Below are 57671 nucleotides of genomic sequence, written 5' to 3' on the forward strand. Positions count from 1 at the left end.
CAGAAGCGGTCAATGAGAAAATCGATAAGAAAGAGGCGAAGCGTATCAATGAATTCGCCTCGCAGTACCTGTCTCACATGCCGCTCGACGAACTGGTCAGTCGTCGATTTTCCGATACCTACGGGTCTGTGCTTGCCGCCTGGCAGTTTTTCCAGACCCTGAAACCGGATCAGTCACGGGTGTCGGTGTTCAACCCGGATCTTGAGAGTGACGGCTGGCAATCGACCCACACCGTTATTTTCATTCTTCACCCCAATATTCCGTTCCTGATCGACTCTGTCCGTATAGCGATCAATCAGCGTGAGATCGGCACCCATGCCATCCACCACGCGGTGCTGCAGGTTGACCGTGACCGCAACGGCAAACTGAAGAAGCTGCACACGACTGAACGCTCCCCCTCCAAGACCGATTACGAAGCCCTGATCGTGCTGGAAATCGATCGCCACAGCGATACGGCTGAACTGGCGAAGCTGGAGTCGGCCCTGCAGACCGTGTTGCATGAAGTGCGTATCGCGGTGGAGGATTTTCCGCTGGTCACCGCCAAGGCTCAGGAAATCCTGGCAGAGCTGGACGACACATCGGCGCGGATCAGCGATGAAGACAAAGAGGAGGCGAGGGCTTTCCTGCGCTGGTTGTCAGAAGACCGGTTTACCTTCCTTGGTTATGACGAGTATGACTTCGCCAAGGGTCGCGGCGGCACGGTGGTACAGCGGGTACCCAACTCTGAACTGGGTATTCTCCGGGTCAATAACGAGCGGCCCGACAAGGTTCACCTGAACGAGTTGCCCAAGCGAACCCGTCATGAAATGACCGGGACCGAAGGTCTGTTCATTTTCGCCAAGTCGGCCCAGCGCTCCCGGGTTCACCGGCCGGCTTATCCCGACTATATCGCGGTCAAGAAATTCAACAGCAAGGGCGAGGTGGTTGGCGAGCGTCGTTTCCTCGGGCTATACACCTCCCGGGTCTATAACGAACGGCCGGATGAAATTCCTTTATTGCGTCGCAAGACCGAGTCCGTGATGGCGGCCTCGGGTTTTCTCCGTGACGACTATGCCGGCAAGGAACTGGAGCAGATCCTGGTGGTGTATCCGCGGGATGAGCTGTTTCAGATTTCAGCGGATGAACTGCTGCAGACTGCTCTGGAGATTATCTATATCCAGGAGCGGCGCAAGGTCCGGCTGTTTATGCGTGAAGACGTATATGGCCAGTTTGTTACCTGTCTGTGTTTCTTCCCGCGGGACATCTATAACACCGAACTTCGTCTGAAGGTGGAGAGCGTCCTGCGGGAGAGCCTGGGGGCCGACGACATCGAGTTCGTGACCCATTTCTCGGAGTCGGTGTTGGCCCGGGTCCAGTTCACGGTGCGAGTGCCTCAGGTGGATAACCGCCAGTTGCCCGTCGCCGAGCTACAGGAAAAGATTGTCGGTCTGGCCCAGTCCTGGCGTGACGGTCTCGAAGAGGCGCTAAGTGAAACCTACGGTGAAGAGCGCGGTAACGAGATCTGCCGGCTCTACGGAGCGGCCTTCCCGGCCAGTTATCAGGACATGTTCTCGCCTCGCCGGGCGGCCATTGATCTGGAACACATCACCTCGGTTGTCGCCAACAAGCGCCTCGCGATGAGCTTCTACCGGGCACTGGAAGAGAGCGAATGTACATTTCATTTCAAGCTGTTCCACCCGGACGTACCGCTCCCGCTGTCGGATGTGATGCCGATTTTTGAGAACCTGGGCTTCCGGGTGCTGGGGGAACATCCCTTTGATGTGGTTGACCGCAACGGTTGTCGGGTATGGATTCACGACTTCTCGCTGCAGGCGACCAGTGGCGTGGTCGTGGACATCCACCGCATCAAGCCGATTTTCGAGGAGCTGTTCAGCCGGGTCTGGTATGGCGAAGCAGAAAATGATGCCTTCAACCGGCTTTTGTTGTCGTCCTACATGGACTGGCGGGAAATTGCACTGCTACGCACCTATGCCCGCTACATGCGTCAGATCCGGATCTCCAACAGCCAGACCTTTATCTCCAATACCCTGGTCAATCATGTGGGGCTGGCCCGGCGTCTGCTCGACTTTTTTGCCGTGCGGTTCAACCCGGAGCGCTACCAGAGCCCGGCCAAGTGCACGGCTGCCCAGCAGAAGCTGGAAATCGAGTTCAACGCTGCGCTCGACGACGTTGAAAATCTCAGTGAAGACCGGGTGCTGCGACTCTACCTGGAGCTGATGCAGGCCTCCCTGCGCACCAACTATTACCAGCCGGATGCTACCGGTTTGCCAAAGCCTTATATCAGCCTCAAGTTCGACCCGTCGGGGATTCCGGACATGCCGCTGCCATTGCCGATGTTCGAGATCTTTGTGTACTCGCCCAGGGTGGAAGGGGTGCACCTGCGCGGTGGCCGGGTGGCCCGGGGTGGCCTGCGCTGGTCTGACCGTTTTGAGGATTACCGTACCGAGATCCTGGGTCTGGTGAAGGCCCAGCAGGTGAAAAATGCGGTGATCGTGCCAGTTGGGGCGAAAGGAGGCTTTGTCGCCAAGCGGCTGCCTGACCCGGCTGACCGCGATGCCTACCAAAAGGAAGGCATTGCGGCTTACAAGACCTTTATCCGTGGCCTGCTGGATATTACCGATAACCTGGTTGAGTCGACGATACAGCCGCCGCAGCGGGTGATCCGTCATGACGATGACGATCATTACCTGGTTGTTGCCGCGGACAAGGGCACAGCGACCTTTTCCGACATCGCCAATGGCCTGGCAGATGACTACGGGTTCTGGATGGGGGACGCTTTTGCCTCGGGCGGAAGTCATGGCTACGACCATAAAAAAATGGGCATTACCGCCAAAGGTGCCTGGGTGTCTGTTGAGCGGCATTTCCGCGAACTCGGCATCAACCCTGCGACGGATGAATTCACCGCCATTGGTATCGGCGATATGGCCGGAGACGTTTTCGGCAACGGTTTGCTGCGCTCAGACAAGACCCGATTGGTCGCGGCGTTCAATCATCTGCACATTTTTATTGATCCGACCCCGGATCCGGCGGTCAGCTTTGCCGAACGTGAGCGACTGTTCAACCTGCCACGGTCTGCCTGGTCAGACTACGATGAAAACCTGATATCGGCGGGCGGGGGTGTGTTTAGCCGCAGTGCCAAATCGATTCCGGTCAGTGCTGAAATGAAAAAGCTGCTGACGATCAAGGCCGACCGGGTGCCGCCCAACATGCTGATCTCCCATATCCTGCGGGCGGAAGTTGATCTTCTTTGGTTTGGCGGAATCGGTACCTACGTCAAGGCGTCGAGCGAGTCGCACAGCGATGTCGGCGACAAGGCCAACGACGGTTTGCGCATCAATGGTAGCGACCTGCGCTGCAAAGTCGTGGGTGAGGGCGGTAACCTGGGTATGACCCAGTTGGGACGGATCGACTACGCCCTCAAGGGCGGTCGCCTCAATACCGACTTTATTGATAACGCCGGTGGTGTGGACTGTTCCGACCATGAGGTCAACATCAAGATCCTGCTCAACCGGGTGGTGGCCAGTGGCGATCTTACCGAGAAACAGCGCAATGCCCTGTTGGAGCAGATGACCGACCGGGTCGCTGAGCTTGTACTGAAGAACAACTACCGCCAGACCCAGGCCCTGAGTATTGCCAGCCTGGAGGCGTCGTCGCGTCTGGAAGAGTACCGGCGACTGATGAGCACTCTGGAAGCCCAGGACAAACTCAACCGGGCGCTGGAATTCCTGCCGGATGATGAAACCCTGTCTGAGCGCAAACTCGACAAGAAGGGCCTGACCCGGCCGGAGCTTTCGGTGCTGATCTCTTACGTCAAAGGCGACCTCAAGCAAACCCTGATCGACAGCGAGTTGCCGGACCTGTCTGCGCTGGCGTCGGAGATGCACAAGGTGTTCCCCGATACCCTGGTGAAAAAGTTCCCGACGGAACTCGGTGATCACCAGTTGAAGCGGGAGATCATTGCCACCCAGATTGCCAACGATATGGTCAACCACATGGGCATTACCTTTGTGGAGCGGTTGATGCAGTCGACGGGAGCCAGTCCGGCATCCATTGCCCTGGCCTGGATCATTGCCCGCGATATCTTCCAGCTGGATCGCTGGTGGGATCGTATCGAGGAATTGGATTACAAGGTGTCCGCTGCATTGCAGATGGAGCTGATGAACAGTCTGATGCGGTTGATCCGGCGAGCTGTGCGTTGGCTGCTTCGTAATCGCCGCAGTGAACTCAGTATTGCCAATCACATGGAGCGCTTTTCCGACAACATCAGTACGATCGCCAGCAACCTCCAGGATTATCTCGGCGATCAGGCCCGAGCGGACTGGCAGGGTCGTCACGAAGCCTATGTCGGGCAGGGCGTGCCAGAAGATCTGGCGGCAGTGGTGTCCGGCGAGTCCTACCTGTACTCTGCGCTGGGCATCATTGAAGCTCAGGCTGCAACCAAGATGCCACTGAAAGTGGTGGCAAACCTCTACTACACCCTGGGTGACAAGCTGGAGCTGACCTGGTTTGCCAATGCGATCGCCGCATTGGTACCTGGGTCCCACTGGCAGGCTCTGGCCCGGGAAAGTTTCCGTGAGGACCTGGACTGGCAGCAACGGGCGTTGACCACTGGTGTGCTGAAGATCGCCTGCCATTCCGGCAACATCGATACCTGCCTGGAAACCTGGATGAGTCAGTACGAGCCGATGATTGGGCGCTGGAAGGGGATGCTGGCAGAACTCAAGGGCGTTCGTGAACCGGAATACGCTATGTTCTCCGTTGCCCTGCGGGAATTGCTGGATCTGGCGCAAAGCACGATTCACACCCCTCTTGAGAGTGAGGCTGTGTGAGTGAAAATGGCGGCGTGAGGGGCGTTGGCCCCTTACGTTTCTTAACGTCTTGTCGCAAATGTGACGCAAAAAATGTCAGTCAGTGTCAGAAAATCGTGATGAGCGTCAATTTCTGACGTGGGGCGTCGTTTGTATACTGGCCGTGTTGTTAATCGGAGGTGCATCATGCGACAGGTATTCAACAAGGCTTTGAACGCCTTTGGCCAACTCAAATCCCGTCCCCTGGACCGCAAGGGGGAGTCCGAAAAAAAGGCCGATTCCGCCGAGGCGGAGCGGGCTACCTGGGATATGTCCCCGGAGGATGCACTGAGAGTCGGTACGGTCGCCGGTTACAAGTAACGACCTGCCAGCCGGGGGGAATGAGCCAAGCGGCGAGACTCCCGCAACGAATCACGATAAAGTATCCCGCCTGTTGACCTCAGCCGGGATATTTTTATGTCATCGCTACCCAATTCCCACGCTGCCCTGCTGAAAAATCAGGCGCAGCTGACTGCACCGCTGGCCCTGATCGGGTTGTCGGACCCTGCCTTGTTATCCCGTCTTCCTGCGCCGGGAACCGTGGTGTGTGATCATTATGGTGCCTACCAGAATGTGTGCTCCGTTTCCGGATGGCAGCCATTATTTGGTTATTTCGAAGAGAGTGCTGCTGAAGGCGCGGCAGGCACGGTGGTGGTCTTCATGCCTAAGGCGAAGGCTGAATTGGCGCTCAGGCTGAAGCGGGCGGCGTCGATGGTGAGGGCGGGTGGCCAGATCCTGCTGGTGGGGGAAAAGCGCGAAGGTATCGCTGGTGCGGTAAAGCAGTTGCAGGCGCTGGCCCCCAAGGCCTGGAAAGTCGACAGTGCCCGACATTGCCAGGTTTGGCTGGCAGATATGGCGGCCACGGGGGCCCCGTTGGTTCAGGACGACTGGCTCAGTTGGCATACGGTGGACGTGGCCGGGACGATGGTTGACGTGGCCGGCTTGCCGGGAATCTTCAGCGATGGGCGCCTGGATGACGGGACCCGCATGCTGCTTGAAACGCTGGCGTCCGATCCGCTCGCCGGAGGTTCGGTGCTGGACTTTGCCTGCGGGGCAGGTGTGATCGGCGGCTGGCTGCAGGCCCGCGGTGTTTCCGGGGTGGTTGATGGGGTCGATGTTCAGGCTCAGGCGGTGACCTGCGCGTCACAAACCTACCAGCGCTGTGGCGCTGCGGGGGAAATCATGGCCGGAGATGGCCTTGATGGTGTTCAGGGGCGCTACCAGAGCATTGTCACCAATCCGCCATTCCACACCGGCGTGCGCATCGACACCTCCATGACCAGTCGTTTCCTGCAACAGGTCTCGGCTCATCTGAACCGGGGGGGGGAGCTGAGGTTGGTGGCCAACAGTTTCCTGCCCTACGAACCATTGATTCGGGAGCATGTCGGGCCCTGCGACGTCATCCGGCAGGATAAGCGCTTTACCGTCTACCGGGCACACCGTCACTGAATTGTCCCATCCCTGTCATATCGTCGTCATCCGCCTGCGCGAGCTTAGTGAGTCATAGGCTCCCTAAGATCAAGCCCCAGGCGGAGGCGATTGATGCACAGATACCGCAGCGTATTCATATCCGATGTTCACTTGGGTTCGGCTGACTGTCAGGCGGATTATCTGCTGGATTTTCTGGACAACGTCGAGTGCGACACGCTCTACCTGGTGGGCGATATCATTGACCTGATTGCCATGCAGCGCAGAGTCCACTTCCCGGAATCCCACCAGGCCATCGTCCGCAAGCTGATGGCGATTGCCGCCTCTGACACCCGGGTGATCTACATTCCGGGTAACCATGACGAATTCATGCGCCATTTTTGTGGTCAGACCCTGTCGGGCATTGAACTCAGACAAAAGGCGATTCACACCACCGCTGACGGACGCCGTTTTGTGGTCTGTCACGGTGATCAGTTTGATCAGGTCGTCCGTTGCAGCCCGCTGATGCTTTTGGTGGGTGATCGTGCCCATGGCCTGCTGCTTCGTTTAAACCGCTGGTTCAACGCCTGGCGGCGTATGCGCAACAAGCCTTACTGGTCACTGGCTGCCTGGGTAAAAACCCGGATCGGCAAGGCCCGCTCCTTTATCCGCCGGTTTGAGATGGCGGCGCTGACGGTGGCTGAACGCGGAAACTATGACGGCTTTATTTGTGGGCATATTCACTCCGCCGGCTTCCTGCGAAGTCAGGACGGCCTGTACTGCAATGACGGCGATTGGGTTGAGCACTGCACGGCGCTGGTGGAGAGCGAAGCCGGACGGCTGGAGATCCTGCACTGGTCTGAGCAGCCCAGCCTGGTAGAGCGGGAGCCTGATGCGCCTGCGCCGGAGTTTGTGCGTGGCCCGCGCCCGGTGGTAGATACCCTGTCCCAAGCCTTTATCGAGCAAGTTAACGCCGAGCCCAAGTAAGGGCCGGCGTTGAATGGTGACCAAATTTTGGGCAAAAAAAAGCCCCTGGGGTAAGGGGCAAATAGGTGTGTATCCCTAGCGGGTCACAACCTGAAATCATTCAGCTTTGGCGTCAGTCTCGCTGTTGGCCGGCTGGAGCTTCTGGGCCAGTTCACGCAGCTGCTCAATGGCATTGCGAGCCTGGGATTCCGCACGATCACGGGCTTCCACGATCTTCGGCTTTACTTCCGCCTGATAGGTTTTGCCAGCCTGGTCGCTGAAATAGGCGGTCACCATGTTGGCGTCCCACCACAGCTTCTTGCGCAGGTCGTAAGTAGCGACGTCGAACTGGCGTGCCAGTGACTTCAGAGACGGGTTCTTTTCGCGAACCTGAGCTACAACGTTGGCCAGAGTGGTCGGTTCAGAGACATCTGCGCCCATATCCGCCAATACTTTCTTCAGTTCGGCAGTTGCCCAATCCAGTGTCGGACGAACCTGATCTTCCAGGCGCTTGCGGGTTGCCTGAACAGATTCAAGGCTGTTTTTCAGGGATTCCTGAATCATTGTGCTGTCCCTCTAAAAAGGTGTTACCAAGTTATCTTGGAGCCAACTCTAGGGTTAATTTCTAGAATAATCAGCCTAGAATGGCGTCACGTAACGTAAACCGAGAATCTGGTGCCCGAAATGACAAACAATGTGCTGGCTGTCCAGGAACCGCCCCTGGTGCTGAGCAGACCCGGAAATCGTGGATTGCAGGCCTGGGATGCGGCGGATGAGCTGCTGATAGAAGCAGCCCGTGAACGCCTGCAGCCAGGTCAGCGACTGGCTCTGGTGGACGATGCCTTTGGGGCGCTGACCCTGGCCTTGCATGACCTTGAGCCGACCACCATCGCGGATAATGCGACCCTGCGAGGGGCACTGGCAGATAACGGCCGCAGCAACGGCCTTGAGGTCGAAGCACCAGAAGACTGGATGCGCCCCCCGCTGGGCCCGTTCGATGCCATCGTGATGAAAATCCCGCGTCAGATAGACTACCTGGAATACCTGCTGCGTTGGGCGAATGACGTATTGGTGCCCGGCGGACTGCTGATGGCCGGAGGCATGATCAAGCACATTCCCGACCATGGCGTGGGTGTGTTCAATCGCCTGGTGGTGACGGATCAGGTCTTGCCTGCGCGAAAGAAGGCGAGGGTGGTGGTTTGTCAGCCCGGTTCTGCCGGGCTGGCGGGTTGGGAGAAACAGTGGCTTGGCTACCGCCTGCCGGCGAGCGGTCTGGAATTACGGGCCTTGCCAGCGGTGTTTGCCCGCGATCACCTGGATCCTGGCGCGCACATGCTGATGCCCCAGGTCCGTGAGGCGGCGGCGTCACTGGCAGAGGGGGCCCGGGTGCTGGATCTGGCCTGCGGCAATGGCGTTCAGGGGCTGACGGCGTTGCTGGAGCGACAGGATCTTGCGGTCGAATTTTCCGATGTATCCAGCCAGGCGATTGCCAGTGCCAAAGCGAATGTAAAGGGAGCCTTTCCAGAGGCGGATACCCGTTTCGAGCATGGGGATGGCATTGCCGGAAATGCTGGTGAGTTTGACCTGATCCTGCTGAACCCACCGTTTCATGACGGCGGCGCGGTCGGCGATCACATTGCCCTTCGGCTTTTCCGGCAGGCCCGTCGTCACCTGTCGCCAGGGGGGCAGCTGCTGGTGGTGGGTAATCGTCACCTGGGGTATCACAAGTCGCTGCGCCGGGATTTTCCCCAGGTCAGGCAACTCGATGCAGACCCCAGGTTTGTGGTGTTTGCCGCCAGTTACTGAGGCTGTTGACGGTAGCCCAGGCGATCCAGGGTATCCACGATTGCCTGGGTCTGGCTGTCAATTTCAATGTTGACCCGATCTCCTACCGCCGTATCTGAGAAGGTGGTTGCCCTCAGGGTTTCCGGAATCAGGTGTACGTTGAAACAGTTGCCGGTCACTTCGCCAACGGTCAGGCTGGCGCCGTTGATGGCAATGAAACCCTTGCCGAAGACATAGCGGGTCCAGGCGGCTGGCAACTCGAACTGCAAGGTCCGGTTGTTCTCCGGCGTTTCAATGGCCACGCAGGTGGCCGTCGTATGGATGTGGCCGGACAGCAGGTGGCCGCCAATCTCGTCGCCAATTCTGGCGGCCCGCTCGAAATTCACCGCATCACCCGGCTTCAGGGCGCCCAATGTGGTCAGATCCAGGGTTTCCTGCATCGCATCAAACGTCAGGCAGCTGCCTTGTTGGCTGGTTACCGTGAGGCAGGTGCCATTGATGGCCACCGAAGCACCAATGCTGACGTTTTGAAGGTTTTCTTCAGGAAAACGGATGGTGTAGGTGTTGAGCCCCGGCTGACTGTGAACGGCGTCAATGGTGGCAATACCCTGGACAATGCCTGTGAACATGCAAGCTCTCTCTGTAATGGGACGCCACCTGCCGGTAACCGTGGGAGGGGCTGAATCGTTGGGATGGGATCAAGGATAGCGGTCAGGATTGCCGGTGCCAAGGGGCGGCGGGCAGGGATGGGTTCGACTCAAGATATGATCGAGGCAGCCGATAAAGGCATAGATTGAGCTGAATTCCACTTTATCAAGAACTGGCGTCGCGCGTTCAGGGTCGCACGTCATCATACGGCAACTGTCGAGAATGGAGCCGGCCTGATGGCTGGGCTGTCTGAAAATCCATGGCTGATATCACTGAAACAGAACAGGAACTGACACCGCCGGCGGGTACCGCGGTGCTTCGACCGGGGCGCCCGGCCGATCCGGTGGCCAGCGCACCGGGATCCGGTGAGCCGGTACCCGTTCAAAATACAGACGCCGCCGTTGATGAGGCCGGGGCGGACATGGCGGCGGTTGCATCCCCGGTTGATGACCGTGTTGAACAGGACGCTGAACCTGAGTCTGAGGCGCCAGAACCCGTCAGCCCCAGTGCCATTGATGAGCTGTCCGCGGCCAAACGCCAGCAAAAGCTGCGTCTGTTGCTTCGCCAATGCGACAGGGTTTTGCTGCTTGATTTCAACCTGCTGGCCATGTCGTCCTGGCCGGATAATTATTCCGTCGCAGTCGCCCGGAGGCGCCGTGACCTGTGGCTGTTCAGCGTGACGCTCACGGGGTTGATCTTCCTTACCGGCATGACCGGGCTGATTCCCGCCTGGGTGGCTGGTGGTGGCTTTGGCGCCTTTGTCATCATCTTGTTGGCGGGCGTGCCGGTTATTCGCCGCCTGTATTCCGGCCACGAAACCTACCTTGAGCTGATCATGCGCCGACAGCGGTTGATGCGTGAAGCCCGCAAACACATTGCCCATCTTGAGGGGGAGGCAGGGCTGGTCTGGCAGTGTGCGCAAATGGCAGAGTTCAATAGCGCGTTGCGCTCGTCGCGGTTCCAGAAGTTGATCAGTCTTTCCGAACAGCGGGTGTTAGCACGTTACTGTGTCAGGCGGCAACATGTGCGGCTGTTTCTGATTTATATGCTGGAATCGGAAAAAGCCTACAGTCGGCTGGAGCAGGCGTTTTTTGACGGTAATCAGGCGGCTATCGATGCCGGCTGGAACAGCGCAGTGGCAGCGCCGGAGCCCCGCGCTTGACAAGGGCGCGTCTCAAACGTATGTTTCAAACAGACGTTTGCTAGAGACACCGGAAGAATAAGAATGGCGCAATCCGACACGGTTGACCGCATCCTTGATGCGGCAGAAGAGCTTTTCGCAGAGCGAGGCTTTTCTGAAACCTCCCTTAGGATGATTACCAGTAAGGCTAAAGTAAATCTGGCGGCCGTCAATTATCATTTTGGCTCAAAAAACGCCCTGATCCAGGCCGTGTTCGCCCGTTTTCTGACCCCCTTTGCAGAGACGCTTGATGAGGCCTTCGACGAACTTGAGGGCCGCTGCCAAGACACGCCTCCCTCCCTTGATCAGACCTTGTGGGCGCTGACCGAAAGTGCCGTCAGGATGCCTCAGCGCAATGAAAAGGGCATTTCTATCTTTATGCGCCTGCTTGGCCTGGCCTATACCCAGTCCCAGGGCCACCTGCGCAAGTTCCTGGAAGCGGAGTACAGCGATCCGTTTGGCCGCTTCATGAAGTTGCTCAAGGATGCGACGCCTGATCTTTCCGCGGTGGACAGATACTGGCGCATTCAGTTCATGCTTGGTGCGACCGCGTTTACCATGTCCAGCAGTGATGCCCTGCGCGAGATTCTCGAAAACAAGCTGGGGGTCGAAACCTCGGTGGAAGAGATCGCCGCCCGTCTTGTGCCGTTCCTTTCGGCGGGCTTGCAGGCGGAGAATATTGTACTTCCGCCCATGAGAGACGCGACATTTGCCTGATTCCACCCGGGTCGGTTACGCTCACTGATCTTTTCCGCAGAAAACCCAGTGAGCAAGTGCCGTGGCCCCGGATTCCTGTACCCGTCCCCGCATCGATATTGATCTTTCCCGTCAGACCCTGAGCCTCTACCTGACTGACGAATTGCAGCCCAGAGTTTATTCGGTTTCTACCGCCCTCAACGGCCCCGGCGAGCAGCAGAATTCAGGCTGCACCCCGCGGGGGCGTCACTACATTCGTGCCTGTATCGGCGCGGGGCAGCCCCGCGACGCGGTGTTTGTTGGCCGCCGCCCGACCGGTGAGGTCTATTCTGCGGATCTGGCCCGGGCGTTTCCTGGCCGTGACTGGATCCTGACACGCATCTTGTGGCTGTGCGGGCGGGAATGGGGGCTTAATCGTGGTCCCGGGGTCGATAGTTTTCGTCGCTTCATATACATTCACGGCACGCCGGACAGCGAACCCATGGGCACCCCCCGTTCCCATGGCTGCGTCAGGATGAGGAACCGGGATTTGCTGGAGTTGTTTGATCTGGTGAAGCCGGGAACCGACGTGGTAATTCGTTGATTGCAAACTGGCTATTCCATGATTGGCTGACTGGACGAGGAATGACATGACCGAGGATGTACCCGGTGTGATGATGGGGTTTATGGAGAACTGGCAGGGCCTTTCCGGCACTTGGCGGGTAACCCTGGTGGTATTTGTTCTGGTACTGATGACCGCGGTGACGGCGTTTATTGTCAGTCGCCTGGTGTTGTGGCTTGAGCGTCGGTTTGCCAATACCAACAACCTGTGGGATGACGCCTTTCTCCATGCGGTAAGAAAGCCTGCCATGGGGATGGTCTGGCTGCTGGGCGTGTATTGGGCGGCGGATGCTGCCTACCGCTATTCCGAGGCGGAAATCTTCCAGGCCAACGAGCACCTGCTGCGGCTGGGCTTTATCTGGCTGCTGGTGTGGACCCTGATTGGCATGATCAAACAGGGCGAGCAACTGCTGTCGACGCCGGGCAAGGTCCAGCGCCCGATGGACTACACCACGGTTTCTGCGGTGAGCAAGTTGCTGCGCGCTGTCGTTATCATCACCGCCGTACTGATCTTCATGCAGTCCCTCGGATACAGTATTTCCGGGGTGCTGGCCTTTGGTGGTGTGGGCGGCATTGCCATTGGTTTTGCAGCCAAGGATTTGCTGGCCAACTTCTTCGGCGGGTTTATCATTCACCTGGACCGGCCGTTCAAGGTGGGAGACTGGATCCGCTCACCGGATCGCAACATTGAGGGTACGGTAGAGCATATTGGCTGGCGATTGACCACCATTCGCACGTTCGACAAGCGACCCCTGTACGTACCAAATGCCGCATTCACCACGATTGCCGTGGAAAACCCGTCCCGGATGAGTAATCGCCGGATCTCCGAAACCATCGGCATCCGATACAGCGATGCCCGTCAGATGGCGGCCGTGGTTGCCGAAATCCGCACCATGCTGGAGAGCCATGAAGCGATTGATACCAGCCAGACCCTGATCGTCAACTTCCTGGCGTTCAACGCCTCGTCCCTCGACATCATGATCTACGCCTTCACTAAAACCACCGAGTGGGTGAAATTCCACGAAATCAAACAGGATGTGCTGCTGCGGATCAGTCAGATCGTTGATTCCCACGGCGCCGAGTTTGCTTTCCCGACCAGCACGCTGCACGTACCGGACGGGATTGAGCTATCAGGACTTGATCAACAGGGGCAGACCTCATGACAAAACCGACTATGCAGCAGGCGCCGGTTGCGATTATTGGCGGCACCGGGCTCACCGAGCTGGCGGGCCTGGAAATCCTCGGGGAAAGCACTCCGGAGACACCCTGGGGTGAAATTTCAGCCCCACTGGTGCATGGGCGTCTGAACGGGCAGGACGTTGTGTTCCTGGCCCGTCACGGCAATCCTCACCGTATTCCGCCACACGAGGTTAACTACCGGGCGAATATCTGGGCCCTGAAAGAGTGCGGGGTTGAAACGGTGATTGCGGTCAACGCCGTTGGTGGCATGCACTCGGCGATGGGACCGGCGGAAGTGGTCATTCCTGACCAGATCATTGACTACACCTGGGGGCGGGCGAGCACCTTCTTTGAAGGAGAGCTGGAGGAGGTGACGCATATCGACTTCAGTTACCCCTACACCGACGCGGTTCGCCGGGTGCTGGTGGACGCCGCGAGGGCGGCAGCGGTTCCACACTGTGATTTTGGGACCTATGCGGCAACCCAGGGGCCGCGACTGGAAACGGCGGCAGAGATTGTTCGGCTGGAACGGGATGGTTGCCATCTGGTGGGGATGACCGGCATGCCGGAAGCGGCGCTGGCCGCCGAGCTGAAGATGAATTACGCCTGCCTGGCGCTGGTGGTGAACTGGGCGGCCGGAAAAACCGATCACATCATCACGATGGAAGAGATTGAGGCCGCCATAGCGAAGGGTATGTCTGGGGTAAAAACGATCCTGGAAAACTCCGTCGTCGCGCTCGGAACCCTTACCCCTCAATTTTCCTGAAGAACACCAGCACGCCAATGGTGGGGGAGTCTAGGAAGTGGATTTCCTCACTGCGCATGCGACGGGTTTCACGGATCCAGGTCAACAACTCGATGTCAGGCTGAGGCTCACCGCCCTCGGCCATGTCTGCAATGGTGGCTGGCTGCCCAGACGATGCCTGTGTTGGCTGGGCAGCGGGCTGTGCCGCAGGGGCATCTGCCACCGCCTGCCAGTGGTTCAGTTCAACCTTGACGTGCAGGTACCGTTGGCGGTCAATGGTGATGGTGCCTTCCACTTCCCGCATACCGGCTGCTCCCAGCCAATCACCCACCGCGACCTGCATCGGCCGACCTTCATAATTGGGGGGGAACGACTGATACCAGCCCGCTGTCATCAACACCCGATAGCGGCCGCTGTTCACCAGACGGTCGGCAGCGCGGGAGAGGGTCATTTCGTGCTTGGGAACCAGGCGCAGCGAGGAGCCGGCATTGCCGCCGGCATCCACCACCATCAGTTGGCGGGGTGCCTCTGGTAGCGGTTCAAGCAAGCGGTTGGCCATCTGCTCCTCGATGTTCTCGGGCGCAACAATTCGTTCCAGCAGGACAATCTCGGCCCGATAGGCGTTGTCGGATGTCTGGGCCAGGGCTTCGCCGCTGGCAACAACAGCCATGGTGGCGGCAAGCAAAAGTTGGTTTGCAAGTTTCAGTACGGACGGTCGCAAAGGGTGTCTCCGCAGTCGTGGAAAGTGGGTTCGGCGTCGTCTACGCGGGTGACAACTGGCCGAGCATGTCCGAAATGCCAGTGAGTTTACCATCGGTTGTGGCATCGTTCAGCCGGAAAGCGAAGATGTTGGCGCCTTCGAGCTTGTGACGGTCTGGGGCCTGCTGCACCTTCTTGATCAGCACCAGCGGGTCGACCGGAGTGTTGCCGGCAAACTCCAGCCGGGTCCATTCCTTGCCGGCGTCGATCTTGGTGATCCCGAGGGCTTCCGCTTTGAGGCGAAGTTCGGTCTGGCGCACCAGGTTCTTGGCCGGGTTCGGCAGCAGCCCGAAGCGGTCGATCATTTCCACCTGCAGCTCTTTCAGGGCTTCGCCTGAGTTAACGCTGGCAATGCGTTTATAAAGCATCAGGCGATTATGCACATCGGGCAGGTAGTCATCCGGTATCAGTGCCGGAATCCGGAGATTGATCTCGGTGCCGTGGCTGAGCGGAAGCTCAGCGTTCGGAGTGCGGCCTTCACGGATGGCCTTGACCGCTTCGTCCAGCAGTTGCATGTAGAGGGTGAAGCCGATGCTCTCGATCTGTCCGCTCTGTTCTTCGCCCAGCAGCTCTCCTGCGCCACGGATTTCCAGGTCGTGGGTCGCCAGCATGAAACCTGCGCCCAGGTCCTGGGCTTCCGAAATGGCCTCCAGGCGCTTGCGGGCATCTGTGCTGATCGCCTTGGGCGGAGGTGTCAGCAGGTAGGCGTAGGCCTGGTGATGAGAACGTCCGACCCGGCCACGCAGCTGGTGCAGCTGGGCCAGACCGAATTTGTCGGCACGTTCGATGATGATGGTGTTCGCGCTTGGTATGTCGATGCCGGTTTCGATGATGGTGGTGCAGACCAGAACGTTGAAACGCTTGTGGTAGAAGTCGGACATGATCTGCTCCAGTTCCCGCTCACGCATTTGCCCGTGGGCTACACCCACCCGGGCCTCGGGAATGAGTTGGCGCAGGTCTTCGGCGGTCTTCTGGATGGTGCTGACTTCGTTGTGAAGAAAGTAGACCTGGCCGCCCCGGAGAATCTCCCGAAGCACCGCTTCCTTCACCATGGCGTTGTCGCGTTGGCGCACGAAAGTCTTGACCGACAATCGCCGTGAAGGTGGTGTGGCGATGATGGATAGGTCGCGCAGGTGCCCCATGGCCATGTTGAGGGTTCGCGGTATCGGCGTGGCGGTCAGGTTGAGCATGTCCACTTCGGCGCGCAGAGATTTCAGTCGTTCCTTCTGCTGGACGCCAAAGCGGTGTTCCTCATCAATAATCACCAGACCGAGATTCTTGAAGCGGATGTCACCCTGGAGCAGCTTGTGGGTGCCGATGACAATATCGGCACGACCTTCTTCCAGCGCTTCGAGGGCCTTGGAGGTCTGGCTGCCACTGCGGAAACGGCTGAGCAGTTCAACCTGCACCGGCGTATCGGCAAAGCGATCGCGGAAGGATTCATAGTGCTGCTGGGCCAACAGGGTTGTCGGTACCAGCACGGCGACCTGTTTGCCGGAGTAGGTGGCAAGGAATGCTGCCCGCATGGCCACTTCGGTCTTGCCGAACCCGACATCCCCACAGACCAGGCGATCCATGGGGCGTTCACTGGTCATATCCGCAATGACGGCTTCTATCGCAGCCTGCTGGTCGGGGGTTTCTTCGAACGGGAAGCCAGCCGCAAAGTTGCGATAGGCCTCATCGGGGTGCTCAAAGGAATAGCCCTGGCGAGCTTCGCGGCGGGCATAGACATCCAGCAGCTCTGCTGCGGTGTCGCGGATCTTTTCGAGAGCCTTTTGCTTTGACTGGCTCCAGCGTTCATTGCCAAGCTTGTGCAGAGGTGCGTGGTCGGTGTCGGCGCCGCTGTAGCGGGAGATCAGATGCAGGTTGGAGACCGGAACGTACAGTTTGGAGCCACCAGCATATTCCAGGGTCAGGAATTCGGCCGCGTCGTCGTCAACGTTGAGGGTCTGAAGTCCCTGGTAGCGGCCGACGCCATGGTCAATGTGGACCACCGGGGCGCCGACCCTCAGTTCCGACAGGTCTCGGTAGCCCGAGTCGTCCACCTCCGTTGGTTTTTCACGGCGCCGGCGCTGCAGTACCCGTTCTCCGAACAGGGCCGACTCGGTGACCAGGGCGAGGCTGTGATCGCTCAGGATCAGGCCATCCTCCATTGGAGCGATGGTGATGGCCAGGGTGCAGTCCGGTGACGTGAGGAACTGCTGCCAGTCGTCGATGGTGGTCGGCCTGAGGTTGTTTTCGCCCAGGCTGTCGATCAGGGCTTCACGGCGCCCGGAGGACTCGGCACAGATCAATACCCGGCCATGAAACTGCTGGATGAACTGTTGTAGGCGGGCCGCAGGCTGGGCGCTGCGGCCGTCCATGGAAACGTCCGGCAATGCCTCGGCGGCGCAGGTAACGGCGCCGGCCACACCGGTGTCGGGCAATGCCGTGGTGGGGGTGACCCGGGGGTAGGCCTTCAGGGCCGAAAACATCTCTTCGTTGCGCAGGAACAGGTTGGCTGGCGGAAGAATCGGACGCAGACGGTCGTGGCGACGTTCTTCGTAGCGGGCCTGTGTGTCGGACTGGAACTGCTCCAGGGCCTCGTTCAGTTCTGGAGAAGTAAAGACCCGGGTGTCGGCTGGCAGGTAGTCGAACAGGGTTGCGGTCTGATCGAAAAACAGCGGCAGATAGTATTCGATACCGGGTGGGGTAATGCCCTGAATGATGTCCTGATAAATGGGCGCATCCTTGTCGGCATGGGGGAACTGCTCAAACCAGCGGCTGCGAAACGCGGAGCGGGATGTCTTGTCCCAGGGGAATTCATTGGCAGGCAGCAGTTCGATGCGCTCGATTCGATCGATGGAGCGCTGGGTCTCCGGGTCGAAAGTGCGCAGGGTTTCGATCTCGTTATCGAACAGATCGATCCGGTAGGGCAGGGATGATCCCATCGGGTAAATATCGAGAATGGCGCCGCGGATGGCGTATTCGCCGTGCTCGTAAACGTTTTCCGCATGACGGTAGCCAGCGGCTTCCAGTTGCAGGCGCCAGCTGTCGATATCAAGGGTCTGGCCAACCTCCAGTAACAGGGTGTTGCCTTGCAGGTAATTGGCCGGTGCCAGCCGGTGCATCAATGTCCGGGACGGAACGACCAGAATGCCGCGACGGGTGGACGGCAGCCGATGCAGGGTGCGAATGCGCCGTGAGGTGATGTCCTGATGCGGCGAGAACTGGTCGTAGGGCAGGGTTTCCCAGTCCGGCAGCGACAACAGCTCAAGGCCATCGGGCGTGATCGCGGGTTGGTCCTCATCAGCAGGCAAGCCAAGAAAGAAACGAATGCCCTGCTCAAGCAACAGTGCCTCACTGGTGCTGCGGGTGATCACCAGGGTCAGGCTGCCATGCTCTCTGGCACTTTCGCAGACCGCCAGTGCCGACCGGCTTCCGCTCAATCCGTGCCAGACCCGATGGTCGGCGGGCCGGACCGGAAACTCCGGAGCCAATAGTCGGATGCTGTGCCTGTTAACTTGCGCGCCGTCAGTCATGGGTCGCCGGTTACTCCTATCAGGGCTGAATCGTGGTTGGGGCTGCGCCATTCTACCGGCGGTCGGTGACGCTGTCATGGCAGTTGGGGCGGAGTTATTTGCGCTCGGTCCGAATCCATTGGATAATATGCGACCCATTTTCCCGGGAGTCTCTGACTAACGCCTGAACAGCTCGTGCGCCACAGGGCATCGTGGTGGCGATTCAGGAACGGTTCAGAGGGACCCAGTGCTAACTGCAGAGGTTGAAGCGTGAGTCACGAACAGATTAACCAGCACCTGTCTAACTGGACGGAAAGAGAGTCGACCGCTGAGGCGATGATTCCGTTGATTGGCCGCCTTTACCGTAAAAACAACGTGGTGACTTCCGTTTACGGTCGCTCCATCATCAATCAGTCAGTCATCGGTATTCTTCGCGCCCACCGCTACGTTCGTCAGGTTGAAGAAAACGAGCTGTCTGTTCACGACACTCTGCCGCTGCTTGAAGCCATGGATAAGCTGGAGTTGGGCAGTGCCCACGTGGATATCGGCAAACTGGCGGTCAAGTACAAGGCCGGGCAGGGCTCCGTCTCTGTAGAAGATTTCCTCAAGCAGGAAATCGGTCCGGTTGTGGGCCAGTACAGTGCTCAGTCCGAAGAAAATGCCGGTAATGGCACCAAGGACGTTGTCCTCTATGGTTTCGGTCGTATCGGTCGTCTGCTTGCCCGGATCATGATCGAGAAGGCCGGTGGCGGTACTAACCTGCGTCTGCGTGCGATTGTTGTGCGTCAGGGTGGTGCCGAGAATGATCTCGAGAAGCGTGCCAGCCTGCTGCGTCGTGACTCTGTGCATGGTCCCTTCAATGGCACCATCACCGTTGATGAGGAAAACTCGGCCATCGTTGCCAACGGTAACTTCATCAAGGTGATCTACTCCAATGGTCCGGATCAGGTGGACTACACCGATTACGGCATCGACAACGCGATCGTTATCGACAACACCGGTAAGTGGCGTGATGAGGAAGGTCTGGGGCTGCATCTCAAGTCCAAGGGTGTCAGCCGTGTTATCCTGACTGCGCCTGGCAAGGGTGACATCAAGAACATTGTTTACGGTATCAACAACGATTGGATCACCGACGAAGACAAGATTCTGTCTGCGGCTTCCTGCACGACCAACGCCATTACGCCGGTCCTGAAGGCGATCAATGATGAATTTGGTATTGAGGATGGTCACGTTGAGACTGTTCACTCCTACACCAACGACCAGAATCTGATCGATAACTACCACAAGGGTAGCCGTCGTGGTCGCAGTGCTCCGCTGAACATGGTTATCACTGAAACCGGTGCTGCCAAGGCGGTTGCCAAGGCGCTGCCGGAGCTCAAGGGTAAGCTGTCCGGTAACGCTATCCGGGTGCCGACTCCGAACGTATCCATGGCCATTCTCAACCTGAACCTTCATAAAGATGTGACGGTTGAGGGTGTTAACGACTACCTGCGGGAAATGGCGCTGCACTCAGAGTTGCAGAAGCAGATCGACTTTGTGAACTCGCCGGAAGTGGTCTCCACCGACTTTGTAGGCTCCCGTCATGCCGGTATCGTCGACGCTCAGGCTACCATCACCAATGGCAAGCGTCTGATCCTCTACGTATGGTACGACAACGAGTTTGGTTACAGTGCCCAGGTTGTTCGCGTGGTCAATCAGATGGCTGGCGTGACTTACCCGATTTTCCCGAAGCGTGCTCGCTAAGGGGCAGTTGAGCCTGAATTGACAGCGTTTGCTGTTATCAAAGAACCCCCGGCAATAAGGTGTTGTCGGGGGTTCTTTGTTTTAGGGATAAGGCTCAAGGTTGACACCAATTAGGCGCAAAGTCGGAGAGGTTGCGGTGGAAATGCCGCTATCAAGTCTCTATAATTGGCGCGATTTTGGGTACGTCTGACACAGAAAACCGTTCTCATCCTGCTGGCGACGAGGCCTGGCATCGGTATGCTGCCGCTCCGCCTCCGTTCCGGTCATTCCAACTGACGTAAAGTCATTACGGGAAGTCCTGGGTGCAGGAAGTCAGGCGTGGCAAATCCATCGAAAAGTTTCTGATGATTGGACGAGGCTAATGATCAAGATCAAGAAAGGCCTGGATCTTCCCATCAGTGGCGCTCCCGAACAGACCATTACCGAAGGAAAGCCCGTACGTCACGTGGCTTTGATCGGCTTTGACTACAATGGCATGAAGCCAACCATGGCTGTCAAAGAGGGAGACCGCGTCAAGCGCGGGTCGCTGCTGTTTACGGACAAGAAGACCGAAGGCGTGCGTTATACATCACCCGCAGCAGGCGTGGTGAAAGAAATTAACCGGGGTGAGCGCCGCGTATTCCAGTCGATCGTCATCGAAATAGATGGTGATGAGGCTGAGACCTTCGCTCGCTACAGCGACTCGGACATTGCCGGTCTGGACCGTCAGCAGGTGGTCGATAACCTGGTTGAGTCCGGTCTGTGGACTGCTTTCCGTACCCGTCCCTACAGTAAAGTCCCTGAAATCGACTCTACACCGAATTCCATCTTCGTTTCTGCGATGGATACCAACCCGCTTGCAGCCGATCCGGCCGTCATCATTGGTGAAAACAGCGCAGCCTTTGAAAAAGGCCTCGCCCTGATTGCCAAACTGACCAACGGCAAGGTGTTTGTTGCGGCCAAGCCGGGAGCAGAGGTATCCGTCCCCCAGGGTGGCAGCGTGGAAGGTCATCATTTCGATGGTGTCCATCCTGCCGGTAACGTTGGTACCCATATCCACTACCTGGATCCGGTCAGCGTTTCCAAAACTGTCTGGACTGTGGGCTATCAGGACGTTATTGCAATCGCCAAGCTGTTTGAAAGCGGCGAGCTGGCAGTAGAGCGTGTCGTAGCACTGGGTGGTCCCAAGGCCTCCAAGCCTCGTCTGGTCCGTACCCGCGTTGGTGCGAATCTGAATGAACTGGCCGAGGGCGAGACTGTTCAGGACTGTGACGTTCGACTGATCTCCGGCTCCGTCTTCGGTGGCCGCCGTGGCACTGGCCCCTGCGCCTACCTCGGTCGTTTTGCCAACCAGGTATCCATTCTGGAAGAAGGCACCAAGCGTGAGTTCATGGGCTGGCTGTCTCCGGGCACCAACAAGTTCTCTGTGCTGAATATTTACCTGTCCAAGCTGTTTGGCGGCAAGAAGTTCGACTTCACCACCACCACCAATGGCAGTGAGCGGGCAATGGTTCCGGTGGGCAGTTACGAAGCTGTGATGCCTCTGGACATCCTGCCGACCCAGCTGCTGCGTTCGCTGATCGTTGGCGATACCGAAACCGCCCAGAAGCTGGGTGCGCTGGAGCTGGACGAAGAAGATCTCGCTCTGTGTACCTTTGTGTGCCCGGGTAAATACGAATACGGTCCGATTCTCCGAGAGAACCTGACCCGAATCGAGATCGAGGGCTAATACGACATGAGTATCCGTACGTTTCTCGATGGTATCGAGCATCACTTTGAAAAAGGCGGCAAGTATGAACGCTGGTACGCGTTGTACGAAGCCGTTGACACCATTTTCTATACCCCTGGCAAGGTAGCTTCCACCACGGCTCATGTTCGCGACGGCGTAGACCTGAAACGACTGATGATCACCGTCTGGTTGTGCACCTTCCCGGCCATGTTCTTTGGTATGTGGAACATCGGTTTCCAGGCCAACAGCTTCCTGGCTGAAAATCCTGATGCCCTGATGGGTGACGGTGGCCTGCGCACGGCGTTTATCTCGGCTCTGGCCGGTAACGATGCCGCCAGCGTCTGGGACAACTTTGTCTACGGCATGGCGTACTTCCTCCCGATCTACCTGGTGACTTTCGCCGTTGGTGGTTTCTGGGAAGTCCTGTTTGCGACTGTCCGTCGTCACGAGGTTAACGAAGGTTTCTTCGTGACTTCCGTGCTGTTCGCACTGATCTGCCCGCCGACCATCCCGCTGTGGCAGGTCGCACTGGGCATTACCTTCGGTGTGGTCATTGGTAAGGAAGTGTTCGGCGGTACCGGCAAGAACTTCCTTAACCCGGCCCTGACCGGTCGTGCTTTCCTGTACTTCGCTTACCCGGCGCAGATCTCAGGTGACACGGTCTGGACTGCGGTTGACGGTTTCAGTGGTGCAACCGCACTGAGCTGGGCTGCCAGCGGTGGCGTTGAAGCGCTGGAGCAGCAGATCGGCTGGGTGAACGCATTCCTCGGAACCATTCAGGGATCCATGGGTGAAACCTCCACCGTTGCGGTACTGATCGGCGGCCTGATTCTGCTGATGATGAAGATCGCGTCCTACCGCATCGTGGGTGGTGTGCTGATCGGCATGATCGGTATGTCCATGCTGCTGAACGCAGTGGGCTCTGATACCAACCCGATGTTCAGCGTACCGGCTCACTGGCACCTGGTGATCGGCGGCTTTGCCTTCGGCATGATGTTCATGGCAACCGACCCCGTGTCTGCCGCCATGACCAACACTGGTCGCTGGTGCTTTGGCATTCTGGTGGGTGTCATGACCGTGCTGATCCGCGTTATCAACCCGGCGTTCCCAGAAGGCATCATGCTCGCCATTCTGTTCGCCAACCTGTTCGCACCGCTGATGGATCACTATGTGGTTCAGGCCAACATCAAACGGAGGCTTGCCCGTGGCTAACAAGGAAACTGTCTCCAGAACCCTGATCGTTGCGCTGGCGCTGTGTATCGTCTGCTCGGTGGTGGTTTCTACCGCCGCCGTAATGCTGAAACCGGCTCAGGTAACCAACCAGAACCTGGATATCAAATCCAATATTCTGGCTGCCGCTGGCATGCTGGAAGCGGGTGCAACCCCGGCTGATATTGAAGAGCAGTTCCAGCGTTTTGAAGTGCGTCTGCTGGACCTGGACACTGGTGAGTATGTTGATCCTCAGAGCGTTGGCTTTGAAGACGCGATGAAGTACGACATGTACAAAGCCGCTTCTGATCCTGCTCTGTCCACCGTACTTGGCAGCAGCGAAGATCCTGCGGGAATCAAGCGTCGTCCAAACGTTGCCAAGATCTTCATCCTGACTGAAAACGGCGAGCTGCAGCGTGTGGTTCTGCCCGTTCACGGTTACGGTCTTTGGTCTACGTTGTACGGATTTGTTTCCCTCGAAGGTGATGCCAACACTATCGAAGGTCTCGGTTTCTACTCTCACGCAGAAACTCCGGGCCTGGGTGGTGAAGTGGATAACCCCCGCTGGAAGCAGCAATGGGTAGGCAAGACCGTTTACGGAGACCAGGCCGGCCAGCCGGAGATTCGTCTCGTGAAGGGCGGTGTTGATCCCAACGATCCAAACGGGGAACACAGAGTCGATGCGCTTTCCGGCGCAACCCTGACCAGTCGCGGTGTTGAAAACCTGCTGAACTACTGGATGGGTGAGAACGGCTACGCAACGTTCCTGCAAAAACTGCGTCAAGGGGAGGTCTGATCATGGCGGATACATCAGCCAAGCAGGTTCTTTTTGGACCGATTTTCAGCAACAACCCGATTGCACTTCAGATTCTTGGTATCTGTTCGGCGCTGGCGGTTACCACCAGCCTGAACGTGACCATTGTCATGTGTATTTCGGTAATTGCGGTTACCGCATTCTCCAACCTCGCGGTATCGCTGGTTCGCACACAGATTCCGAACAGCATTCGGATCATCGTGCAGATGACCATCATCGCCTCTCTGGTCATCGTGGTTGATCAGGTGCTCAAGGCGTATGCCTATGAAATCAGCAAGCAGCTGTCGGTTTTCGTTGGCCTGATCATCACCAACTGTATTGTTATGGGTCGTGCAGAAGGCTTTGCCATGAAAAATGGCCCGGCGCTGAGCTTCCTGGACGGTATCGGTAATGGTCTCGGCTATTCTGTGATGCTGCTTTTCATCGCCTTCTTCCGTGAACTGCTGGGCGCCGGCTCGCTGTTTGGTATTACCCTGCTGCCCACCATTAACGAAGGTGGCTGGTACGTGCCGAACGGTCTGCTGCTGCTGCCACCGAGTGCGTTCTTCATCATCGGTCTGGCAATCTGGGGCCTGCGCGCCTGGAAGCCGGATCAGGTGGAAGAGGCTGACTACAAGATGTCTCGCCATAAAGCCAAGGAGGCCTTCTGATGGAACACTATATCAGTCTGATTCTGAAGGCCGTTTTCGTTGAAAACATGGCATTGGCGTTCTTCCTGGGGATGTGTACCTTCCTGGCGATTTCCAAGAAGATCGAAGCAGCTGTGGGTCTCGGTATTGCGGTTATTGTGGTTCTGACCCTGACCGTTCCGGCCAACAACCTGATCTACAACAACCTGTTGCGTGAAGGTGCGCTGGACTGGGCCGGTTATCCGAACATCGACCTGAGCTTCCTCGGTCTGCTGACTTACATCGGCGTGATCGCAGCGATCGTTCAGATCATGGAAATGGTACTGGACAAGTACATTCCGGCTCTTTATTCGGCGCTGGGTGTCTTCCTGCCGCTGATTACCGTGAACTGCGCCATCATGGGTGCGTCCCTGTTCATGGTAGAGCGGGACTACACCTTTGGTGAGAGTGTTGTGTACGGGTTCGGTGCGGGTCTTGGCTGGGCACTGGCAATTGTTGCCCTGGCTGGTATCCGCGAGAAACTCAAGTACAGCGATGTTCCGGAAGGTCTCCGGGGCCTGGGTATCACCTTCATCACGGTTGGTTTGATGTCCCTGGGCTTTATGTCGTTTTCAGGTATTTCACTGTAACCAATCCGGTGATTCGGTTTAACGAAAAGGCGAGACCATGAATACAGAAATTATTCTCGGCGTGGTCATGTTCACCGTTATCGTGCTGTCGCTTGTGGCGATCATCCTGGCGGCACGCTCGAAGCTGGTTAGCACCGGTGACGTGACTATCGAAATCAACGACGACCCTGAACATACGGTCAAAACAGCGGCTGGCGGAAAACTGCTGGGCACGCTGGCCGGCAACGGCATCTTCCTGTCTTCTGCCTGTGGTGGCGGTGGTACCTGTGCGCAGTGCAAGTGTAAGGTGCTGGACGGCGGCGGCGCCATGCTGCCAACGGAAAAGACGCACTTCACCAACCGTGAAGAGAAAGAAGGCTGGCGCCTGTCGTGTCAGGTTCCGGTCAAGCAGGACATGAAGATCGAAGTGCCGGAAGAGTTCTTTGGCGTGAAGAAGTGGGAATGCGAGGTGGTGTCCAACCACAACGTGGCCACCTTCATCAAGGAGCTGGTGCTGAAATTGCCGGAAGGCGAAGAAGTTGACTTCCGTGCTGGCGGTTATGTTCAGCTCGAGTGTCCTCCGTACGAGATCGACTACAAGAACTTCGATATCGAAGAAGAGTTCCATGAAGACTGGGACAAGCACGATATCTGGCGCTACAAGGCGATCAACAAGGAAGACACCATCCGTGCCTACTCCATGGCCAACTATCCGGAAGAGAAGGGTGTTCTCAAGTTCAACATCCGGATTGCCACTCCGCCTCCAGGCAGCGACCATCCGCCGGGCATCATGTCCAGCTTTGTGTTCAACCTGAAGCCGGGTGACAAGGTTACCGTGATGGGGCCGTTCGGTGAGTTCTTCGCCAAGAAGACCGATGCTGAAATGGTGTTCATCGGTGGTGGTGCCGGCATGGCTCCGATGCGTTCGCACATCTTTGACCAGCTCAAGCGTCTCAACTCCAACCGCAAGATCAGCTTCTGGTACGGTGCGCGGAGTGTACGTGAGATGTTCTACGTCGAAGACTTCGACGGTCTGGCTGAGCAGAACGAGAACTTCGAATGGCACGTGGCGCTGTCCGATGCAATGCCGACCGATAACTGGACTGGCTACACCGGCTTCATCCACAACGTGTTGTACGAAAACTACCTCAAGGACCATCCGGCCCCAGAGGATTGTGAGTTCTACATGTGTGGGCCCCCAATCATGAACGCATCCGTGATCAAGATGCTGAAGGATATGGGTGTTGAAGACGAGAACATCATGCTGGATGACTTTGGAGGTTAAACAGACCCGATGACATCCCGCATGTTCCGACCCGCCAGGGCTTCAGTCACCAGCATCCTTGTGATGCTGGTGATTGCGACCCTGGCGGGTTGCTCGTTTAAGGAAGAGGCAAAAGTCTGGGAGTTGTCTGGCCCGGTCTTTGGTACCCGTTATCATATCAATGTCGTATTGAACGATGACCCCGTGCGTCTGGAGAATCTGGGGCAGGGGATTGGTCAGGTGTTGCAGCAGGTGGACGCCTCGATGTCGACCTGGCGGCAGGACTCCGAATTGTCACAGTTCAACTCGGCCGTGGATCAGTCCCAGTGGCAAGCGATCTCTGCTGAGCTTCTCGATGTGCTGACCGCAGCCCGCTCGATCTCCGAGTTCAGTGAAGGGGCCTTTGATATCACGGTTGGTCCTGTGGTCAATCTCTGGGGCTTCGGTCCGGAAGGCCGCCCGGATGTGGTTCCCAATGCCGACGAGTTGGCCCAGCGACTGGGCGCGATAGGCTACTGGAATATTGAACTTCAGCAGGAACCGCCAGCGGTTCGTACCCGCTCGCATCAATACCTGGACCTGTCAGCAATCGCCAAGGGCTATGGGGTGGATGCTGTTGCCCGTTTTCTCGAGGACGAAGGCATCAGCGCGTTTCTTGTGGAAATCGGTGGTGAGATCCGGGTCAAGGGGCGCAAGCCTGGTGGTGAGGCCTGGCGCCTGGCGATCGAACAACCGGTAGCGGGTGATCGGCAGGTCAACCGGGTGGTTGTTCTCGACGATCATGGCCTGGCTACTTCCGGTGATTACCGGAATTATTTTGAGTCCGATGGGCAGCGGTTTTCCCATACCATCGATCCGGTAACCGGCCAGCCTATCAGCCATAATCTGGCGTCTGTGACGGTGATTGCAGAAAACTGTATGCTGGCAGATGGCATCGCGACAGCTTTTAATGTCATGGGGTTTGAAAAGGCCAGAGCGCTGGCAATCCGTGACAATATTCCGGCGTATTTCATTGTGCGTACCGGGGAAGGTTTTGAATCACACTACACGCCGGCCTTTTCGTCCTATCTTGTTGAATAATCAGATAGGACTGTTTCCAGGCCGGGTGATCAGTGACTGTATAGTGAAGGTGAGGTGAATCGTTATGGGCACGTTTCTGCTGGTTTTTGTCATTGTTGGGGTCCTCCTTCTGGCTATGTCCATTGGCGTGATCATGGGCCGTAAGCCCATCAGTGGTACCTGCGGCGGTATTGGCGCTCTGGGCCTTGATGGCGCCTGTGATATTTGTGGCGGCAACACCAAGAAGTGCAAAGAGGAAAACGATCGCCTGGCCAAAGAGGGCAAAACTGCCGATGCTCTGGCCTATGACGCGAGCAAGTCAGCCCAATAATATTAAATGACGTAGATAAGGAGTTACTGCGCGCATGCCAGAACATCAATACGACGTCGTCGTTATCGGTGCCGGTCCCTCAGGCGAGGGTGCGGCCATGAATGCTGCCAAGAACGGTAAGCGGGTTGCGATCATTGAAGACAAGCAAATGGTCGGGGGCAACTGTACCCATCTGGGCACCATTCCTTCCAAGGCGCTTCGTCACTCGGTCAAACAGATCATTACGTTCAATACCAACCAGATGTTCCGCGACATCGGAGAGCCCCGCTGGTTTTCCTTCCCGCGGGTACTGGCCAGCGCCCAGAAAGTAATTGGCAAGCAGGTCAAGTTGCGGACCCAGTTCTACGCCCGAAATCGCATTGACCTGTTTAACGGCAAGGCGCGTTTTGTCGATGCCAACCGGGTTGAAGTTAGCAGCCGTCAGGCTTCGGAAACACTGCACGCGAAGACCATTGTCGTTGCAACTGGCTCGAGGCCGTACCTGCCACCGGACGTCAACTTCCGTCACCACCGTATCTACAACAGCGACACCATCCTGAACCTGTCCCATACGCCCCGCACCCTGATTATCTATGGTGCCGGTGTTATCGGCTCCGAGTATGCGTCGATCTTCGCCGGTCTCGGGGTCAAGGTTGATCTTATCAACCCGGGCAGTCGCCTGTTGTCCTTCCTGGATGACGAGATTTCTGATGCGCTGAGCTATCACCTGCGCAACAACGGTGTGTTGGTTCGCCATAATGAAGAATATGAAGCGGTGGACGGTGACGAACACGGCGTCGTGCTGTCATTGAAGTCCGGCAAGAAAATCCGCGCAGATGCATTCCTGTGGTGTAACGGCCGTACCGGCAACACCGACAAGCTGAACCTGGAGAACGTTGGCCTCGAAGCCAACAGTCGGGGCCAGCTGGCGGTGGATGAACACTATCGAACCCAGGTACCGCACATCTATGCGGTCGGTGATGTCATCGGCTGGCCAAGTCTCGCGAGCGCAGCCTATGACCAGGGACGGGCAGCCGCCTCTGACATAGTCCACGACGACTACTTCCGCTACGTCTCCGATGTACCCACCGGTATCTATACCATCCCTGAAATCAGTTCTGTCGGCCAGACCGAGCGTGAGCTGACCGAGGCCAAGGTGCCTTACGAAGTGGGGCAGGCGTTCTTCAAGGACCTGGCGCGCGCTCAGATTACTGGCGAAGCCGTTGGCATGCTGAAGATCCTGTTCCATCGCGAGACCCGCGAAATTCTCGGTATTCATTGCTTTGGAGACCAGGCGGCCGAGATCGTCCACATCGGCCAGGCCATCATGAACCAGGAAGGCGAGGCCAACTCGCTGAACTACTTTATCAACACGACGTTCAACTACCCCACCATGGCGGAGGCCTACCGGGTCGCTGCACTGAACGGGTTGAACCGTATCTTCTGAGTTATGTCCGGCCCCGCTTTGCGGGGCCAGTTATTTAGGCGGAAGGGGAAAGTGAGGGTTCCTGGCCATCGTCGTCCTGCTCAGGCGGCAGGTGTGGCAGGGATTCCATGCGATTCTCGAAATAGATCCGGGTACTGGTCGGATAGTCGGTGATGATGCTGTCGACCCCCTGTTCTTCCAGTTCCAGCATGTCGTGAATCCGGTTGACCGTCCAGGTCGATACCTTGATATCCCGCCGGTGAGCATCCTCCACCAACTCCCGGGAGCACAGCTTCCAGTTCAGAATCAGATAGTCACATTCAAGTCTCGACGCAACGCTGATGGGTTTGGGAAACCGGCTGTCGATCACGACGCCGATGGCAATGCGCCGGTTTCTGCGGCGGATTTCCTGAAGGAACCAGGTGTCAGACGAAGTCACCACCACACGCTCGAACAAATCCCGCTTCTGAATCAGTTCAGTGAGCCGGTTGCACAGGATATTTAACCGGTTGCGCTTGTCTGTCTTGACCTCAAGCTGCAGATGCTCGAATTCCGGAATTGCTGCCAATACCGCTTCAAGGGTTGGAATGCCCGTTGGTGTCGGCCAGGTGACCACGTTCTTGCGGGCATCCATCTTGGCGAGATCTGCCGCCGTGTAATCGGCGACCTTACCGCTCTGGCCGGTGGTGCGTTCCAGGGTCAGGTCATGGATAACCACGGGCTGTCCGTCTTTGGCCAGAATCAGATCAAACTCAAAGCGGCGGATGCCATGTCGGTACGCCAGCTCGAATCCGGCGAGAGTGTTTTCGGGGGCCTCACCTTTGGCCCCGCGGTGTCCGTAAATGATCATTCAGTGTGTTAGCCGTTCAGGGTGTCGATACGAATCCTGCTGTACAGGGCCTGGCGTTTTTTCCAGGTTTCATGGCACAGCTGGATGTCTTCAAGATACGCCGGCAGCTCCTCCATGAGAAGTGCCTGGGGGCCATCGACCAGCGCGAGTTCAGGTTTCGGGTGAAAATCCACCAGTACCATGTTGGCGCCCGCAATGATCCCCTGTGCGGTGGTGTGCATCACATCCAGAATGCCATCCGGAGCATGCTCCCGGCTGCCCACCGAGTGGGAGGGGTCAATACACACCGGCATCCGGGTCAGTCGCTTGACGGCTGGCACGTGCGCAAAGTCCACCATGTTGCGGTGGGGCTGGCCGGCTTCCGTCTTCATTCCCCGCAGGCAGAACACCACGTTGGCGTTGCCTTCACTGGCCAGGTACTCGGCGGCATTGAGGGATTCGTTCAGGGTGATGCCGAATCCCCGCTTCAACAGGACCGGATAGGTACTCTGACGGCCGATGGCCTTGAGCAGTTCAAAGTTCTGGGTGTTACGGGTACCGACCTGAAGCATGACCCCGGTGGGACGGCCGAGCTTTTCGAGGCACTCGTCGATTTCCTCGATGTGGCTCTCATGGGTGATCTCCATCGCAATCACCTTGATGCCATGCTTGCCCGCCTTTTCGAAAACCCAGGGCAGACAGCCCTTGCCATGACCCTGGAAAGAATAGGGGTTGGTCCGCGGTTTGTAGGCGCCCATCCGGGTACAGACCTGGCCGTGGGATTCGAGGGCCTTCAGGATCAGTTCAACGTGCTCGGGCACATCCACGGCGCAGAGGCCGGCGAATACATTGAGGTTGTCCTGATTGAAGGTCACACCGTTGTAGCTGAATCCACTGACCCGGTCGTCGTCGCGGTGGCGGCCCAGAATCCGGTAGTCGTCGGAGATGCGGATAACGCGCTCCACCGCGGGCAGGGCGGCAATTTCATCTTTATCGAGGGACTTGGTGTCCCCCAGCAGGTAGACCTCGGTCAGACGCTGGCTGGCGCCCTGGATCTCGTGAACCCGCAATGACACCCCCGGCAGATTCTCAAGAAAATGCAGCGTCTGGCGGTATTCCTCGCTATCCAGTGCGGTGTCGGGGTGAAGTATGGCAAGCATGGCGTGACTCCTTATCCCTGGTTATCCGGGCGATCTCTCTGCCTGGTGGGCCTGCTCGGCGCGATGGCGCGCCAGCGTGTATTCGCTGTGATGAAGGTAGAGCAGGTCCGCGATGCGGCGAATCAGCTGCTCTTCGTACTGATCGATACGGCCATCGGCGTAGGCGACCCGCCAGATACTCTCCAGCAGCAAGAGCTTGTGGCCCTGGTCCAGGTGGTCGTTGAGAATGCCGGTGAATTCGTACAGGGAGGTGGCTGAATCGGCGTGAGCCAGCGCATCCTGCAGAATTTCTTCCGCCTCTTCGCGAGTGATCTTAAGCGCTTTTATTGCACAGTCGACAATGGTGCTCAGTTCCCGCGCATCCTGATTCTGATCGATGCGGGCCAGCTGAACCATCAGGGCGGTGGCTGCAACCGCCATCCGGTGCCTGTTCGACGGGGTTTCGGCGCCACCGGAGGGCGTCGCCAGCAAGAGTTGTTTCAACCGCGCAATCATTGTGTGTGGCGGGCTCCTGTATAGGCCGGGGTCAGGCGGCGCTGGCCAGGCGACGAACCCGGCTTTCGAGTTCGATCTGGTCAATGGCAAAGCGCCGGATTCCGTCGGCAAGCTTTTCCGTGGCCATGGCGTCTTCGTTCGACTCCCAGCGGAACAATGATTCGCTCATGGCTCGCGGGCGTTCGAGGCTGTTGGCACTGTGTGCCGAAAGCTTTTGTTCGAGCGTGCCGGCATCGTCCTGCAGGGACTGCAGCAGCGCCGGACTGATGGTCAGCCGGTCACAGCCGGCCAGCATCTCGATTTCACCGGCGTTACGGAAACTCGCGCCCATCACCACCGTGCTGTAGCCGTGGGACTTGTAGTAGTTGTAGATACGGGTAACCGACTGCACACCGGGATCTTCGTGGGGGGCAAAAGCATCGCGGTCGCTGTTGGCCAGATGCCAATCCAGAATCCGGCCTACAAATGGTGAAATCAGGTGGGCGCCAGCATCCGCGCAGGCCCGGGCCTGGGCAAATGAGAACAGCAGGGTAAGGTTGCAGCGAATACCGTCTTTTTCCAGTTGTTCTGCAGCACGAATTCCTTCCCAGGTGGAGGCAATCTTGATCAGTACCCGGCTGGTATCGATGCCGCGCTGGTCGTACAGGTCAACCAGCCGGCGGGCCCGCTCAAGCGTAGCGGCGGTATCGAAGGATAGGCGGGCGTCCACTTCGGTGGAGACAACGCCCGGAATCAGCTTCAGGATTTCCTCACCTGCGCGAACGGCGAGCATGTCCGTGGCGTAAGTCAGTTGGTCACCCTCCGAGCCCCCGGCCTTGCGAGCGTCGTCGATGGCCGCATCGATCATAGGCCGATAGCGTTCAGAGTCGGCCGCTTTAAGCAGCAGGGAAGGGTTGGTGGTGGCATCCTGCGGGCGCCATTGGGCAATGGCATCCAAATCGCCGGTGTCGGCCACAACCGTGGTCATCGTCTTGAGCTGATCGAGCTTGCTGGTCATTCGTTCTGTCATCCTGAGCGTTGTTCTGATTCCGGGGACCTTTATCTATGTCTACAATAACCGGGGCCTTTGACAGGGACAAGACGGCGATGACCTCAGACGCCCAAAGTCGTAGATTCCTCCGTTTCCGGTACCAGAGACATCGCGTGTTCCAGAACCTCCAGACCGGCTCCGCGGCGATGGGCGTTCTCACTGATGTAGCGGCGGAACTGGCGCCCTCCGCTACAGCCATGGAACAAGCCCAGCAAGTGACGGGTGATGTAACCCAGATGCACGCCGCGGGCGAGCTCTGACTCGATGTAGGGCAGCATGGTCCGCAGCACCTGGTGGCGGCTGCTGACCGGCGTATCGCTCCCGAACAACCGCGGATCCACGCCCGCCAGCATCCAGGGGTTATGGTACGCCTCGCGGCCCACCATCACGCCATCGGTGTGTTGCAGATGTTCCTCGCACTCATCCAGAGTCTTGATGCCGCCATTGATAATAATCTCCAGGTGAGGGTAGCGTTCCTTGACCCGGTAGACCCAGTCGTATTTCAGTGGCGGAATTTCCCGGTTTTCCTTGGGGCTCAGGCCTTCGAGGATGGCGATGCGGGCATGGACAATAAACGTCCGGCACCCGGCTGCCGCCACTGTATCAATGAACTCACACAGCTCGTCCCATGACTCCCGGCCGTTAATGCCGATGCGGTGCTTGACGGTTACCGGCAACGTGGTGGCCGCCATCATTGCCGCCACACACTCCGCCACCAGCTGCGGATGTCCCATCAGACAGGCACCGATCATGTTGTTCTGCACCCGGTCACTGGGGCAGCCTACATTGAGATTCACCTCATCAAAGCCATACTGCTCTGCCAGCCGCGCACATTGGGCCAGCTCCTCCGGGTTGCTGCCTCCCAACTGAAGCGCCAGCGGATACTCCGCCGGATCGTGCCGAAGAAAACGCTCGGTATCCCCATGCAGCAACGCCCCCGTTGTCACCATTTCGGTGTAGAGCAGGGTGTGACGACTGATCAGCCGCGCCAGGTAGCGATAGTGCGGGGTGGTCCAGTCCATCATAGGGGCGACGCAGAAGCGGCGGGAGGGTTCTGAAGCTGTACTCCCGGCATTTTGTATCGGGGCTTTCAGTGTGCTTTGGGTGCTTGAATTGCTCATTATCTACTCAAAATCAGTCCGTACTAAGGACATTCACAAGTCTTTGAGCCTCGCTTAGTCAACGAAGCTGGCAGGCTGCCTGGAAGTCAGGCCTGGTACAGTTTTGCGTAGTGTATCAGGATTGGATACACCTTGGAGGGCAGGGATTGTTGGTCAACCACACCACACCTGCTACCCCCGAAAAAAAGCAACAGAAGATCCGTGGGTAGGGAGGGCCTAATGGCAGACAGGCTGAGCCGTGGCGAGGTCGACTACCAACGCCATGAAGGGAGCAACCCGATGAGCGTAGTATTCAAGCTCGCAGGGGCCTGAATCCAGCCAGTCAAAACACTTCCATCTCCCCTCTCACTCAGGTAGCTTGCTATCAGCTAGTTTCGAATCAAAGGAAGCCTTATGAGCAAGCAAGCAAAGTTTCAGCGTCATGAAACGGTGTTGAGCCGACGTAGTCGTTGGGTGTTACGGCTGATCCGCTGGGTGTTTCGGCCGCTGATGCGCTTTATGGTTTCCGGCAGTATGCGGCGTATGGCGGCTGGTCAGGCCCGTGTGGCAGGGGCCAAATACCGCGACCCGCGTTCATTGCCTCAGGATTACCGGATCCTGGGCGGGCCGGGAAAAAGTGTGCCTTCGTACATCCTGGGGGACATTGATCATACTGGGCCGGTGATTCTGTGGGTTCACGGTGGCGCCTTTGTCCTGCCGCTGATGCCCGACGCACACCTTCGCTTCCTCAATCGATTGTGCCTTGAGCTGGGCGCATCGGCGGTGGCACCGGATTACCGTATTGCACCTTTGTGTCCCTATCCTCAGGGGCTGGATGATTGTGAGCGGGCCTATGGCGCGCTGCTCGACAGGGGCATCCCGGCGTCCAGAATTATTCTGGGGGGGGAGTCTGCCGGAGGCAATTTGGCGTTGGGCCTGTTGCAGCGGATCCGCCGGCGCGGGTGGCCGATGCCAGCCTGTGCTGTGCCCGTGGCTCCGGTGACGGACCTGTCGCGGATTCATAACCCGCCGTCACGTACCGAAAACCTGAAACGCGACGCGATGTTGCCTATGCTGGCATTGACTCGGATTGTTGAGTGGTACGTTGGTGAGCTGGATCATTCGGATCCTGAGCTTTCGCCGATTCATGCGGATTGTGCCGGGTTTCCGCCGCTGTTGCTGATCGCCAGTGAGCATGAAGTGTTGAGGGATGACAGCGTGCTGTTTGCCCAGGTTGCGGCCGAGCAGGGCGTGGATACCCGTCTGGAGTTGTGGACTCATCTGCCCCACGCATTTCCATTGCTTGAGCACTGGTTTCCGGAAGCCGCAGAATCTCGCCAGACCATCACTGCATTCATGAAAGAGCACCTCGACAGCTGAGCAAGTCGATAGCTTGGATAGTCGGCCATGGAGCCGGCTATCCATGTGCGTCCGATTCTGCTGAGTAAGCTACATAGTGTTACGAAAAAACAATATTTTCCACGTAACGGGCTGGATCTTCCGGAGTTAGTGCACGAACTTCCTTAAGATACAGTCTTCGCAGGGGATTGTTGGAAATTCTGGTTTCACAACTTATTACCTTTTTACGGCCTGAATCGGCCTGGAATACGCGTTTTCCGTCTGACCTGTTCTTGCTCTCAACATTAACTCGGTTTAATCTCGGATCACTCGCATGACCTTCTGCTGGACGACAGCTTTATTCGAGTGATTTTAGGAAGTTATAAATAGATCGTACTAAATACATGGAGCATTACATGGTTGAAGAATCCGTTTCCGACAAGAAAATCCTGCCGGCTTTTCTGATGTGCTTTTTCCTGGGCTGTTTCGGCGTTCACCGTTTCTACGTTGGCAAGATCGGAACTGGTCTGCTGCAGATTCTGACTCTGGGTGGTCTGGGCATCTGGGCCCTGATCGACTGGATCATGATCGTTGCCGGTGCTTTCTCCGACAAGCAGGGCAACAAGCTGAAAGAGTGGACCTGATCCCTCGTTATTCAGTGCATAGCCTGACCTTGTTGTAGGGTTGGGCAGACATCCGCCGGCACTCGCTGGCGGATGGCGTTTCCGCCATTCGGCTCAATAGGACGAGCCTCTCTCCACCAAACACAAGAATCGTGACAATGACGACAGACAGCCCCCAACCCGATAGTCAAGCCGCTGCAACTTCCACGTATGTTCCAGAACATTTTCCCCGCAATGAACCGGTGAAGTTTTCCGGGCAGGCTGGTGAGTTTTTCGGAATCTGGTTCGTCAATAACATCCTTACCTGGATGACACTGGGTATTTATTCGGCCTGGGCCAAGGTGCGTACCCTGCAGTATTTTTACGGCAACACAGAGGTTGCCGGCGGGTCGTTCAGTTTTACCGCCAGTCCATTGAAAATTTTGCGCAGCCGGCTGATTGCCTTTGCATTGCTGGTGGTGTTTGTCATTGCCGATAACAGCCCGGCAGATTGGGCCCTCTATACCTACCTGGGCTTTGTGGCGGTCTACCTCGCGTTGGCGCCGGTGCTAACTGTTCTGGTGATGTCATTCCAGCTGCGCTATTCGGCGTGGCGCGGGATCAGTTTCCGGTTCAACAAGGATTACCGGGGGGCTTACCGGGTGTACCTGCCGCCTTTCATGGTGCTGCTTCTGCTTTTCGGCAGTCTGATGTTGCCAGCCTACAGTGAAGAGATTGAGCAGTACATGGGCTGGGAGGGTGCCCAAACGGAACAGGTTGATGAGGCTCCTCAGGCTGAGCTGGCAGAGCCTGCTCCCGTTGCCACCAATGACACCCCGGCGGAAGTGGACGGAAAGTCTGCCACCTTGGCTACCGGCAAACCCTCCCTGACCGTTGCAGCCACTGAGCCGGCTGCTGAAGCGGAAGAACCGACCAAGTTCAAGGGGCAATCCAGCCCCGGGAAAAGCAGTTCGAATCGTGAACCTGACCTGGAAGTGGTGCTGGGTGAGGGCGGTGCCGAGCGCAAGTCGCTCGAAGACGAGCTGGACAACGTGAACCCCTACCTGGTGCTGCCATCGCTTATCCTGATGCTGGTATTCCTCGGACTGTTGCCTTATTTCGATTTCATCAGCCAGCGATTCCTGGCGAGGAATGTCCGCTTTGGTACCGCAGAGGTGAGCTATACCGGCGTCGCCAAGGACTACTACGTGATTTACTGGCGCTGGTTGTTGGCCACAGCGCTGCTGGTCACCCTGTGGGTCTGGGCGGTGGCTACGGACACCGTAATGTTGATGCTGGCTCCCCTGATCATTCTGACCGTGTTGTACATGCCGCTGTCACGGGCCTACCTGAAGAGCAGGCGTTACAACCTGTTGTTCGGTAAATGCTCGATCGATCAGGGCAAATTCCACATCAAGGCTGACGTACCCTTCCTGAGGCTGGCCTATGTGCTGATCACCAATACCCTGATGGTCACCATTACCTTTGGGTTGATGACCGCCTGGGCCAAGGTGCGTACGGCACGGGTCATTCTTGAGAACATGTCGCTGGATGTGAACGCACCACTGAACCAGTTCCTCGCAGCTCAGGACAAAGAACAGTCTGCCTTTGCCGAAGAAGTGGCGGATGTGTTCGACATCGACGTGGCGTTTTAATCCTCCGGATAGGGAAACAGCAGGATGCACAAGTCCATCAGCGGCTTTTACTACGATGGTCAGAGTTCCCAGCGACACGCCTGCAGGCTTTACCTGGCCGAGGGCGGGGCAGTGCTGTTCGAGGGGATAACGCTGCCTACCATGGCATTTGAAGAGCTGGAGGTTCCCTCCCGGGTGGGGAATACCCCGCGTACACTCGGGTTGCCCAACGGCGGCTTCTTTGAAACCGCCGACAACCGGCAGCTGGACGCCATGGTTCAGGATAACCGTGGCGGTGGTTTCAGTCTTCATCGGCTGGAGCACAAGCTGCGCTATATCCTGCCTTTGCTGGCCCTGTGCGTGGCTGTGGTCTACCTCACGGTCACCCGTGGCATTCCCTACCTGAGTGAGCGCGTGGCCTACCAGCTCTCGGCCGACTGGTCGGAGGAGTTGGGGGCATCGGTGCTGGATCAGCTCGACGAACTCTATTTTTACCCCAGCGAAACCCCCAAGGATGTGCGCGCCGAGTATCGGGCATTGTTGAACTCGGCCGTGCCGGAGGGCAGCGATTTCAGCTATACGCTGCATTTCCGTGACGGCGGTCTGGTCGGTGCCAATGCCTTCGCCTTACCCGACGGCTCTATCGTCGTGACCGATCAGTTGCTGGATATGGGGGCGACGCAAGATGAAGTACTGGCGGTTATCTTCCACGAAATCGGCCATGTCGAGCAGCGTCATTCGCTGCGCTCGTTGCTGGAGAGCAGTGGTGTGGCCATCCTGTTTACCTTGTTGACCGGGGATGCCGAGTTTGTGCAGGATTTTGTGGTGGCTCTGCCGCCGTTGTTGTTGCAGGCGAAGTTTTCCCGTAATCATGAATGGGAAGCAGATAGTTATGCGCTGGCGCAGATGCGGGCTGCAAACGTCGACCCGATCCACTTTGCCACCATGATGGAAAAGTTGTCAGGGTTGGCGCGCGAAGGCGAAGATGAGCGTCACCGGGATGACGTGGATGGGCCGGTTAGCGAAGGCGGCGAGGTTGCTGCCAAGCAGGATGCGCCCGGGAAAACCGAGAAATCCACCGGAGCGCGGATGCTGGAATACCTGTCGACCCACCCCCCCAGCGAAGAACGTATCGAACGGTTTCGCCAGGCCTCGGAAGCCGCCGCCGGTTAGGGGGCGGGGCTTTCTGCCTATCCCCCGGACGGTCCATGACTGGTCGTCTGGGGCAGCTTTCAGTCTCTGGAGTTATCAATGCCGGTATTGGTGCAGGCCTTAGTGCCCGTGTTTGCCCTGATCATGATGGGCTACCTGTTCCGTCGCTGGAACTTCCCGGGGGACACCTTCTGGCTCCAGGCTGAACGGTTTACCTACTACGTGCTGTTTCCGGCCATGCTGGTGTACAAGCTCGGGCAGGCGCGGATATCGCCGTCGGCGTACGGTGATATCGTGGCACTGGTATTGGGAATGCTGGTGGCAATGATCGCGTTGCTGATGGTGCTCCAGTTATTCTGGCGCTGGCCGGGGCCGGTATACTCCTCAGTCTTTCAGGGAGCGCTGCGCTTCAATTCCTATGTGGCTCTGGCAACAGCCGGCATTCTGCTGGGCGATGAGGGGTTGTCGTTGATGGCCATTGTCGTGGCCATAAAAGTGCCGTTCATCAACCTGTTTTGCATCCTGATGTTCTCCCTTGTAGCGGGGCAGGGGCCGGTCAGGCTCAAACCGGTGCTGAAAGCGATCATCACCAACCCGCTGATCATCGGTTCGGTTGTCGGGGTATTCTGGAGCTATTTCGGCATCGGTTTTCACCCGTTGCTGGCGGGTATTCTCGAGCCCCTCAGCAATCTGGCGCTGCCCCTGGGACTGATGACGGTGGGCGCGGGCTTGCAACTCAAGGCCCTGCGTGGCGCCTCGACCCCGTTTCTGGTGGCATCTGTCACCAAGCTTATCGGGTTTCCGTTGATCACTGTGGGGCTGGGGCTGCTGCTTGGTATTGATGGGCTGCTGTTGCAGGTGGGTATCCTGCTGACGGCCTTGCCCACGGCAACGTCATCTTACATTCTGGCCCGACAATTGGGCGGCGATGCCCCCTTGATGGCGGGCATCATCAGTGGTCAGACGTTGCTGGCCATGATCACCATTCCACTGTTACTGGGCCTGCTCTGGTAAACAGGCCAGCACGGCATCGGCCATCGACTGCTGGAATAGCAGGTAGCCGCTGGCATTGGCCTCTATATCAGACGCCAGCGGATCCCAGGTTGCCAGACGGATATCGATGCCCTGGGTGATAGAGTGCCACCATTGGCGATTGAACTGGGGTTCGGTCAGCAGGCAGGGCGATGGGCTGTTCCTCAGTTGATCCTGCAGTTCGGCCATGTGGCGGGCTCCCGGGGGGCGCTCCGGATTCAGGGTAAGTACGCCGGCGATGGTCAGGTCGTAGTGCTCGGCAAACCGTCGGAAGGCGTCGTGGTAGGTGAACAGGCTGATGCCCTTTGCCGCTTGCAGTTTCTGGCGTATGTCCTGTTCGGTGGCCTCCAGCTGGTGTTCGAAGCGGGTCAGGTTGTTATCCAGTGCATCGGCATTTGCCTCCGGTAGCTGGGCCAGGTGGTCGCGAATGGTGTGGGTCATTGCCAGCGCCAGTTGCGGGTCTAGCCAGATGTGCGGGTCTTCGCCGTCGCTGTGATCATGTGCATCATGGTGGTCAGCTTCCTCTTCATGACGGTCATGGTCGTCATGGTTATCTTCCTCGTCTGTGTCCCCTCCGGTCCGATGTTCCTCTGGCATCAGGGCCACCTGACGGCCTTCAAACTCGCTGCTGGACAGCAGCCGTACCAGAAAGGTTTCCATGTCCGGGCCAACCCAGAAAATCCGGTCGGCGGTCTCCAGGGTCCGTCGCTGGGAAGGGCGCATCTGGTAGGTATGCGGGCTGGCCCCCGCAGGTACCAGTGACGTCACTTGGGTGTTATCGGTGACAATGGCACGTGTCAGCAGTTCCAGTGGCTTGATGGAGGTAACCACCTCGGTGGTGGCGGACAGCGCGGGGGTGGCGGCAAGGGCAGTGGCCCCGGCGAAAAGTGTTGTGGTAAAGGCTATAGGGAAGCGCATGCAGATCCGGAGGCTTGTTAATTTGGAATGTTATAATATAACAAGTTGCTGGCCACTGGGAAGTATCCGGTAACCGCTTATGCGAATTCCTGTGCTGATCGGTATAATGCGGGGCTTTCCGGGGCTGTTCCGAGCTCCGTCAATCTCTGGCTGTTAGACAGGACCTATAAATGACCGTACGCACCCGAATCGCGCCGTCGCCCACCGGTGATCCCCACGTTGGCACGGCCTATGTGGCCTTGTTCAATTTGTGCTTTGCCCGTCAGCACGGCGGCCAGTTCATTTTGCGCATCGAGGACACCGACCAGACCCGGAGCACGTCGGAGTCCGAACAGGACATCCTGCAAGCGCTGCGCTGGCTGGGACTGGGCTGGGACGAAGGTCCGGATGTGGGTGGTCCCCATGGTCCCTATCGGCAGTCCGAGCGTAAGGACAGTTACCGTCAGTATGCGATGGAGCTGGTGGACAAGGGGCATGCGTTCTACTGCTTCCGTACACCCGAGGAGCTGGATGTCATCCGAGAAGAACGCAAGGCCCAAGGCCTGAACCCGGGCATCAAGGGTGACCTGGAATTGCCGGCCGAGGAGGTGCAGCGTCGTCTTGAAGCGGGGGACCCTTACGTGATCCGCATGAAGGTACCGGATGAGGGTACCTGCGTGATCAACGACATGCTGCGGGGCACCATCGAAATCGACTGGTCCCAGGTGGACTGCCAGATTCTGCTCAAGTCTGACGGCATGCCGACCTATCACCTGGCCAACGTGGTCGATGACCACGCCATGGCGATTACCCATGTGCTGCGTGGCGAGGAGTGGATTAACTCCGCCCCCAAACACAAGCTGCTGTACGAATACTTTGGCTGGGACATGCCGGAGCTGTGTCACCTGCCGTTGCTGCGTAACCCGGACAAGAGCAAATTGTCCAAGCGCAAGAACCCGACCAGCATTAACTTCTATGAGCGCATGGGCTTCCTGCCGGAAGCCGTGATCAATTACCTGGGCCGTATGGGCTGGTCGATGCCGGATGAGCGCGAGAAGTTCTCGGTTGGCGAGATGATCGAGAATTTTGACATCCAGCGGGTGTCTCTGGGTGGGCCGATCTTCGATGTCGAAAAGCTGCGTTGGCTTAATGGGCTGTGGTTGCGAGAGGACGTCTCGGACGATGAGTTTGTGGAACGCCTGAGTAACTGGTGGTTCCGTGAAGATGCCCTGCGCAGCCTGATTCCGCACGTCAAGGGACGGGCAGAAGTGTTCAGTGATGTCGCCCCGATGGCGGCCTTTATGTTTTCCGGCATGCTCGACCTGCAGCCGGAGCAGTTTGCCCATAATAAGCTGGAAGAAGGGCAGGTCAGGCGTGTGCTGCAGTTCGCGCTGTGGCGCCTGGAGGCTCAGCGTCACTGGAGCAAGGAGAACATCTTTGCCGATATCAAGGACCTGGCCAAGGCCATGGATCTGAAGATGGGCGAGTTCATGTTCCCGATCTTTGTGGCGATCGCCGGTACACCGAACTCCTGGTCAGTGATGGATTCCATGGCGCTACTGGGGCCGGATATGACCCGTGCGCGCCTGCGTCATGCCCTTAACGTGCTGGGCGGTTTCTCCAAGAAGGAAACCAAGAAGGTTGAGAAGGAGTTCGCGGCGCTGTAGTCGGTCCAATGGCTGCTGTCACCGGGTGGCAGTGGCCTGACTGCCTTAAAAGTCGCTGAAAGTGATTGATTTTTGATAAATTTGAGTGCTTTTTAGGCTATTTTCATCTTATTGAAAAAAATGAAAATAAAGGGTTGACGGAATAGGGGCGGATCCTTAATATACGCATCCGTTGAGGGGCCATAGCTCAGCTGGGAGAGCGCAACACTGGCAGTGTTGAGGTCAGCGGTTCGATCCCGCTTGGCTCCACCAATTTCTAGTCCCCTTCGTCTAGTGGCCTAGGACTCCGCCCTTTCACGGCGGCAACAGGGGTTCGAACCCCCTAGGGGACGCCAATACGGCTTAACGGTTTAGTCCACCGGAAAGCCATCAAAAAAACCGCCTTCGGGCGGTTTTTTTGTGCCTGCAGAAAAGTGCCTGCGAAAAGGCGGGGGGTCATGTTGTGATTGGAGGGCTGGCCGCAGCGGTTCCTGGGCGGGTGTGGTGGCATTCAGGTCGGTCAGGGGCTTCGTTATGAAGCCCAGGCGTGACGGGAAGGGAAGCGGGGTGGGTGTTTCTGAGGCGCCAGTGCGGCCTAGCGGATCGAGATTGCGCCTTTACCGACGCCTTCGTAGGCCTTGACCCGAATCGCATCATTCGGCCACTCAGCTTTGCATTGGTCGGCGATATGCGCCGCAATCAGCTCCACGGTGGTATCGGTGTTCAGCAGGTATACCCGCTCCTCGGGCAGGGTCAGGCTGAATTCACCCTGATTGGCCTCGTAATCAAACCGGATATAGCCAACGCCGTTGGTGTCCACAAAGCGGGTGGTAATGTCTTCTTCCGAACCCACGTAGATATCCTTCCAGCGTTCTGCCCAGGCCTGTTCAAGGGCGTGATCGCGGTGATTGTTGCGATCAATGCGGATAGGGGAGCGGTGGCCGTGGGCGATGCGCTGGCAGTTCCCCAGGTGCTTCTTGAGGCCATGGACGTAATGGTAGTAGGGCCCCTCGATCACTTCCTCACGCAGATTGATGTCAATGTCGATGACATTGGCGGGCAGAACTGAATGCAGCTCTTGTTGCAGCAGTGTGGCAACGGCAGACGGTACGACCCGGTCAGCCTCCAGCCAGACCACAGCTTCCTGGGGGGAATGGTGATCGATATAGTGGCCATTTTTCAGCTGCCACCGAAACGCGTCGGGCTGGTCAGCATCGCGGGACAGGCCGCTGTATCCCGTCGGAACGACCAGGCGGTGATCCACCCGTTCGTCGATCACCCGCTTGATGGTGCGTTTGACGTTGCTGAAATCGAAGACCATGCCCTGGTCGTCCAGTTCACCGCCAAGAACCACATCGACGATCCAGCTTTCGCCGACCAGGCCGCGACTTGCATCCAGATAGGCGAAGTCGATGACGGTCAGGTTATCCACGAAAAGATGGTTCATCAGGGAGAGTCCGGTAGAGGTGTACTTGATTGACCAGCGAATTCTAGCAAAAATCCTTTGCATCTAGCACTCTGGCGCCGGCAACCTGCCGGTATTTCCTTACTTTACCTGCAGGTGGAGGTCCCGTCGTGGTCAATTCACGCCCAAACACCCCGGTTCTGGTCCTTGCCGCGGGCGCTTCCCGCCGTATGGGACGAGCGAAACAGTTGCTTGGATGGGGGCGGGGCTGCCTGCTGGATCAGGCGATAGGCTTGGCCAGGGTGCTCAGTCCTGAGGTGTTCGTGGTGGGTGGGGCCCGCTATCCGCTGGTTCGTTATCGCTGCAAGGCGCCGGTGTCTGGCTGGGTCTATGCCCACGACTGGTCTCAGGGGCTCAGTGCTTCGCTCAAGGCCGGCGTCAGCGCCTTGCCGGGCCGTAGTTGTGGGGTGTTCGTAATGGTGGCAGACCAGCCGCTGTTATCCGTTGACGGCCTCAGGGCGCTTGCTGAAGCTGCCCGGACGACTCCGGATCAACCGGTAGCGGCCAGCTACGGAGACCGACCCGGTGTGCCGGCTTACCTGCCGCGCTGGGTGTGGCCGCAGGTGATGGCGCTGGAAGGGGATCAGGGCGCCGGGGTGATTCTGCGTGACGTCCGCGCCCGACGCATCCGGATTGCCGGGGTCGAGCGGGATCTCGATACCCCTGAGGATTGGCGCAAATTATTTGAAGCCTGAACCGCGTAAGGATCAGGCGAACAGACCGGTCATCCAGGCAATGCCGAGGGTAAAGATGCTCAGGCTGACAGCCAGACCCACCGTGTAGATCCGCGAAGTGGCTGCCCGCTGCTGGGATGCGTAGAGATCGATGGTGCGCTGGGCAATGTCCTCCGCCGTCTCCCGTGAGATTTCATGAGCCTGCTGGATGGCCTCGGACTGCAGGGTTTGCCAGAACTCGGTATCGATCGTCTGGACGTTGGTTATGTGATCCTTCAGTTCGGCGAGGTCGTCGCTGGTGAAGCCGCCCGTGTTGGCCAGGTCCCGCTTCAGCTCGGACAATTCGCGGCTCAGGCTGAGATTGACCTCGGCTGCAACGTCGTCGTGCAGGTGGCTGGTGCGTTGCTCCACCAGGGCGGAGAGTGCTGCCAGTCGCTCTTCCACGGCGTTATCCTGCCGCTTGCTGGCTTCATCCAGGGCTCGCTTGAGATGGTCGAACTGCTCGTCGAACAAAGAGCTGAGCAGTTCGTGCAGGCGGTTGTTGATGTGGGTCTTGACCGCGGAGCGGGCAATCTGCTCGATCAGCTCGCTGGTCAGCGGGACAACCTGGGGTGCGCCAGCGGGCCCGGGTGCTGTCTCGGCGGTGAGTTCAACGGCGGCATCGTCCGGGAAGTGCACGGCGTCGTCATCCCCTTGCTTGACGGTGTCTTCGGCCAGCTCTGGCGCCTCCGGCAAGGTGCCTTCCTGTACGTCGCTGGACAGCTGGTCGAGCAATGACGTGAGGCCCTCGTCCTGCGGTGGCTTGGTGAGGATGTTGTAGACGCCGAAATTGCGTGCCTCGTCCATGAACGACTGGGACTTTTTCGACGTGCACATGATGATCGGAATGCCGGCGGTTGCCGGATTGCCCTTGATGGCCTTGGTGGCTTCAACGCCGTTCATGCCTGGCATCAGGTGATCCATGAAAATGACATCGGGGCGATCATTGTTATTGAGGTAGTCCAGCGCCTCTTCGGCTGAGCCCGCCATATTGACTGCCATTTCCCGGCCTTCCAGCAGTTTGCTAAGGGCAAAACGCGCGACCTTGGAGTCGTCAACCAGAAGTGCATTCTTGATCGCCATGCTAGAACCTCTACCTGTTACAGCGTTGTTTAAATCGCAGGTATACCCGGTTGTCCGGTCCGGAACGTTGCTTCCCTGCATGTTTTCAGTGGACTTGTCTGTTCACCAGCCTTCGAGCTGCGGGCATTGGGTGGCCCGGTAGCTGTTTTCCCGGTAGCAGACGCCGGGTTCGGAGGTCCGGGCGGTGAAGATCTCCCCGGCCGCCGTGGTTAATCGTACCTGTCCATAGGGATCGCCATGGCGGAAGGTCGCTTCGATCGAGCTGCCATTGGGGTTCAGCAGCAGGCCCTTACCATGGAAGCGGCCGTCGACGTATTCTCCTTCGTACTTCTTGCCACTGGCAAACACCTCGCTGCCGCGGCCATGGAACTTGCCGTTGGAGAAGGTGCCGTCATAGGAGCGGCCATCGGGGTAGGTCAGGGTGCCGGCGCCGTGGAATTCGCCATTCCGGAATTCACCAACATAGAGCATCCCGCTGCCGGTCGTCAGTGAGCCGTGACCGTTCAGGTTACCGTTGAGCCACTGCCCGGTCAGGATGTCGCCATTCGGGCGGGAGAGGGTGCCTTGGCCGTTGAACTGATCGTTGATGAACTGACCGGTATAACGGGTGTTGTCAGCATCGGTATAGCTGCCTTCACCTTCCCGGCGCCCCTCTACCCAGTCGCCTTCGTAACGACTGCCATCGGCATACCAGGCGCTGCCTTTTCCGTGGAAGCGACCATTGATGAAATGGCCCTCGTAACGCAGGCCGTCGGCCTCGTTGTAGCTGCCATCGCCGGTTTTGACGCCGCCGATCCAGGTGCCGCCGCGATAATCGACCCGGGTGTAACGGTCGAGTTGGCCAACCAGGGTCAGCTCTTCACCGGCATCCAGGGCGACTGTCTGTGTCCAGGGCGAATAGCCGTCCTTGCGAATTTCGATGTCATAGCGCCCTGGCTCGAGGGTGACATCGAGTCGGGTGGCGCCGTAGGGCTTGCCATTGATGGTGACCTGATCGTCATGGACGTTGGAGCGCAGGGTGAGATGTCCGCGGGACGGGCGCCGGGTGGTGGCGATCGGGATGGCCTGAGGCGTTGGCCGGCGACCTGCCGGCTCGGTGCCCGGAGCACCGGCGACTGCCGCAACGGGCGCAGGCGTCATGACGGTGGCTGTCTGACCGGCCATGGTGTCTGGGGTATCGGCCTGCGCATCAATTTCCGAGTCCAGGATCCGGGGAGCTTCGGCGACTGCGACGTTTTCGACCGGCAGCGCGCCTATGGGTGTCAGTGAATCAGCTGGCCGTGCTGAGTCTGCGGAGGCTGATGGATTTGAATGGGCGGCGGGCTCTGAATCGACCGACGGCGCTGAGCCAGCGGGTGGCTCAGTGGGTGCCGTCTCTGCGACAAATACGCTGCTGTTCCGGGGAATGCTGAGCGGTCCGGCGGCCTCGGCAGGAGGCGCCTGGTGTTCTGCCTGTTCGCTGATCGCAGGCAAACCCTGGGTATCCCGAATGGATGCGAAACCGGCGGTGACCAACAGCATGATGGCCAGGGCGTTTATGAACAGAAGTGGTCTTACATCGACCATCGCTAACCTCTCGTTTGCGTGTCACCCGCAAAAATATCGAGGTTTTATACTAGCGATTAACCGTTAAGTTATGTAACGAAAAGTGACTGAACTTTGCGAGTTTGCTGGCCAAATCACACTTTGTCGGGAAGTTTGTCATGGTTGAGCTGTTCCCAGGCTTTCATGTAGACATCGGCCTCATATTGATAGGGCGATTTGAACGGGGTTAACACCAAATCGAACACCAGGAAGAAAAAGCCGACAGACAGCCAGGCGATGATCAGGGTGCTGAGGGTATTGGCCTGGACTTCGGGGTTGGCGTTAACAAAGTCGTGGAGCAGTGGTAGCAGCTCGCTGACCATCACGACCGGATTGAAACTCGCCATCACCAGTGGCAGCCAGAACGCCAGGAACACCGGGAAAAAACCGAAAGACCAGAGGATGCGGCGGACCAGGTAGATGGTGCTGGCCCGCAGGTAGCGCCGGCGAATCTCCGGCACCTTGCGGATGCGTTCGAGATACTGGCGCCGTTCGGCCCAGTAGGCAGCAACGTCTGCGGCCGGCAGGGCGGCATCGCTGGAGGTGTTGGCAGGCGAGGCGGAGGCGGTTTCCGTGCTGTCAGCAGTCATAGGCGTTCGTATTGTTGTCCATTATGGGAATGCAGTACATGGGAGGCGGCTATCGCTGTGATTGAGAAGAACCATGGCGCGCCCCCGTTATCTGCATGATAATCCATACAACGTGTTACCCTACAAGCCTTAATGAATTAAAGACAGGACAGTTGCATGACAGCAGGCAGTGATCACCCGGTCCATCCGGCCTTTGAGCAGCTTCGAAGCCACCGGATTGATACCCTTAAACTGACCGTCGAGGAATACCGACATCGCAAGACCGGCGCCCGTCACCTGCACATGGCTGCAGATAATGACGAGAATGTCTTCTTCGTTGCCCTGCGAACCTTCCCGATGGATTCCACCGGCGTTGCCCATATTCTGGAGCATACGGCGCTGTGTGGCAGTGAAAAGTACCCGGTCCGCGATCCGTTTTTCATGATGATCCGGCGCTCGCTGAATACTTTCATGAATGCCTTTACCAGCAGCGACTGGACGGCCTACCCGTTTGCCAGCAAGAACCGCAAGGATTTCGACAACCTGCTGTCGGTCTACCTGGATGCGGTGTTCTTCTCCAAGCTGGATCCGCTGGATTTTGCCCAGGAAGGTCACCGCCTGGAATTCGAGAAGCCTGACGATCCGAGTACGCCGCTGGTGTACCGTGGTGTGGTCTACAACGAAATGAAAGGCGCCATGAGTGCGCCGACGTCCCAGTTATGGCAGCAGCTGTCCAGTCATCTGTTCCCGACCACCACCTATCATTACAACAGTGGTGGCGAGCCGGACCACATTGTGGATCTGTCTTATGACGACCTGCTGAAGTTCTATCGTCACCATTATCACCCCAGCAATGCGCTGTTCGCCACCTACGGTGACATTCCCGCGCGGGAGCACCACGAGCGCTTTGAGCAGCAGGTGCTGAGCCGTTTTGATCACCAGAAAGTCGAGCTGCCAGTCCGTGATGAGAAGCGGATGTTTACCCCGCTCAACGTGGAGCATGGCTATGCGGTCAGTGAAGGTGAGCCGACCGATCACAAGACCCACATTGTGATGGGGTGGTTACTCGATCACAGTTTTGATCTGCAGGATAATCTCGAAGCGCACCTGTTGGCGAATGTGTTGCTGGAAAACAGCGCCTCGCCCCTGATGCGGGCGCTGGAGACCTCTACGATCGGCCATTCCCCGTCGCCACTGTGCGGTCTGGAAGACTCCAACCGGGAGATGACCTTTGTCTGCGGTGTCGAAGGCAGCGAGCCGGGGCGTGATGGTGAGCTGGAGTCGCTGGTACTGGAAACCCTTGAGAAAGTGGCGCAAGAGGGCGTCAGTGAAGAGCGTCTGGAAGCCATTCTGCATCAGCTGGAACTGCACCAGCGTGAAATCGCTGGCGACCAATTCCCTTACGGGTTGCAGCTGATCATGAGCGCGATCTCCCCGATGGTTCATGGCGGAGATCCGGTTGCCTTGCTGGACCTGGAGCCGGTGCTGGTGGACCTGCGGGAAAAAATCAAGGATCCGCAGTATGTCCCCAACCTGGTGCGCCGGAAGCTGCTGGATAATCCCCATCGGGTCACCTTGACCCTGCGTCCTGATGAGCACCTCGATAATCGTCGTCAGGAAGCCATTGCCAATGCTCTGGCCGAGCGTAAGTCTGCGTTGAGTGAAGACGATATTCGCCAGATCGTTGACCAGGCGGCCGCCCTCGAGGCTCGTCAGCAAAGCAAGGACGATGACTCGATCCTGCCCAAGGTCGGTCTCGCCGACGTGCCCCTGCAGATGCCGGAGCCCAAGGCGCAAGCCGTCGATGGATTCCCGGCCACGCTCTATGCCCAGGGTACCAATGGCCTTGTGTATCAGCAGGCGGTGGTTCCTTTGCCTGAACTGAGTGACGAAGAGCTGCTGCTGTTGCCCTTGTACACCACCTGCGTAACCGAAGTGGGTTGTGGCGATCTTGATTATCTGCAGATGCAGGATCGGATATCAGCGGAATCCGGTGGCATCTCGGCGTTTACCTCCGCCCGTGGCCGCATTGATGATGTCCAGGACCTGAACGGTTACCTGATCTTCAATGGCAAGGCTCTGGCCCGGAACCGTGACGCTCTTGGTCAGTTGCTGCGGGATGTGTTTGAAGGCGCGCGTTTTGATGAGGTCGAGCGTATACGTGAGCTGATCGCTCAGGTTCGCGCCCGTCGCGAACAGGCGGTCACCGGCAGTGGTCATGCTTTGGCCATGGGCGCTGCGTCCCAGGGGCTGAGTTCCGGTGCCTGGCTGGCCTATCGGCTTGGCGGCCTGGAGGCGATTCGTGGCATCAAGGGCCTTGATGATTCCCTGCAAGACACGGCCGCGCTGGAATCCCTGTGCCAGCGTCTGGCCGGGCTGCATCAGCGAATCCAGCAACAGCCGTTCGAGTATCTGGTGATCGGTGAAGCGGAACAGCTGGAGCCGATGGTGGCCAGTCTGCGCACGCAGTGGCAGGTCGCTGACCACAAGGCTGGTAAGCGTTGGTCTCTGGAGCCGGTCAGTTACCAGACCCGGCAGGCCTGGCTGACCTCGACCCAGGTGAACTTCTGCGCCAAGGCTTACCCGACCGTGGCGGTGGACCATCCCGATGCGGCGGCCCTGACGGTACTGGGCGGCTTCCTGCGCAACGGTTACCTGCACCGCGCGATCCGTGAAAAGGGCGGCGCTTACGGTGGTGGTGCCGGCCAGGACAGCATCAACGGTACTTTCCGGTTCTTCTCTTACCGTGACCCGCGCCTGGCGGACACTCTGCTTGATTTTGATCATGCTCTGCAGTGGTTGCAGGACGCAGATCACGATCCCCAGGAGCTCGAAGAGTCCATTCTGGGGGTTATCGGGCAGCTTGATAAGCCGCGCTCGCCGGCGGGTGAGGCGCGTAATGCGTTCTATAATCGCTTGTTCGGCCGCACACCTGAGCAGCAGGGCCGTTTCCGTGAGCGGGTGCTGGCGGTAACGATTGATGACCTGAAACGTGTGGCAACAACCTGGCTGGTGCCGGAGAACGCCAGTGTGGCGGTGGTGACAAACCCCGAGAGCCGCGCTGTGGCGGAATCTCTGGGGCTGTCGATCGAAGAGCTCTGAGGGGCGTCAGCGCGACCGCCATCAGCGGTTGCGCTGTAATCCTGTGGTTACCATGATGCGGGTGGCGATTTCTTCCACGGAATAGGCCGTGGTATTCATGAAAGGAATCCGCTCCCGCCGGTACAGCAACTCGATTTCCTCAATTTCGTGCATGCACTGTTTCAGTGAGGAATACCGGGAGTTGGGGCGGCGTTCATTACGGATGACCGCCAGTCGTTCCGGTTCAATGGTGAGGCCAAAGATCTTGCCTTTGTGAGGGCGGAGGGCTTCTGGCAGTTTCTCGTCCAGCAGGTCTTCCTCGGTGATCGGGTAGTTGGCCGCCTTGACGCCGTATTGCAGGGCAAGGTACAGGCAAGTCGGGGTTTTGCCGCTGCGGGAGGCACCGACCAGAATCAGGTCTGCCTCGTCGTACTGGCGGGTGCGGGCGCCGTCATCGTTATCCAGAGCGAAGTTGACCGCATGGATGCGTCGCTCGTAATTGCTCTCGTTGCTGATGGCGTGGGACTTGCCCACGGAGTAAGAGGATGACGAGCTGAGCTCGGACTCCAGCGGTTGCAGAAAGGTGCCGAAGATATCCACCATGAAGCCGTTCGCTTCACTGATGACCGCGCGAATGTCATTGTTGACGATGGTGTCGAAGATCAGCGGTTTGCCGCCGTCGAGTTCGGCGGCCTTGTTGATGCGTATCACCAGTTCGGCGGCTTTGGTCGTATCATCAATGTAAGGAACGGTGACCCGCTCAAACTGGATTTTCTCGAACTGGGCCAGAAGACTGTTGCCCAGGGCTTCGGCGGTCAGGCCGGTTCCGTCGGAAATGAAGAAGGCGGTGCGCTTCATGGTGTGTTTTCAGGCTCCGTGTATGCGCCGTTGCTTGGCGGGTTATCTTGCCGGATAGTCCCAGCCCCAGGTGACAAGGCTGCCACTAAACAGAAATAATCGCCAGCTTATCAAGGGAGCCTTTAACATCTCCCGGATTGGCCGGCAGCCGGGTCAGACCGGGGAGATTTTCAGTCGCTCCCTAGGTAATTGACTCAGGTTACAGTATGATACACCGCTAGTTTGAGGGCCTGGATGAGACACTGGGCAACGCTGCCTGGGCATTGCTTCGCCGGTAAACCCCGCTCTTTGCGATACAGACTCAAGGGAGACGCGTTTTGGAAGATTACATTATCTGGTTTGAAAACCTGGGCATGCACGATGTTGACCGGGTTGGGGGCAAGAATGCGTCCCTGGGTGAAATGATCAGTAATCTCGCCAATGCAGGTGTTACCGTTCCCGGTGGTTTTGCCACCACCGCTCACGCCTACCGTGAATTTCTCGCCAAAGACGGTCTTAAGGATCGGATTGACAGCGCCCTCGACGCGCTGGACGTCAATGACGTCAACGAGCTGGCCCGTGTGGGTTCCCAGATCCGTCAGTGGGTGACCGATACCCCATTCCCGGCGCAGCTGGAAGAATCCCTCGAGGCAGCCTACAACCAGCTCCGTAATGGCAACGATAAACTGGCCGTGGCTGTGCGCTCTTCTGCGACTGCAGAAGATCTGCCCGATGCCTCCTTTGCCGGTCAGCAGGAAACCTTCCTCAACGTGGTTGGCCTTGATCAGGTAAAACACTCTGTGAAAGAGGTGTTTGCGTCCCTGTTCAACGACCGCGCGATTTCTTACCGGGTACACCATGGCTTCGACCACAAACTGGTGGCCCTGTCCGCAGGCATCCAGAAGATGGTGCGCAGCGAGACGGCTTCGAGTGGCGTCATGTTTACCCTGGATACCGAATCCGGATTCCGTGATGTGGTCTTTGTGACCGGTTCCTACGGCCTGGGTGAGACGGTTGTACAGGGCGCGGTTAACCCGGATGAGTTCTACGTCCACAAGCCGACCCTGGAAGCCGGGCGGCCTGCGGTATTGCGCCGTAACCTGGGCAGCAAGGCCATCAAGATGGTTTACGCCGGCCCGGGTTCCGACCACTTTGTTGATACCGTCAAGGTGGATCCGGAAGAGCGTGGCAAGTTCTGTGTCAGTGACGAGGAAGTGTCTGAACTGGCCAAGCAGGCCATGATCATCGAGAAGCACTACCAGCGTCCCATGGATATCGAATGGGCGAAAGACGGCGACGACGGCAAGATCTACATCGTTCAGGCCCGTCCGGAAACCGTGAAGAGCCGATCTTCTGCCAATGTGATGGAGCGCTACCTGCTCAAGGAGCAGGGCAAGGTTCTTGTGGAAGGTCGCAGTATCGGCCACAAGATCGGCAGCGGCCCGGTCAAGGTGGTCACCAGCATCAATGAAATGGATCGGGTAGAAGCCGGCGACGTACTGGTTACCGACATGACCGACCCGGACTGGGAGCCGGTCATGAAGCGCGCCTCCGCGATTGTGACCGACCGTGGTGGCCGTACCTGCCACGCGGCGATTATTGCCCGGGAGCTAGGTATTCCAGCGGTAGTGGGTTGTGGTGATGCCACGGAGGTCCTCAAGGAAGGGCAGAATGTTACGGTCTCCTGTGCCGAAGGTGATACCGGCATGATCTACGAGGGCAGCCTGGACTTTGAGCTGCGGGAAAACACCGTTGACTCCATGCCGAACATTCCGTTCAAGATCATGATGAACGTGGGTAACCCGGACCGCGCATTTGATTTCCAGGCCCTGCCGAACGAAGGTGTTGGTCTGGCGCGTCTGGAGTTCATCATCAACCGTATGATCGGTGTTCACCCCAAGGCCCTGCTGAACTTTGACAGCCTGCCGCGGGATATCCACCAGACCGTCGAGAAGCGCATCTCCGGTTACGGCTCTCCGGTGGACTTCTACGTCGACAAGCTGGTGGAAGGTATTTCCACCCTGGCGGCCGCCTTTGCACCCAAAAAAGTCATCGTGCGGTTGTCTGACTTCAAATCCAATGAATACGCCAACCTGATCGGTGGCACCCTGTACGAACCGGACGAAGAAAACCCCATGCTCGGTTTCCGTGGTGCATCCCGTTACATCTCCGAGAACTTCCGCGACTGCTTCGAGCTCGAATGCCGTGCCCTGAAGAAAGTCCGTGACGAGATGGGCTTCACCAATGTTGAAATCATGGTGCCGTTCGTCCGCACGGTGGGCGAAGCGCAGCAGGTCGTTGAGCTGCTGGCACAGAACGGACTCAAGCGTGGTGAGAATGGCCTGCGGGTGATCATGATGTGTGAGCTGCCAGCCAATGCGCTGCTGGCGGATCAGTTCCTCGAGCACTTTGACGGCTTCTCCATCGGTTCCAACGACCTGACTCAGCTCACTCTGGGCCTGGACCGCGACTCCGGTATCGTGGCTCACCTGTTTGATGAGCGTAACGATGCCATCAAGATTCTGCTGTCCAACGCCATCGTTGCCTGTCGCAAGGCTGGCAAGTATGTGGGTATCTGTGGTCAGGGGCCTTCTGATCACCCGGATCTGGCCAAATGGCTGATGGAGCAGGGTATCGATACCGTGTCTCTGAACCCGGATTCCGTATTGGATACCTGGTTCTTCCTGGCCGACGAAAAGATTGATTAAGACACGTTGATAGAGAGGAGAACGCAAAGGTGCCAATCGTAACCCCAGATCTGTGTGACGAGTATCCGGAAGTTCAGGTGGTTGAGCCCGGGTTCCGCAACTTTGGTGGTGTTGATGCCTTCGGCGGAGAGATCGTTACCGTCAAGTGCTTTGAAGATAACTCTGTCGTCAAGGAGCAAGTGGGGCTGCCAGGCAATGGCCGTGTCTTGGTTGTTGACGGCGGTGGTTCAAAGCGTAACGCCTTGCTCGGTGACATGCTGGCGGAAAAGGCGGCGAGCAATGGCTGGGCCGGTCTGATCATTTACGGTTGCATCCGTGATGTGGATGTTATCGGAAAGACCGTGTTGGGCGTTCAGGCGCTGGGTACACACCCACGTAAGACCGAAAAGCGCGGTATCGGTGATCTGAATGTCCCGGTGACCTTTGGTGGCGTGACTTTCCAGCCGGGCCATTACCTCTATGCCGATAACAATGGCATTGTGGTATCAGAGAAACCGCTGAACACCGACTGATACCGGGCAGGGTGGCCTTCACCCTGAACGACTTTGTCGATATACCCGATCCCGGCTTCTGCCGGGATCGGCGTTTCTGGCTGATCCCCTAGCGTTTTACCTTGGTAATCGATGTGCCGAGCAGGTAGCCATCGCCGTCCGCTGTGCAGCGCACGACGGTACTGACGGTTTCAAAGGGGGGGAACTGATCGTTGGTTGAGGGCATGAGGGTGTGGAGCTCAGCGCCTTCCTCAATGGCTTCCGAGACGAACAGCTGCATCCCGGTACCACTTAAATCTTTGCACAGGGCGGAGAAGCTGCGCCCCTGGCTGTCAGTGATCTGAATTTCGGAATCGACCTGCATCCGGTAGAAGTCACGCTTTTCAGAATAGTCCTTCATACTCATCGACATCACAGCACCTCACGTGTGTTGTTTTATTATTTATAAAGCGAAGTTGCAGAGCGGTCAAAGAACACATTGGCATAAAAAAAGCCGAATGCCTTCCATTTAGTAGGCTTTCGGCTTTTTGGGCACCATATATGGTGTTTTGGTCTGAGCGGATTGGGTGCTTCTCCGGCGTATCAGGCCCAGTTATCAGCCTTTTTGGTCGGCTTCAGGAGGGGGATGATCAGCGCCAGGATGATGCCCAGCAGAACCAGGCCGGCCCCGAGCAACATGAAGTCTGACTCGCTCTTGGTCTCGAGCCGTTCCTTCTCAGCGGTGAGCACTTCCACATCGTTGCGCAGGCGCTGGTTTTCTTCCTGAAGCTCCCGGTTACGACGGTCGAGGTTGAGGGCATTCGAGGAGATTTCCTTAATTTGCGCCAGTTCCGTACTCAGGGTCTCGGTTCTGGATTCCAGGCTGCTTTCGGATGAGGCGAGGGTGTCACGCTCAGCGGTTACCTGTGTCAGTTCCTGTCGCAACGCAGCAAGCTGGTTGCGAGCATCTTCCAGCTCACGGTTGGCGCGGACCAGGCGGTCGCGGGCGATGGGAGAGTCGGTGAGGTACCGGCTCAGGACCCAACCCTCGACACCGTCCGGGGTACGTACCAGGCTGTACCCGGATTCACCGGTTTGCAGAAGTTCCAGTCGGGTGCCGCTGGTCAGATCGCTTTTCAGAATACGAAATTGGGTACCTTCACCACTGCGGACGGTGATAGACAGAGAGTCATCAACATACATGGTTCTTGCCTGGGCGGAGACGCCGACGGCAAAGAGTATCAGTGTGCAGGCAATCAGGCGCAGTGCTGTCACGGGAATCTTTCCTTGAGGGTTCTGATAAAAGCGTAATTTTTGCCTTAGCGGCAGCCTTGTTCAAGGCATGCCGTATTAAAAATCGCTCATGCAGTGATGGGCAAGGCGCGCCGGATCAGGGCAGAACCAGCTTGAATGGCTTGATCGTGACGCCGGCATACACCCCAGCTTCGACATAGGGATCGGCGTCTGCCCAGGCCTGGGCCGCTTCCAGACTATCGAATTCTGCAACCACCAGACTCCCGGTAAAGCCGGCTTCGCCGGGATCCGGAGTGTCCAGCGCCGGGTTCGGGCCGGCAATCAACAGTCGCCCTTCCTCTTTCAGGGCTTCCAGACGGGCGAGGTGAGCAGGGCGGGCCTGCTTGCGCAGCGGCAGGCTCTCTGGGATGTCTTCGGCGACGATGGCATAGTACATGGCGGACTCTAGCTCCATTCCGGTCAACTATTGATAGGCGGCGGCATTACAGATATTCATACCACTGGTACACTGTAGCCACTTTCCCGCTGAAATGATGAGTAGCCGTGACTATACCCCAAGGTTCGCCCAACTGCATTGATCTCCACTGCCACAGTACTGCGTCAGACGGAGCGCTTTCGCCAGCGATGCTGCTTGCAAGAGCGGCGGAGAAGGGGGTGAGTCATCTGGCTCTGACCGACCATGATACCATCGACGGTCTCGAAGAGGCCCGGTTCAGCGCTAGCAGGCATGGGGTCGGGCTGATCGCCGGGGTGGAGTTGTCCTGTGTGTGGGGTCGTCAGACCATTCACATCGTCGGGCTGGATTTCGATCCTCAGGACCAGACGTTTCGGGAGCGCCTGGCCGGCCAGAAGGACAATCGCTGGCAGCGGGCTCGTAAGATTGCCGACAGGTTGCAGCGGAACGATCCGGAGGCGCTGCTGGCCCTGGCCACCGAAAAAGCGGGTGGTGATGTCCCTGGGCGTCCGCATTTTGCCAAGGCGCTGGTGGAACTGGGAAAGGTCAGTGATATCAACCAGGCGTTCAATCGTCATCTCGGGGCTGGAAAGCCCGGAGATGTAAAGGCGTTCTGGCCTGAGCTTAAAGACGTGGTCCGCTGGATTGTTGAGGCGGGAGGTATTGCGGTGGTGGCGCACCCGCGCAAGTACAAGATGACGGCTACCCGTCTGCGCGCTATGGTTGCCGATTTCCAGGCCGCCGGTGGCCAGGCTATTGAAGTATTGACGTCGGGTCAGCAGGCAGGTGATCTGGGCTTCCTGACAGACCTGTGTCGTCGAGAGGGGTTACTGGCCTCCCAGGGTAGCGACTTCCATTTCCCCGGTGCGCCTTGGTGCGAGCTGGGCCGCATAGAAAAAATGCCAGAGGGGCTTACGCCCGTCTGGCATCATTTTCGTGAACCCCTCGAGTCAGGGGCTACACTCTCGGTCTGAAGACTCAGGCCGGCGCGTGGTACAGCAGGTACAGGTCGGTCAGCGAATCAGGAATTGCGTCGGCCATCTGCTTGGCAAGCTTCTCGCTCTCCCGCACCTTGAGGAAATCTTCATCCTCAAACAGCCCTGACAGGGTCATCATCGGTACCAGCAGGTTAGCGGTATCGTCCTCGTTGATCTCCAGCCACAGATCCTCGTTCTCAAGGAACGTATCGACAAACCCGGCGCACCAGTTTTCCAGAGCGTTCATCGGGTCACCATCTTCCGGCTCCGGCAATTCCAGGGGCAGACCCATATCCAGGGCGCTCCTCATGCTGGCCGCCAGCTTATCGACCGCGCCCAGGAAAACATCGGGGATGCCTTCCTGGGGCAGGGTGTCGCTCCCTGTGGCCAGCCGAAATACATCGGCGGGACTCAGGGTGACGGGGCCGACCACGCTGGCGGAGATGACGCCGTGAAGGCCGAAGAAATCCAGGGCTTCA

General features: G+C 58.0%; 50 protein-coding genes and 2 tRNA genes (2 of these 52 cut by a window edge). 33 read left to right on the forward strand and 19 right to left on the reverse strand.

The annotated features are described in order from the left end of the window. The 4 genes from BLV11_RS10720 to BLV11_RS10730 all read left to right on the forward strand — a co-directional run. A protein-coding gene (locus tag BLV11_RS10720) for an NAD-glutamate dehydrogenase (RefSeq protein ID WP_091813583.1) crosses the window boundary here: on the forward strand, window positions 1–4829 show its 3' portion. Its footprint begins 49 nt before the window's first position; the window shows 4829 of its 4878 coding nt (coding positions 50–4878); the start codon falls outside the window, past its left edge; the stop codon is at window positions 4827–4829. 165 nt (window positions 4830–4994) lie between these two features. Then, window positions 4995–5168: a hypothetical protein gene (locus BLV11_RS18325; RefSeq protein ID WP_175528330.1), complete on the forward strand. Its 174-nt coding sequence runs from the start codon at window positions 4995–4997 to the stop codon at window positions 5166–5168. A gap of 96 nt (window positions 5169–5264) precedes the next feature. Then, window positions 5265–6296 carry a methyltransferase gene (locus BLV11_RS10725; RefSeq protein WP_091813586.1) on the forward strand — a complete coding sequence of 344 codons (1032 nt, stop codon included), beginning with the start codon at window positions 5265–5267 and terminating at the stop codon, window positions 6294–6296. A gap of 93 nt (window positions 6297–6389) precedes the next feature. Further along, a complete protein-coding gene (locus tag BLV11_RS10730; RefSeq protein WP_091813590.1) occupies window positions 6390–7241 on the forward strand; it encodes a UDP-2,3-diacylglucosamine diphosphatase in 852 nt (283 codons plus the stop codon). A gap of 96 nt (window positions 7242–7337) precedes the next feature. On the opposite strand, the gene BLV11_RS10735 is transcribed toward BLV11_RS10730, so the two are convergent. After that, window positions 7338–7784 carry a hypothetical protein gene (locus BLV11_RS10735; protein WP_091813593.1) on the reverse strand — a complete coding sequence of 149 codons (447 nt, stop codon included), beginning with the start codon at window positions 7782–7784 and terminating at the stop codon, window positions 7338–7340. Between the two features lie 120 nt (window positions 7785–7904). Between BLV11_RS10735 and BLV11_RS10740 the strand changes: the two genes are divergently transcribed. After that, on the forward strand, window positions 7905–9026 hold the full coding sequence (locus tag BLV11_RS10740; protein WP_091813596.1) for a class I SAM-dependent methyltransferase: 1122 nt from the start codon (window positions 7905–7907) through the stop codon (window positions 9024–9026). On the opposite strand, the gene BLV11_RS10745 is transcribed toward BLV11_RS10740, so the two are convergent. Continuing rightward, complete coding sequence (locus BLV11_RS10745) at window positions 9020–9634, reverse strand: riboflavin synthase subunit alpha (protein WP_091813599.1); 615 nt, start codon at window positions 9632–9634, stop codon at window positions 9020–9022. The two genes, BLV11_RS10740 and BLV11_RS10745, sit on opposite strands and share 7 nt — an antisense overlap. A 278-nt stretch (window positions 9635–9912) precedes the next feature. Between BLV11_RS10745 and BLV11_RS10750 the strand changes: the two genes are divergently transcribed. From BLV11_RS10750 to BLV11_RS10770, 5 genes are all read left to right on the forward strand, one after another. Next, window positions 9913–10815, forward strand: a complete 903-nt coding sequence (locus BLV11_RS10750; protein WP_091813602.1) for a hypothetical protein — start codon at window positions 9913–9915, stop codon at window positions 10813–10815. A gap of 63 nt (window positions 10816–10878) precedes the next feature. Next, a complete protein-coding gene (locus tag BLV11_RS10755; protein ID WP_091813605.1) occupies window positions 10879–11550 on the forward strand; it encodes a TetR/AcrR family transcriptional regulator in 672 nt (223 codons plus the stop codon). A 97-nt stretch (window positions 11551–11647) separates the two neighbouring features. Then, window positions 11648–12112, forward strand: coding sequence for a L,D-transpeptidase (locus tag BLV11_RS10760; RefSeq protein ID WP_245726007.1), 465 nt, complete (start codon window positions 11648–11650; stop codon window positions 12110–12112). Window positions 12113–12158: 46 nt separating this feature from the next. Further along, window positions 12159–13292 carry a mechanosensitive ion channel family protein gene (locus BLV11_RS10765; RefSeq protein ID WP_091813611.1) on the forward strand — a complete coding sequence of 378 codons (1134 nt, stop codon included), beginning with the start codon at window positions 12159–12161 and terminating at the stop codon, window positions 13290–13292. Continuing rightward, the gene (locus BLV11_RS10770; protein ID WP_091813614.1) at window positions 13289–14074 is read left to right on the forward strand and encodes an S-methyl-5'-thioinosine phosphorylase; all 786 of its coding nucleotides are present in this window, start codon (window positions 13289–13291) and stop codon (window positions 14072–14074) included. The genes BLV11_RS10765 and BLV11_RS10770 overlap by 4 nt, the downstream gene beginning before the upstream one ends. Here BLV11_RS10770 and BLV11_RS10775 read toward each other — a convergent pair. Next, window positions 14055–14774, reverse strand: a complete 720-nt coding sequence (locus BLV11_RS10775; RefSeq protein WP_245725997.1) for a CsiV family protein — start codon at window positions 14772–14774, stop codon at window positions 14055–14057. The two genes, BLV11_RS10770 and BLV11_RS10775, sit on opposite strands and share 20 nt — an antisense overlap. A 40-nt stretch (window positions 14775–14814) precedes the next feature. Next, entirely contained in the window at window positions 14815–18333 is a 3519-nt protein-coding gene (gene mfd, locus BLV11_RS10780; RefSeq protein WP_091813620.1) for a transcription-repair coupling factor, read from the reverse strand. A 249-nt stretch (window positions 18334–18582) separates the two neighbouring features. On the opposite strand from mfd, the gene BLV11_RS10785 reads away from it, so the two are divergent. The 10 genes from BLV11_RS10785 (at window position 18583) to sthA (ending at window position 29103) form a co-directional block, all read left to right on the forward strand. Then, window positions 18583–20055 carry a glyceraldehyde-3-phosphate dehydrogenase gene (locus BLV11_RS10785; protein WP_091813623.1) on the forward strand — a complete coding sequence of 491 codons (1473 nt, stop codon included), beginning with the start codon at window positions 18583–18585 and terminating at the stop codon, window positions 20053–20055. A gap of 361 nt (window positions 20056–20416) precedes the next feature. After that, the gene (locus tag BLV11_RS10790; RefSeq protein WP_091813626.1) at window positions 20417–21763 is read left to right on the forward strand and encodes a Na(+)-translocating NADH-quinone reductase subunit A; all 1347 of its coding nucleotides are present in this window, start codon (window positions 20417–20419) and stop codon (window positions 21761–21763) included. A gap of 6 nt (window positions 21764–21769) precedes the next feature. Continuing rightward, window positions 21770–22975, forward strand: coding sequence for an NADH:ubiquinone reductase (Na(+)-transporting) subunit B (locus BLV11_RS10795; RefSeq protein ID WP_091813629.1), 1206 nt, complete (start codon window positions 21770–21772; stop codon window positions 22973–22975). Continuing rightward, window positions 22932–23768, forward strand: coding sequence for a Na(+)-translocating NADH-quinone reductase subunit C (locus BLV11_RS10800; protein ID WP_091813631.1), 837 nt, complete (start codon window positions 22932–22934; stop codon window positions 23766–23768). The genes BLV11_RS10795 and BLV11_RS10800 overlap by 44 nt, the downstream gene beginning before the upstream one ends. Before the next feature lie 2 nt (window positions 23769–23770). Next, entirely contained in the window at window positions 23771–24436 is a 666-nt protein-coding gene (locus tag BLV11_RS10805) for an NADH:ubiquinone reductase (Na(+)-transporting) subunit D (protein WP_091813634.1), read from the forward strand. Next, window positions 24436–25044, forward strand: coding sequence for an NADH:ubiquinone reductase (Na(+)-transporting) subunit E (gene nqrE / locus BLV11_RS10810; protein ID WP_091813637.1), 609 nt, complete (start codon window positions 24436–24438; stop codon window positions 25042–25044). The genes BLV11_RS10805 and nqrE overlap by 1 nt, the downstream gene beginning before the upstream one ends. Before the next feature lie 37 nt (window positions 25045–25081). Then, window positions 25082–26308 carry an NADH:ubiquinone reductase (Na(+)-transporting) subunit F gene (nqrF, locus tag BLV11_RS10815; protein WP_091813640.1) on the forward strand — a complete coding sequence of 409 codons (1227 nt, stop codon included), beginning with the start codon at window positions 25082–25084 and terminating at the stop codon, window positions 26306–26308. 9 nt (window positions 26309–26317) lie between these two features. Then, window positions 26318–27367 carry an FAD:protein FMN transferase gene (locus BLV11_RS10820; RefSeq protein ID WP_091813644.1) on the forward strand — a complete coding sequence of 350 codons (1050 nt, stop codon included), beginning with the start codon at window positions 26318–26320 and terminating at the stop codon, window positions 27365–27367. Window positions 27368–27431: 64 nt separating this feature from the next. Continuing rightward, window positions 27432–27677 (forward strand): (Na+)-NQR maturation NqrM, encoded by a 246-nt coding sequence (nqrM, locus tag BLV11_RS10825; RefSeq protein WP_091813648.1) that lies wholly within the window; start codon window positions 27432–27434, stop codon window positions 27675–27677. A gap of 34 nt (window positions 27678–27711) precedes the next feature. Continuing rightward, window positions 27712–29103, forward strand: coding sequence for a Si-specific NAD(P)(+) transhydrogenase (sthA, locus tag BLV11_RS10830; protein ID WP_091813651.1), 1392 nt, complete (start codon window positions 27712–27714; stop codon window positions 29101–29103). Window positions 29104–29137: 34 nt separating this feature from the next. On the opposite strand, the gene BLV11_RS10835 is transcribed toward sthA, so the two are convergent. The 5 genes from BLV11_RS10835 to dusA form a co-directional block, all read right to left on the reverse strand. Further along, window positions 29138–29932, reverse strand: coding sequence for a glycerophosphodiester phosphodiesterase (locus BLV11_RS10835; protein ID WP_091813654.1), 795 nt, complete (start codon window positions 29930–29932; stop codon window positions 29138–29140). Window positions 29933–29940: 8 nt separating this feature from the next. Then, window positions 29941–31071, reverse strand: coding sequence for a 3-deoxy-7-phosphoheptulonate synthase (locus BLV11_RS10840; RefSeq protein WP_091813657.1), 1131 nt, complete (start codon window positions 31069–31071; stop codon window positions 29941–29943). A gap of 21 nt (window positions 31072–31092) precedes the next feature. Beyond that, entirely contained in the window at window positions 31093–31554 is a 462-nt protein-coding gene (locus BLV11_RS10845) for a tellurite resistance TerB family protein (protein WP_245725999.1), read from the reverse strand. A 43-nt stretch (window positions 31555–31597) separates the two neighbouring features. Continuing rightward, window positions 31598–32563, reverse strand: coding sequence for a transaldolase (tal, locus tag BLV11_RS10850; RefSeq protein ID WP_091813663.1), 966 nt, complete (start codon window positions 32561–32563; stop codon window positions 31598–31600). Between the two features lie 95 nt (window positions 32564–32658). Next, window positions 32659–33717, reverse strand: a complete 1059-nt coding sequence (gene dusA / locus BLV11_RS10855) for a tRNA dihydrouridine(20/20a) synthase DusA (protein ID WP_091813666.1) — start codon at window positions 33715–33717, stop codon at window positions 32659–32661. A gap of 393 nt (window positions 33718–34110) precedes the next feature. Between dusA and BLV11_RS10860 the strand changes: the two genes are divergently transcribed. From BLV11_RS10860 to BLV11_RS10880, 5 genes are all read left to right on the forward strand, one after another. Beyond that, window positions 34111–35076 (forward strand): alpha/beta hydrolase, encoded by a 966-nt coding sequence (locus tag BLV11_RS10860; protein ID WP_091813670.1) that lies wholly within the window; start codon window positions 34111–34113, stop codon window positions 35074–35076. Between the two features lie 374 nt (window positions 35077–35450). Continuing rightward, window positions 35451–35678: a TM2 domain-containing protein gene (locus BLV11_RS10865; protein WP_091813674.1), complete on the forward strand. Its 228-nt coding sequence runs from the start codon at window positions 35451–35453 to the stop codon at window positions 35676–35678. A 137-nt stretch (window positions 35679–35815) separates the two neighbouring features. Further along, a complete protein-coding gene (locus BLV11_RS10870) occupies window positions 35816–37291 on the forward strand; it encodes a YjgN family protein (protein ID WP_091813677.1) in 1476 nt (491 codons plus the stop codon). 24 nt (window positions 37292–37315) lie between these two features. Beyond that, entirely contained in the window at window positions 37316–38443 is a 1128-nt protein-coding gene (locus tag BLV11_RS10875) for a M48 family metallopeptidase (protein WP_091813681.1), read from the forward strand. Window positions 38444–38521: 78 nt separating this feature from the next. Next, entirely contained in the window at window positions 38522–39436 is a 915-nt protein-coding gene (locus BLV11_RS10880) for an AEC family transporter (RefSeq protein ID WP_091813685.1), read from the forward strand. Here the strand turns inward: BLV11_RS10880 and BLV11_RS10885 are convergent. Beyond that, window positions 39416–40372: a zinc ABC transporter substrate-binding protein gene (locus BLV11_RS10885; RefSeq protein WP_091813688.1), complete on the reverse strand. Its 957-nt coding sequence runs from the start codon at window positions 40370–40372 to the stop codon at window positions 39416–39418. The genes BLV11_RS10880 and BLV11_RS10885 overlap by 21 nt on opposite strands. Before the next feature lie 170 nt (window positions 40373–40542). Between BLV11_RS10885 and gltX the strand changes: the two genes are divergently transcribed. From gltX to BLV11_RS10900, 3 genes are all read left to right on the forward strand, one after another. Further along, window positions 40543–42018, forward strand: coding sequence for a glutamate--tRNA ligase (gltX, locus tag BLV11_RS10890; RefSeq protein WP_091813692.1), 1476 nt, complete (start codon window positions 40543–40545; stop codon window positions 42016–42018). A 176-nt stretch (window positions 42019–42194) separates the two neighbouring features. After that, window positions 42195–42270, forward strand: a tRNA-Ala gene (locus tag BLV11_RS10895). Window positions 42271–42277: 7 nt separating this feature from the next. Continuing rightward, window positions 42278–42353, forward strand: a tRNA-Glu gene (locus tag BLV11_RS10900). A 239-nt stretch (window positions 42354–42592) separates the two neighbouring features. Here the strand turns inward: BLV11_RS10900 and BLV11_RS10905 are convergent. After that, the gene (locus tag BLV11_RS10905) at window positions 42593–43444 is read right to left on the reverse strand and encodes a 6-carboxytetrahydropterin synthase (protein ID WP_091813695.1); all 852 of its coding nucleotides are present in this window, start codon (window positions 43442–43444) and stop codon (window positions 42593–42595) included. 128 nt (window positions 43445–43572) lie between these two features. On the opposite strand from BLV11_RS10905, the gene BLV11_RS10910 reads away from it, so the two are divergent. Beyond that, a complete protein-coding gene (locus BLV11_RS10910) occupies window positions 43573–44157 on the forward strand; it encodes a nucleotidyltransferase family protein (protein ID WP_245726000.1) in 585 nt (194 codons plus the stop codon). Window positions 44158–44169: 12 nt separating this feature from the next. On the opposite strand, the gene BLV11_RS10915 is transcribed toward BLV11_RS10910, so the two are convergent. The 3 genes from BLV11_RS10915 to BLV11_RS10925 all read right to left on the reverse strand — a co-directional run bounded on the left by BLV11_RS10915 (window position 44170) and on the right by BLV11_RS10925 (window position 47432). Beyond that, window positions 44170–45258: a response regulator gene (locus BLV11_RS10915; protein WP_091813698.1), complete on the reverse strand. Its 1089-nt coding sequence runs from the start codon at window positions 45256–45258 to the stop codon at window positions 44170–44172. A gap of 102 nt (window positions 45259–45360) precedes the next feature. Further along, on the reverse strand, window positions 45361–46824 hold the full coding sequence (locus BLV11_RS10920; RefSeq protein WP_091813700.1) for a PEGA domain-containing protein: 1464 nt from the start codon (window positions 46822–46824) through the stop codon (window positions 45361–45363). A gap of 113 nt (window positions 46825–46937) precedes the next feature. After that, window positions 46938–47432 (reverse strand): hypothetical protein, encoded by a 495-nt coding sequence (locus tag BLV11_RS10925; RefSeq protein WP_091813703.1) that lies wholly within the window; start codon window positions 47430–47432, stop codon window positions 46938–46940. Between the two features lie 156 nt (window positions 47433–47588). On the opposite strand from BLV11_RS10925, the gene BLV11_RS10930 reads away from it, so the two are divergent. Then, window positions 47589–50513, forward strand: coding sequence for an insulinase family protein (locus BLV11_RS10930; RefSeq protein WP_091813706.1), 2925 nt, complete (start codon window positions 47589–47591; stop codon window positions 50511–50513). 21 nt (window positions 50514–50534) lie between these two features. Here BLV11_RS10930 and ppsR read toward each other — a convergent pair whose 3' ends face one another. Next, window positions 50535–51350: a posphoenolpyruvate synthetase regulatory kinase/phosphorylase PpsR gene (ppsR, locus tag BLV11_RS10935; RefSeq protein ID WP_091813710.1), complete on the reverse strand. Its 816-nt coding sequence runs from the start codon at window positions 51348–51350 to the stop codon at window positions 50535–50537. Between the two features lie 317 nt (window positions 51351–51667). On the opposite strand from ppsR, the gene ppsA reads away from it, so the two are divergent. Next, window positions 51668–54037, forward strand: a complete 2370-nt coding sequence (gene ppsA, locus BLV11_RS10940; RefSeq protein WP_091813713.1) for a phosphoenolpyruvate synthase — start codon at window positions 51668–51670, stop codon at window positions 54035–54037. A 29-nt stretch (window positions 54038–54066) separates the two neighbouring features. Further along, on the forward strand, window positions 54067–54549 hold the full coding sequence (gene rraA, locus BLV11_RS10945; protein ID WP_091813716.1) for a ribonuclease E activity regulator RraA: 483 nt from the start codon (window positions 54067–54069) through the stop codon (window positions 54547–54549). Window positions 54550–54637: 88 nt separating this feature from the next. On the opposite strand, the gene BLV11_RS10950 is transcribed toward rraA, so the two are convergent. The 3 genes from BLV11_RS10950 to BLV11_RS10960 all read right to left on the reverse strand — a co-directional run bounded on the left by BLV11_RS10950 (window position 54638) and on the right by BLV11_RS10960 (window position 56197). Then, window positions 54638–54934, reverse strand: coding sequence for a PilZ domain-containing protein (locus BLV11_RS10950; RefSeq protein ID WP_245726001.1), 297 nt, complete (start codon window positions 54932–54934; stop codon window positions 54638–54640). 176 nt (window positions 54935–55110) lie between these two features. After that, on the reverse strand, window positions 55111–55782 hold the full coding sequence (locus tag BLV11_RS10955; RefSeq protein ID WP_091813719.1) for a TIGR04211 family SH3 domain-containing protein: 672 nt from the start codon (window positions 55780–55782) through the stop codon (window positions 55111–55113). A 115-nt stretch (window positions 55783–55897) separates the two neighbouring features. Beyond that, window positions 55898–56197 (reverse strand): YciI family protein, encoded by a 300-nt coding sequence (locus tag BLV11_RS10960; RefSeq protein WP_091813722.1) that lies wholly within the window; start codon window positions 56195–56197, stop codon window positions 55898–55900. A 107-nt stretch (window positions 56198–56304) separates the two neighbouring features. Here BLV11_RS10960 and BLV11_RS10965 point away from each other — a divergent pair, with 107 nt between their 5' ends. Then, window positions 56305–57189, forward strand: a complete 885-nt coding sequence (locus BLV11_RS10965; protein WP_091813725.1) for a PHP domain-containing protein — start codon at window positions 56305–56307, stop codon at window positions 57187–57189. Window positions 57190–57193: 4 nt separating this feature from the next. On the opposite strand, the gene BLV11_RS10970 is transcribed toward BLV11_RS10965, so the two are convergent. Then, window positions 57194–57671, reverse strand: partial view of a YecA/YgfB family protein gene (locus tag BLV11_RS10970; RefSeq protein WP_091813728.1) — the 3' portion only. Its footprint extends 62 nt past the window's final position; the window shows 478 of its 540 coding nt (coding positions 63–540); its start codon lies beyond the right edge, outside the window — the gene reads right to left on this strand; it ends in the stop codon at window positions 57194–57196.

Origin of the sequence: Marinobacter mobilis (assembly GCF_900106945.1) — a bacterium.
Lineage (GTDB): Bacteria > Pseudomonadota > Gammaproteobacteria > Pseudomonadales > Oleiphilaceae > Marinobacter > Marinobacter mobilis.

Bases quoted from the DNA above. Each gene is read 5' to 3' on its own strand.
- BLV11_RS18325 (WP_175528330.1), top strand. From the start codon at position 4,995: ATGCGACAGGTATTCAACAAGGCTTTGAACGCCTTTGGCCAACTCAAA.
- BLV11_RS10725 (WP_091813586.1), top strand. From the start codon at position 5,265: ATGTCATCGCTACCCAATTCCCACGCTGCCCTGCTGAAAAATCAGGCG.
- BLV11_RS10730 (WP_091813590.1), top strand. From the start codon at position 6,390: ATGCACAGATACCGCAGCGTATTCATATCCGATGTTCACTTGGGTTCG.
- BLV11_RS10735 (WP_091813593.1), bottom strand. From the start codon at position 7,784: ATGATTCAGGAATCCCTGAAAAACAGCCTTGAATCTGTTCAGGCAACC.
- BLV11_RS10740 (WP_091813596.1), top strand. From the start codon at position 7,905: ATGACAAACAATGTGCTGGCTGTCCAGGAACCGCCCCTGGTGCTGAGC.
- BLV11_RS10745 (WP_091813599.1), bottom strand. From the start codon at position 9,634: ATGTTCACAGGCATTGTCCAGGGTATTGCCACCATTGACGCCGTTCAC.
- BLV11_RS10750 (WP_091813602.1), top strand. From the start codon at position 9,913: ATGGCTGATATCACTGAAACAGAACAGGAACTGACACCGCCGGCGGGT.
- BLV11_RS10755 (WP_091813605.1), top strand. From the start codon at position 10,879: ATGGCGCAATCCGACACGGTTGACCGCATCCTTGATGCGGCAGAAGAG.
- BLV11_RS10765 (WP_091813611.1), top strand. From the start codon at position 12,159: ATGACCGAGGATGTACCCGGTGTGATGATGGGGTTTATGGAGAACTGG.
- BLV11_RS10770 (WP_091813614.1), top strand. From the start codon at position 13,289: ATGACAAAACCGACTATGCAGCAGGCGCCGGTTGCGATTATTGGCGGC.
- mfd (WP_091813620.1), bottom strand. From the start codon at position 18,333: ATGACTGACGGCGCGCAAGTTAACAGGCACAGCATCCGACTATTGGCT.
- BLV11_RS10790 (WP_091813626.1), top strand. From the start codon at position 20,417: ATGATCAAGATCAAGAAAGGCCTGGATCTTCCCATCAGTGGCGCTCCC.
- BLV11_RS10795 (WP_091813629.1), top strand. From the start codon at position 21,770: ATGAGTATCCGTACGTTTCTCGATGGTATCGAGCATCACTTTGAAAAA.
- BLV11_RS10800 (WP_091813631.1), top strand. From the start codon at position 22,932: ATGTGGTTCAGGCCAACATCAAACGGAGGCTTGCCCGTGGCTAACAAG.
- BLV11_RS10805 (WP_091813634.1), top strand. From the start codon at position 23,771: ATGGCGGATACATCAGCCAAGCAGGTTCTTTTTGGACCGATTTTCAGC.
- nqrE (WP_091813637.1), top strand. From the start codon at position 24,436: ATGGAACACTATATCAGTCTGATTCTGAAGGCCGTTTTCGTTGAAAAC.
- nqrF (WP_091813640.1), top strand. From the start codon at position 25,082: ATGAATACAGAAATTATTCTCGGCGTGGTCATGTTCACCGTTATCGTG.
- BLV11_RS10820 (WP_091813644.1), top strand. From the start codon at position 26,318: ATGACATCCCGCATGTTCCGACCCGCCAGGGCTTCAGTCACCAGCATC.
- nqrM (WP_091813648.1), top strand. From the start codon at position 27,432: ATGGGCACGTTTCTGCTGGTTTTTGTCATTGTTGGGGTCCTCCTTCTG.
- sthA (WP_091813651.1), top strand. From the start codon at position 27,712: ATGCCAGAACATCAATACGACGTCGTCGTTATCGGTGCCGGTCCCTCA.
- BLV11_RS10835 (WP_091813654.1), bottom strand. From the start codon at position 29,932: ATGATCATTTACGGACACCGCGGGGCCAAAGGTGAGGCCCCCGAAAAC.
- BLV11_RS10840 (WP_091813657.1), bottom strand. From the start codon at position 31,071: ATGCTTGCCATACTTCACCCCGACACCGCACTGGATAGCGAGGAATAC.
- tal (WP_091813663.1), bottom strand. From the start codon at position 32,563: ATGACCAGCAAGCTCGATCAGCTCAAGACGATGACCACGGTTGTGGCC.
- dusA (WP_091813666.1), bottom strand. From the start codon at position 33,717: ATGAGCAATTCAAGCACCCAAAGCACACTGAAAGCCCCGATACAAAAT.
- BLV11_RS10860 (WP_091813670.1), top strand. From the start codon at position 34,111: ATGAGCAAGCAAGCAAAGTTTCAGCGTCATGAAACGGTGTTGAGCCGA.
- BLV11_RS10865 (WP_091813674.1), top strand. From the start codon at position 35,451: ATGGTTGAAGAATCCGTTTCCGACAAGAAAATCCTGCCGGCTTTTCTG.
- BLV11_RS10870 (WP_091813677.1), top strand. From the start codon at position 35,816: ATGACGACAGACAGCCCCCAACCCGATAGTCAAGCCGCTGCAACTTCC.
- BLV11_RS10875 (WP_091813681.1), top strand. From the start codon at position 37,316: ATGCACAAGTCCATCAGCGGCTTTTACTACGATGGTCAGAGTTCCCAG.
- BLV11_RS10880 (WP_091813685.1), top strand. From the start codon at position 38,522: ATGCCGGTATTGGTGCAGGCCTTAGTGCCCGTGTTTGCCCTGATCATG.
- BLV11_RS10885 (WP_091813688.1), bottom strand. From the start codon at position 40,372: ATGCGCTTCCCTATAGCCTTTACCACAACACTTTTCGCCGGGGCCACT.
- gltX (WP_091813692.1), top strand. From the start codon at position 40,543: ATGACCGTACGCACCCGAATCGCGCCGTCGCCCACCGGTGATCCCCAC.
- BLV11_RS10905 (WP_091813695.1), bottom strand. From the start codon at position 43,444: ATGAACCATCTTTTCGTGGATAACCTGACCGTCATCGACTTCGCCTAT.
- BLV11_RS10915 (WP_091813698.1), bottom strand. From the start codon at position 45,258: ATGGCGATCAAGAATGCACTTCTGGTTGACGACTCCAAGGTCGCGCGT.
- BLV11_RS10920 (WP_091813700.1), bottom strand. From the start codon at position 46,824: ATGGTCGATGTAAGACCACTTCTGTTCATAAACGCCCTGGCCATCATG.
- BLV11_RS10925 (WP_091813703.1), bottom strand. From the start codon at position 47,432: ATGACTGCTGACAGCACGGAAACCGCCTCCGCCTCGCCTGCCAACACC.
- BLV11_RS10930 (WP_091813706.1), top strand. From the start codon at position 47,589: ATGACAGCAGGCAGTGATCACCCGGTCCATCCGGCCTTTGAGCAGCTT.
- ppsR (WP_091813710.1), bottom strand. From the start codon at position 51,350: ATGAAGCGCACCGCCTTCTTCATTTCCGACGGAACCGGCCTGACCGCC.
- BLV11_RS10950 (WP_245726001.1), bottom strand. From the start codon at position 54,934: ATGAGTATGAAGGACTATTCTGAAAAGCGTGACTTCTACCGGATGCAG.
- BLV11_RS10960 (WP_091813722.1), bottom strand. From the start codon at position 56,197: ATGTACTATGCCATCGTCGCCGAAGACATCCCAGAGAGCCTGCCGCTG.